The sequence below is a fragment of the Humitalea sp. 24SJ18S-53 genome (genome assembly GCF_050632385.1).
Lineage (GTDB): Bacteria > Pseudomonadota > Alphaproteobacteria > Acetobacterales > Acetobacteraceae > Humitalea.
This window is the reverse complement of the sequence record NZ_CP192599.1, coordinates 5,749,651-5,806,276: the sequence shown is the minus strand read 5'-3', so window position 1 is coordinate 5,806,276 and position 56,626 is coordinate 5,749,651. Positions and strand designations below refer to the sequence as shown.

The 56,626-nt window shown below is 67.7% G+C and carries 50 protein-coding genes (1 of these 50 cut by a window edge); 17 read left to right on the top strand and 33 right to left on the bottom strand.

Annotation, left to right across the window (positions count from 1 at the left end; translation table 11 throughout):
• Both ACQW02_RS27820 and ACQW02_RS27815 read left to right on the top strand, forming a co-directional pair.
• A protein-coding gene (locus tag ACQW02_RS27820) for a type I restriction endonuclease subunit R (protein ID WP_431283163.1) crosses the window boundary here: on the top strand, positions 1-1,184 show its 3' portion. The gene continues 1,927 nt to the left of window position 1, outside the view; the window shows 1,184 of its 3,111 coding nt (coding positions 1,928-3,111); its start codon lies beyond the left edge, outside the window; it ends in the stop codon at positions 1,182-1,184.
• On the top strand, positions 1,181-1,594 hold the full coding sequence (locus ACQW02_RS27815) for a hypothetical protein (RefSeq protein WP_431283162.1): 414 nt from the start codon (positions 1,181-1,183) through the stop codon (positions 1,592-1,594). Before ACQW02_RS27820 ends, ACQW02_RS27815 begins: the two co-directional genes overlap by 4 nt.
• Before the next feature lie 514 nt (positions 1,595-2,108).
• Here ACQW02_RS27815 and ACQW02_RS27810 read toward each other — a convergent pair.
• From ACQW02_RS27810 to ACQW02_RS27750, 13 genes are all read right to left on the bottom strand, one after another.
• Positions 2,109-3,539, bottom strand: a complete 1,431-nt coding sequence (locus ACQW02_RS27810; protein WP_431283161.1) for a phage/plasmid primase, P4 family — start codon at positions 3,537-3,539, stop codon at positions 2,109-2,111.
• A complete protein-coding gene (locus ACQW02_RS27805; protein WP_431283160.1) occupies positions 3,536-4,522 on the bottom strand; it encodes a DUF7146 domain-containing protein in 987 nt (328 codons plus the stop codon). The genes ACQW02_RS27810 and ACQW02_RS27805 overlap by 4 nt, the downstream gene beginning before the upstream one ends.
• Entirely contained in the window at positions 4,519-4,917 is a 399-nt protein-coding gene (locus ACQW02_RS27800; RefSeq protein WP_431283159.1) for a hypothetical protein, read from the bottom strand. Before ACQW02_RS27800 ends, ACQW02_RS27805 begins: the two co-directional genes overlap by 4 nt.
• On the bottom strand, positions 4,914-5,288 hold the full coding sequence (locus tag ACQW02_RS27795; RefSeq protein WP_431283158.1) for a hypothetical protein: 375 nt from the start codon (positions 5,286-5,288) through the stop codon (positions 4,914-4,916). Before ACQW02_RS27795 ends, ACQW02_RS27800 begins: the two co-directional genes overlap by 4 nt.
• A 186-nt stretch (positions 5,289-5,474) precedes the next feature.
• Positions 5,475-5,741 (bottom strand): hypothetical protein, encoded by a 267-nt coding sequence (locus tag ACQW02_RS27790; protein ID WP_431283157.1) that lies wholly within the window; start codon positions 5,739-5,741, stop codon positions 5,475-5,477.
• A 384-nt stretch (positions 5,742-6,125) separates the two neighbouring features.
• The gene (locus tag ACQW02_RS27785; protein ID WP_431283156.1) at positions 6,126-6,419 is read right to left on the bottom strand and encodes a hypothetical protein; all 294 of its coding nucleotides are present in this window, start codon (positions 6,417-6,419) and stop codon (positions 6,126-6,128) included.
• The gene (locus tag ACQW02_RS27780) at positions 6,419-7,741 is read right to left on the bottom strand and encodes a tyrosine-type recombinase/integrase (protein WP_431283155.1); all 1,323 of its coding nucleotides are present in this window, start codon (positions 7,739-7,741) and stop codon (positions 6,419-6,421) included. Before ACQW02_RS27780 ends, ACQW02_RS27785 begins: the two co-directional genes overlap by 1 nt.
• A 553-nt stretch (positions 7,742-8,294) precedes the next feature.
• The gene (locus ACQW02_RS27775) at positions 8,295-9,227 is read right to left on the bottom strand and encodes an ABC transporter ATP-binding protein (RefSeq protein ID WP_431283154.1); all 933 of its coding nucleotides are present in this window, start codon (positions 9,225-9,227) and stop codon (positions 8,295-8,297) included.
• Positions 9,208-10,212, bottom strand: a complete 1,005-nt coding sequence (locus ACQW02_RS27770; protein WP_431283153.1) for an ABC transporter ATP-binding protein — start codon at positions 10,210-10,212, stop codon at positions 9,208-9,210. The genes ACQW02_RS27775 and ACQW02_RS27770 overlap by 20 nt, the downstream gene beginning before the upstream one ends.
• The gene (locus ACQW02_RS27765) at positions 10,209-11,081 is read right to left on the bottom strand and encodes an ABC transporter permease (RefSeq protein WP_431283152.1); all 873 of its coding nucleotides are present in this window, start codon (positions 11,079-11,081) and stop codon (positions 10,209-10,211) included. The genes ACQW02_RS27770 and ACQW02_RS27765 overlap by 4 nt, the downstream gene beginning before the upstream one ends.
• A 1-nt stretch (position 11,082) precedes the next feature.
• Positions 11,083-12,066, bottom strand: a complete 984-nt coding sequence (locus ACQW02_RS27760; RefSeq protein WP_431283151.1) for an ABC transporter permease — start codon at positions 12,064-12,066, stop codon at positions 11,083-11,085.
• A complete protein-coding gene (locus tag ACQW02_RS27755; protein ID WP_431283150.1) occupies positions 12,067-13,662 on the bottom strand; it encodes an ABC transporter substrate-binding protein in 1,596 nt (531 codons plus the stop codon).
• Positions 13,659-14,984: an LLM class flavin-dependent oxidoreductase gene (locus tag ACQW02_RS27750; protein WP_431283149.1), complete on the bottom strand. Its 1,326-nt coding sequence runs from the start codon at positions 14,982-14,984 to the stop codon at positions 13,659-13,661. Before ACQW02_RS27750 ends, ACQW02_RS27755 begins: the two co-directional genes overlap by 4 nt.
• 261 nt (positions 14,985-15,245) lie before the next feature.
• Here ACQW02_RS27750 and ACQW02_RS27745 point away from each other — a divergent pair, with 261 nt between their 5' ends.
• Positions 15,246-15,437: a hypothetical protein gene (locus ACQW02_RS27745; protein ID WP_431283148.1), complete on the top strand. Its 192-nt coding sequence runs from the start codon at positions 15,246-15,248 to the stop codon at positions 15,435-15,437.
• Between the two features lie 11 nt (positions 15,438-15,448).
• On the opposite strand, the gene ACQW02_RS27740 is transcribed toward ACQW02_RS27745, so the two are convergent.
• From ACQW02_RS27740 to ACQW02_RS27715, 6 genes are all read right to left on the bottom strand, one after another.
• On the bottom strand, positions 15,449-15,817 hold the full coding sequence (locus tag ACQW02_RS27740; protein WP_431283147.1) for a hypothetical protein: 369 nt from the start codon (positions 15,815-15,817) through the stop codon (positions 15,449-15,451).
• Positions 15,818-15,845: 28 nt separating this feature from the next.
• The gene (locus tag ACQW02_RS27735) at positions 15,846-17,723 is read right to left on the bottom strand and encodes a potassium transporter Kup (RefSeq protein ID WP_431283146.1); all 1,878 of its coding nucleotides are present in this window, start codon (positions 17,721-17,723) and stop codon (positions 15,846-15,848) included.
• 131 nt (positions 17,724-17,854) lie between these two features.
• On the bottom strand, positions 17,855-18,649 hold the full coding sequence (locus ACQW02_RS27730) for an amino acid ABC transporter ATP-binding protein (RefSeq protein WP_431283145.1): 795 nt from the start codon (positions 18,647-18,649) through the stop codon (positions 17,855-17,857).
• A 24-nt stretch (positions 18,650-18,673) separates the two neighbouring features.
• Positions 18,674-19,804, bottom strand: a complete 1,131-nt coding sequence (locus ACQW02_RS27725) for an amino acid ABC transporter permease (protein WP_431283144.1) — start codon at positions 19,802-19,804, stop codon at positions 18,674-18,676.
• Between the two features lie 6 nt (positions 19,805-19,810).
• Positions 19,811-21,010 carry an amino acid ABC transporter permease gene (locus ACQW02_RS27720; RefSeq protein ID WP_431283143.1) on the bottom strand — a complete coding sequence of 400 codons (1,200 nt, stop codon included), beginning with the start codon at positions 21,008-21,010 and terminating at the stop codon, positions 19,811-19,813.
• Positions 21,011-21,086: 76 nt separating this feature from the next.
• Positions 21,087-22,121, bottom strand: a complete 1,035-nt coding sequence (locus ACQW02_RS27715; protein ID WP_431283142.1) for an amino acid ABC transporter substrate-binding protein — start codon at positions 22,119-22,121, stop codon at positions 21,087-21,089.
• Positions 22,122-22,389: 268 nt separating this feature from the next.
• Between ACQW02_RS27715 and ACQW02_RS27710 the strand changes: the two genes are divergently transcribed.
• The 6 genes from ACQW02_RS27710 to ACQW02_RS27685 all read left to right on the top strand — a co-directional run bounded on the left by ACQW02_RS27710 (position 22,390) and on the right by ACQW02_RS27685 (position 29,879).
• On the top strand, positions 22,390-23,346 hold the full coding sequence (locus tag ACQW02_RS27710) for an ornithine cyclodeaminase family protein (RefSeq protein ID WP_431283141.1): 957 nt from the start codon (positions 22,390-22,392) through the stop codon (positions 23,344-23,346).
• 270 nt (positions 23,347-23,616) lie between these two features.
• Complete coding sequence (locus ACQW02_RS27705) at positions 23,617-24,645, top strand: putative 2-aminoethylphosphonate ABC transporter substrate-binding protein (RefSeq protein ID WP_431283140.1); 1,029 nt, start codon at positions 23,617-23,619, stop codon at positions 24,643-24,645.
• On the top strand, positions 24,606-25,760 hold the full coding sequence (locus tag ACQW02_RS27700; RefSeq protein ID WP_431283139.1) for a putative 2-aminoethylphosphonate ABC transporter ATP-binding protein: 1,155 nt from the start codon (positions 24,606-24,608) through the stop codon (positions 25,758-25,760). Before ACQW02_RS27705 ends, ACQW02_RS27700 begins: the two co-directional genes overlap by 40 nt.
• Positions 25,753-27,474 carry a putative 2-aminoethylphosphonate ABC transporter permease subunit gene (locus tag ACQW02_RS27695; RefSeq protein ID WP_431283138.1) on the top strand — a complete coding sequence of 574 codons (1,722 nt, stop codon included), beginning with the start codon at positions 25,753-25,755 and terminating at the stop codon, positions 27,472-27,474. The genes ACQW02_RS27700 and ACQW02_RS27695 overlap by 8 nt, the downstream gene beginning before the upstream one ends.
• Positions 27,475-27,653: 179 nt before the next feature.
• Positions 27,654-28,895 carry a class I SAM-dependent methyltransferase gene (locus tag ACQW02_RS27690; RefSeq protein ID WP_431283137.1) on the top strand — a complete coding sequence of 414 codons (1,242 nt, stop codon included), beginning with the start codon at positions 27,654-27,656 and terminating at the stop codon, positions 28,893-28,895.
• 9 nt (positions 28,896-28,904) lie between these two features.
• Positions 28,905-29,879 (top strand): ketopantoate reductase family protein, encoded by a 975-nt coding sequence (locus tag ACQW02_RS27685; protein ID WP_431283136.1) that lies wholly within the window; start codon positions 28,905-28,907, stop codon positions 29,877-29,879.
• Positions 29,880-29,886: 7 nt separating this feature from the next.
• Here the strand turns inward: ACQW02_RS27685 and ACQW02_RS27680 are convergent, their stop codons facing one another.
• The 3 genes from ACQW02_RS27680 to metC form a co-directional block, all read right to left on the bottom strand.
• A complete protein-coding gene (locus ACQW02_RS27680; protein WP_431283135.1) occupies positions 29,887-31,905 on the bottom strand; it encodes a molybdopterin-containing oxidoreductase family protein in 2,019 nt (672 codons plus the stop codon).
• A gap of 66 nt (positions 31,906-31,971) precedes the next feature.
• Complete coding sequence (locus ACQW02_RS27675; protein ID WP_431283134.1) at positions 31,972-32,874, bottom strand: VOC family protein; 903 nt, start codon at positions 32,872-32,874, stop codon at positions 31,972-31,974.
• Positions 32,871-34,061: a cystathionine beta-lyase gene (gene metC / locus ACQW02_RS27670; protein ID WP_431283133.1), complete on the bottom strand. Its 1,191-nt coding sequence runs from the start codon at positions 34,059-34,061 to the stop codon at positions 32,871-32,873. The genes ACQW02_RS27675 and metC overlap by 4 nt, the downstream gene beginning before the upstream one ends.
• A gap of 243 nt (positions 34,062-34,304) precedes the next feature.
• On the opposite strand from metC, the gene ACQW02_RS27665 reads away from it, so the two are divergent.
• Entirely contained in the window at positions 34,305-35,219 is a 915-nt protein-coding gene (locus ACQW02_RS27665; RefSeq protein WP_431283132.1) for a LysR substrate-binding domain-containing protein, read from the top strand.
• Between the two features lie 24 nt (positions 35,220-35,243).
• On the top strand, positions 35,244-36,581 hold the full coding sequence (locus ACQW02_RS27660; RefSeq protein ID WP_431283131.1) for an NAD(P)/FAD-dependent oxidoreductase: 1,338 nt from the start codon (positions 35,244-35,246) through the stop codon (positions 36,579-36,581).
• Here ACQW02_RS27660 and ACQW02_RS27655 read toward each other — a convergent pair.
• Genes ACQW02_RS27655 through ACQW02_RS27640 form a run of 4 tightly spaced genes read right to left on the bottom strand, consistent with a single transcriptional unit; the run spans position 36,578 to position 41,688 of the window.
• The gene (locus ACQW02_RS27655) at positions 36,578-38,587 is read right to left on the bottom strand and encodes a dipeptide ABC transporter ATP-binding protein (RefSeq protein WP_431283130.1); all 2,010 of its coding nucleotides are present in this window, start codon (positions 38,585-38,587) and stop codon (positions 36,578-36,580) included. The genes ACQW02_RS27660 and ACQW02_RS27655 overlap by 4 nt on opposite strands.
• Positions 38,584-39,405 carry an ABC transporter permease gene (locus ACQW02_RS27650; RefSeq protein ID WP_431283129.1) on the bottom strand — a complete coding sequence of 274 codons (822 nt, stop codon included), beginning with the start codon at positions 39,403-39,405 and terminating at the stop codon, positions 38,584-38,586. Before ACQW02_RS27650 ends, ACQW02_RS27655 begins: the two co-directional genes overlap by 4 nt.
• A complete protein-coding gene (locus tag ACQW02_RS27645; protein WP_431283128.1) occupies positions 39,402-40,349 on the bottom strand; it encodes an ABC transporter permease in 948 nt (315 codons plus the stop codon). The genes ACQW02_RS27650 and ACQW02_RS27645 overlap by 4 nt, the downstream gene beginning before the upstream one ends.
• 7 nt (positions 40,350-40,356) lie before the next feature.
• Entirely contained in the window at positions 40,357-41,688 is a 1,332-nt protein-coding gene (locus ACQW02_RS27640) for an NAD(P)/FAD-dependent oxidoreductase (RefSeq protein ID WP_431283127.1), read from the bottom strand.
• Between the two features lie 181 nt (positions 41,689-41,869).
• On the opposite strand from ACQW02_RS27640, the gene ACQW02_RS27635 reads away from it, so the two are divergent.
• Positions 41,870-44,104, top strand: coding sequence for a molybdopterin-dependent oxidoreductase (locus ACQW02_RS27635; protein WP_431283126.1), 2,235 nt, complete (start codon positions 41,870-41,872; stop codon positions 44,102-44,104).
• Here ACQW02_RS27635 and ACQW02_RS27630 read toward each other — a convergent pair.
• Genes ACQW02_RS27630 through ACQW02_RS27620 form a run of 3 tightly spaced genes read right to left on the bottom strand, consistent with a single transcriptional unit; the run spans position 44,101 to position 46,705 of the window.
• Positions 44,101-44,940, bottom strand: coding sequence for a sulfurtransferase (locus ACQW02_RS27630; RefSeq protein WP_431283125.1), 840 nt, complete (start codon positions 44,938-44,940; stop codon positions 44,101-44,103). The genes ACQW02_RS27635 and ACQW02_RS27630 overlap by 4 nt on opposite strands.
• Positions 44,937-45,446 carry a hypothetical protein gene (locus tag ACQW02_RS27625; protein ID WP_431283124.1) on the bottom strand — a complete coding sequence of 170 codons (510 nt, stop codon included), beginning with the start codon at positions 45,444-45,446 and terminating at the stop codon, positions 44,937-44,939. The genes ACQW02_RS27630 and ACQW02_RS27625 overlap by 4 nt, the downstream gene beginning before the upstream one ends.
• Positions 45,443-46,705 (bottom strand): 3-isopropylmalate dehydratase large subunit, encoded by a 1,263-nt coding sequence (locus ACQW02_RS27620; RefSeq protein ID WP_431283123.1) that lies wholly within the window; start codon positions 46,703-46,705, stop codon positions 45,443-45,445. Before ACQW02_RS27620 ends, ACQW02_RS27625 begins: the two co-directional genes overlap by 4 nt.
• Before the next feature lie 127 nt (positions 46,706-46,832).
• On the opposite strand from ACQW02_RS27620, the gene ACQW02_RS27615 reads away from it, so the two are divergent.
• Together ACQW02_RS27615 and ACQW02_RS27610 are read left to right on the top strand one after the other, a co-directional pair.
• A complete protein-coding gene (locus ACQW02_RS27615; protein WP_431283122.1) occupies positions 46,833-48,368 on the top strand; it encodes an ABC transporter substrate-binding protein in 1,536 nt (511 codons plus the stop codon).
• Positions 48,369-48,427: 59 nt separating this feature from the next.
• On the top strand, positions 48,428-49,333 hold the full coding sequence (locus ACQW02_RS27610; RefSeq protein ID WP_431283121.1) for a dienelactone hydrolase family protein: 906 nt from the start codon (positions 48,428-48,430) through the stop codon (positions 49,331-49,333).
• On the opposite strand, the gene ACQW02_RS27605 is transcribed toward ACQW02_RS27610, so the two are convergent.
• Complete coding sequence (locus ACQW02_RS27605) at positions 49,330-50,160, bottom strand: hypothetical protein (protein ID WP_431283120.1); 831 nt, start codon at positions 50,158-50,160, stop codon at positions 49,330-49,332. The two genes, ACQW02_RS27610 and ACQW02_RS27605, sit on opposite strands and share 4 nt — an antisense overlap.
• Positions 50,157-51,599, bottom strand: coding sequence for a hypothetical protein (locus ACQW02_RS27600; protein ID WP_431283119.1), 1,443 nt, complete (start codon positions 51,597-51,599; stop codon positions 50,157-50,159). Before ACQW02_RS27600 ends, ACQW02_RS27605 begins: the two co-directional genes overlap by 4 nt.
• Positions 51,600-51,754: 155 nt before the next feature.
• On the opposite strand from ACQW02_RS27600, the gene ACQW02_RS27595 reads away from it, so the two are divergent.
• The 3 genes from ACQW02_RS27595 to ACQW02_RS27585 are packed head-to-tail and all read left to right on the top strand — an operon-like array spanning position 51,755 to position 54,727.
• Complete coding sequence (locus ACQW02_RS27595) at positions 51,755-52,726, top strand: tripartite tricarboxylate transporter substrate binding protein (RefSeq protein WP_431283118.1); 972 nt, start codon at positions 51,755-51,757, stop codon at positions 52,724-52,726.
• Positions 52,723-53,205: a tripartite tricarboxylate transporter TctB family protein gene (locus tag ACQW02_RS27590; RefSeq protein WP_431283117.1), complete on the top strand. Its 483-nt coding sequence runs from the start codon at positions 52,723-52,725 to the stop codon at positions 53,203-53,205. Before ACQW02_RS27595 ends, ACQW02_RS27590 begins: the two co-directional genes overlap by 4 nt.
• A gap of 4 nt (positions 53,206-53,209) precedes the next feature.
• Positions 53,210-54,727 (top strand): tripartite tricarboxylate transporter permease, encoded by a 1,518-nt coding sequence (locus ACQW02_RS27585; protein WP_431283116.1) that lies wholly within the window; start codon positions 53,210-53,212, stop codon positions 54,725-54,727.
• Here ACQW02_RS27585 and ACQW02_RS27580 read toward each other — a convergent pair.
• Positions 54,702-55,241 (bottom strand): HD domain-containing protein, encoded by a 540-nt coding sequence (locus ACQW02_RS27580; RefSeq protein WP_431283115.1) that lies wholly within the window; start codon positions 55,239-55,241, stop codon positions 54,702-54,704. The two genes, ACQW02_RS27585 and ACQW02_RS27580, sit on opposite strands and share 26 nt — an antisense overlap.
• An 87-nt stretch (positions 55,242-55,328) precedes the next feature.
• Positions 55,329-56,603 (bottom strand): transcription termination factor Rho, encoded by a 1,275-nt coding sequence (rho, locus tag ACQW02_RS27575; protein ID WP_431283114.1) that lies wholly within the window; start codon positions 56,601-56,603, stop codon positions 55,329-55,331.
• Positions 56,604-56,626: the final 23 nt, after the last annotated feature.

The window sequence follows — 56,626 nt, the reverse complement described above, 5'->3', positions numbered from 1 at the left end:
TCACCGAAACCAACATGAACCCCGGCCTGAAGGGCCGCGACATTCGCGAGGCGTTCAACACCCCGGAGTTTGTCATCCTGCTGGTGGCCAACAAGTTCCAGACGGGCTTCGACCAGCCGTTGCTCTGCGCCATGTACGTCGACCGAAAGCTTGGTGGCGTCCAGGCGGTGCAGACGCTGTCGCGGCTGAACCGGGCTGCGCCGGGCAAGGACACGACCTACGTCGTGGACTTCGTGAACGAGCCGGACAAGATGCTGGAGGCGTTCCAGGCGTATCACAAGACGGCGGCGCTGGCGGATATCAGCGACCCCAACGTGGTGCTGGACCTGCGGAACAAGCTGGACGCGTTCGGCGGCTACGACACCTTCGAGGTTGAGCGGGTGGCCAAGGTGGCCATCAACCCCAAGGCCACGCAAGGCGATCTGGACGCCGCGATCGTGCCGGTGAGCCACCGACTCCTGACCCGCTACAAGCAGGCCCACCAGGCCTTCCAGGGCGGTACCGATGGCACCAAGGCGCAGCAGGCCGCCAAGGACGAGATGGCGGCCCTGATCCTCTTCAAGAGAGACCTGGGCAGCTACATCCGCGTCTATGAGTTCCTCGGGCAGATGTTCGATTACGGGAACACGGACTTCGAAAAGCTCTACCTGTTCGGCAAGATGCTGCTGCCGCTGCTGGACTACGGGCGCGAACGCGAGGGCGTCGACCTGTCGGCGCTGAAACTGACGCACCATCGGATGCGCGACCTGGGGCAGCAGAAATTGAACCTGGGCGGCACGGGCGACACGCCCGGCCTGACGCCTGTGAAAGAGGTCGGTGGTGGCCAGGTGCAGGAGAAGCACAAGCAGCGGTTGGACGAGATCATCGCGGCGCTGAACGACCTGTTCGAGGGGGAACTGACGGACGGCGACCGGGTCGCATTTTTCGAGGGGGTGAGGGCCAAGCTGATGGAGAACGCTGAGTTGCAGGCGCAGGCCGCGGCCAACACCAAGGAGCAGTTCATGAACTCTCCCAGTCTGGATGTTGAGTTGATGAACGCCATCATTGAGTCGATGGGCGCGCATCAGATCATGAGCAAACAAGCGCTGAATTCGGAGGCCGTGCGTGCGCGCATCATGGCTGCGCTATTGGGACCGGGGGGACTTTGGGAGGCGCTGGGAAAGGCGAGACAGGCGTGGACATGAACGGGCTGGCGGGCTTCCGCGCGATCGGACGACACTCGGCACGGTCACCGTCTGGATCGGACGAAATCCTGAGCAGGGCAGCATACCTTCACCCGACCTCACTATATCAGCAGGCGGATGGCACCGTGTTGCGCAAGTTTCCATACGGTCACTATCCTGAAAAGTGGCGCGAAGCAGCATGCAGTCCGCGTTGCGAGAGTTCGCGCTGGCACCCGCCCTGGCAGGACTACCGTTTCACCTTCCAATCCGTTGGAAACGGCTGGACCGAGGCGGGTTTTCGCGCGCAGCAAAGTTTCGTGGATACGGGCCGCGGTTTGAGGAGCGGGACGCCCAGCATCGACATAAGAATGATGCGCCACATGGAGCGATCGGCGTATTTGGGAAATACTTTCAGCGCCGCCGCGATTTGATAGATCGCAGGCATTCTGAATGATCCGACGCGGCACGCTGCCCAGACCACTTTGTCAGCCGCGACTCGGCTTCTGTGTCTGCCGTCACGGCCTCTGCCGCCATCGCGGCAATCCGCCGCACCAACCCGGCCGGCATGGCAACCTCCAGCACAGCATCGGCTGCCGTGAGGGGGCGAATGTCCAAGGCCCCGCTCCGCAGGCGGGACACCGTCAGTGTTACGGTTGCGGTCCAACCCGGATCAGCACCAACGCGAATAGGCATCCACCGCAAGCCGGGGAGCACCCTGACAGCCGTCACCTCAAGATCGGGGGCGCCCGCCCGCGCGCGAGTGTTTTTCGCGGTCGTAGCGCAGCCCTCGAAGCAACGACCAGCGCGGACAAAAATGACAGACAACCGCCATTCACGGACGATCCGTGTAGGGTTGTGCAGGGTTTCCCGGAGTTCTCTTTATACGCGGGCGTGCGCACACATAAAAACCTTCGGGAAACCCTGCACAATCCTACACGCGGTCGGTCACGGACCATGACAGACCCCCGTGTCTGACGACCTCAGACGCAGCCCGATGAACACCATGCCGCCATTCGTCCGCCTCTTGGCGTGGTACCGTTCCAGCGCGGCAGAGAATGCCTTTTGCGTCCCGGCTTCCTCGCCCCGATCCTTCGCGTATACCTGCCAATCCCGAAATAACGCCGTTGATGGGACTTCGCCGCGCGATGGTTCGCAGCGTTCGGTCAGCCATTGCGCGACTAGGTCCTGCTCCGCGAAATACTCGCCTGTCGCGGCCCTCATCACCGCGCAGTCGCCCAGCCGATCGCGCTGCCAGGCCAGACAGCCCGCGATGGCCCAGGCCAGGATACCGGGCGCTTCATCGCGCAGCGCCTCGGCCAGATCGCGGTCGGGTGCCTCCGGCTTGTAGGTCAGTGGCAACAGATGCAGGCGCCGCCGCATGGCGTCGTCCGGGTTTCGGATCACCGGCCGGTGGTTGCCAGCCATCACCAGTTTGAACACCGGCAGAAACTCGAAAAAGTCCTGCCGCATGAACCGCGCCTTTTGCCGATCGCCGCCGGTCATCCCCTTGATCTTGGCCTCGGCCAGCGCGCGGCCCTGCTCGGTTTCCTGCGCCAGCACCAGCCGGGCGCCGCGCAAGTCGGCAAGGCCAGTCGGATGGCTGTTGCCGCTGTTAACCGTGAACAGATCCATGTCGGCGCTGGTGGCGTAGTCGCCCATGACATGCGCCAGCGTGTTCAGCAGCACGCTTTTGCCATTCCCTCCCGGCCCATAGAGGAACATGAAGGCATGTTCGCGCGTGCTGCCTGTCAGGGCATAGCCGGCCCAGCGTTGGACGTAGGCCAGCGCCTCAGCATCATCGCGCAGGATTTCAGCCAGGAACCGCAGCCAGCGGGGACAATCGCCGCCGGGTGCGACGGCCGTGACCTTGGTGAACAGGTCGCCGCCAGCATGCGGCCGCCGCTCGCCTGTCTTGAGGTCCACAACACCATCGGGCGTGTTCAACACCCAGGGGTCGGCGTCGAAGTCATCGGCCTTGCGGGCGTGGCGCCGGTCGGCGCTGGCCAGCATGACCACCGCCGCAACCTTCTGGCGGCTGGCGATACGGGCCAGGGCATGTTCCTGCCCACCGTGCGTCGTATGGGCCGCCTTCGCCGCGGCCTCGCGGCAGATGACGCGGGCGAGGTCGTCCACGTTGCGCGTCTTGTCGAAGGCCCACCGGCTGCCATCCCAGGCCAGCCAGGCGCCCCATTCCGCGCAGAACAGCCAGTGGCCCAGATAACGGTCCGAGAAGGCCAGGGCCAGCGCATCGTCGGAGTGTTCCGGCGGTTCCGGCTGGCCGCCGCTATCGCCGCGCGATAGGCTCGGCCCGAACCATTCAATACGCGCCCCCGCTTCGCGGAAGGCCCGTTCCGCGTCATCGATGTTGTCGGTCATGCTGCCTTCCCCGCGCGCCGCAGCGCGTCGTCCCAATCACCGTTTGGAGGTATGAAGAGCTCGGCCTTGCGCCCTGCCCCGGCCCATCGGCGGCAACAAGTTCGGGCGGCTTTCAGTCCCGCCTTGTCGGCGTCGGCAAACACGGCCAGGGCGTTGATGCCGCGCAGCACCGGGAAGCACGTAATCGCGCCGGCAGAAGTCGCAGCCCATACCGGTCGCCAGCCACCCCGCTGCATCACCGCCAGGGCATCTTCGATCCCCTCGGCCAACCCGAGGCGGTCGGTCAGGTCGCAGTTGGGAACAAGCCGGATGACGCCAGCATGACCCAGCATCATCTTGGCCTGACCCGGCGCCTTGCCGTTGCCATCCGGCGCGAGAAAAGTGCGATGGATGCCGCGCGGCTGGCCTGTCGTCGGGCAGGTCATCAACGCGACCATGGCCGGCAAACGTTCCAGATCAGCACCGCGCCCGCGTGGGCAGGCGGCCAGGAAGCGGATCGGCGCATCGGGTTCCAGCACCAGCCCGCGCGACGCGAGGTAGGTTTCGACCAAGGTCCCGGCGGCAGGCTTGGCGGCGTGCCACAGGTCCCGCGCAAACCTCACCTTGCCGGAGTTGTCGGCCTGTTGCCGTGTCGGTGCCGCATCCTGCCGCTCCGGCAGAGGTGCGGGGCGTAGCGGCTGGCGTGGGGTGCCGGTCGCCTGCCCGATACCCAGCCAAGCCATAGCCCACTCCCAGGCGTCGCGCGGGCGCATGCCGCGTTGCCTGCCGATCAGCGCCAGCGCGTCGCCGCCTTCGCCGGCCTCATGGTCGAACCAACCGCCCCGCTTCGGGCCGGTCACCACTACGGCGAGGCTACCCTTGCGGCCATAGCGCCAAGTATTACCGTCGCGGTCATCGGGTTTGCCGAAGAGGTCGTGCGCCAGCATCGGCATGCGGTCGGCCAGCATCGCGGCAACCGCTGGCATGTTCGGCCGCGCGATCATGCCCGCCCCTCCATGAACACGACCCGCGGAAATAGCCAATCATCGGACACGCGCTGCTCTGAAGTCAGGACGCACCAGCCGATCACGCCTTCGAGGCATCCCTCTTGCCAGGCGGTCAGGGCGGCGCGATGCCGTTCCAGCACCCGAGCGGCCATGACGCCTTGCGGCGCATCGGTCAGCGGCCTTGAGGACGGCTGCGGCTTTGGCGGCGCGGCGGGCTGTTGAACGACATCCGGCGGTGGGACGATCGCATTTTGCCAGGTCAGTCCGGCTTCCCGCACCCGCCTGTGGGAGTGCACCGCAGCGTTCACCCGTTGGCCATCATGTGCGTTGCCGAACATGCCGCAGATGCGGGCGAGCCCGTCACTTTGCGCAGGGATCAACGCAGCGGTCACGCGGCACCGCCGTACAGGCTGTCGCCAGCTTCCGGGGCGATGATGCCGCCGAAGCCTTCGGCACCGTCCTGCGGTTCCAGGCCCTGGACACGCGCCCCATTCCGCAACCGAGCCGGGCGCCAGCGGCGGAAGGCGGGGTCTTCGGTCGAACCGCCCCAAGCGCGGGAAACGAATGCCCGGAGGCTGCCACGCAATGCTGGCACGCCATCGCGCAGGAAGGTGATGGGCGTCGTCGGATTGGCGCCGGAGCTGATCAGCAGCCTTGCGGCATCGCCTTCGCAGTTCGGCCCGCTGCACAGGCGGCCATCGGGAAGGCGCACCGTCTCGCCTGCGCTATAAGTCACGAGGATCGGTTCGTGGTCGACTTGCATGTCGTGCCCTTTCGTGGGCTGTGACACGCTAGAAATTGGCACTCGGTCAGGCTATAATCGCGATGCTCAGTTTTTCGCGTTGTTACCTGCCCCGCATGCGTCACCAGCGCGTGCGGGGTTTTTACTGATGGCGAATGATGGCGAGACCTAGGAAGACTTCGGCCGGCCGGCAGGCCATGCACCCGATCACGACGACGACCCCGCGAGTTTGGCGCGCAGCGAGTCGCCCTTCACCCGCACGGATCCTACGACGCGCACGATATCGAGTTCCCCAGCCTCGATAAGCCGCCGCGTGGTCGAGTTGGACCAGCGCCCGTAATGGCTGACCTCTCGGATGGTGAAGACAGGGGCGGTGTCGAAGTTTGGCAGGCCGGCCACGCGAAGCGTTGATTGTTTGGTCCGCTGCTGAGCCGCATGATTCACGATGGTGCGCGCAGTTTTTTTCGAGGTCATCAATGCATCTCCATGACAGAAGATCTCCTGATTCTCCGCGAAAAATTCTGAAGTCCAGTTTTTTATGTGTGATGTATACTTTTAATATACAAAAAATTATCGGCCTGACGCATTGATACTCATTGATGGAAGAATCTATACTGACAGGACAGCATCCAGGACGAGTATATACCAATGCGGCACTCGCCCATCTTCGTCGTCGTCAGCCTGCGAATCGGGGGTGGGAGTTCTCTCGCCGTCGCAACCGCACGGCCCGCGGCATGTTCAGACTATGTTGGATTGCCTCGCACGTTTTCAGATCGGCAACCACGCTCCCAAGCAGCGCCTGCCACCGTGTGGGCTGCGGCTTCCGGTTGAGACGCCCGGGTTTCCCCCGTCATGGGATCAGACAGCAGCGACCCGCACGCCCCATTCCTTCACGAAACATCGGCGGGCCTCAAACGCGTCCAGCGCCTGAGGCCAGTCGCCGCGCGACATCAACGGTCGTAGGGCCGTCAGGCCCACGCGCCCCCGCCCCCAGTAGTTGCCAGTCATCTCGACCAACCACGCGGCCTCGACACCTGCGGCGTGAAGGGCTGAGACTATCGCCGCAGCCTCGGCATCCTCTGGCGGTCCGGCTCGTCCAAGCGTGATGTGCCGGCCGTCCGCGCCAAGGACAATGAAGCGACGCTCCGGCATCAGGCCCGCCCCCCGACCACCGCCTGCTTGGCGGTGCTGGTGTCCAGGGGGACCACCGCGGCCCCACCCGGCGCCCGCTCGCACCATTCGCCCCAGGCCTGCATCAACGGGCGTCGCTTCTCCAACAGGTCGCTTCGCGCATATGCGCCCTCCACCCCGCCGACGGCGTGAGCCAGGGCACGCTCTGCGACTTCTCGTCCTTCGTGGCGTGTCTCGCCCGCCCAATCCCGAAATGCCGATCGGAAGCCGTGCGGGACCACCACACGGCCCGTCAGGTCGCGCCAGCGCGGTGGGGCGTCCTGCTCCAGCCCATCGGTGGCCATGCCCCGCACCAGCATCGCCAGCGCCATGTCAGACAGCGGCTTGGTGGCAGCACGCGCGCCGGGGAAGATCAGATCGCCTGGGCGCGACTGTTCGGGCCTAAGCGCCGCCAGCACGGTCATGGCGGCATGGGACAGCGGCACCCGATGCATTTCGCCCGCCTTCATTCTTGCGGCCTGGATGGTCCAGACACGCGCCTCCGTGTCGATCTCGCCCCACGTGGCGCCGCGGACTTCTCCGGTGCGGGCGGCGGTCAGGATGGTGAATTGCAGCGCCACCGCCGCCATACCCTTTCGCGCCCGCAGCGCCGCCATGAAAGCGGGCATCAGCACCCACGGCAGGGCGGGCTGGCGTTGGACCGGGGCGATCTTGGACGGATCCGCCAGCATTTCGCGCAGGTGGCCGCGCCAGCGGGCAGGGTTTTCACCGCTGCGCCAGCCACGCACCTTGGCATGGTCGAGAACCGTCTCGATGCGGCCACGCAAGCGGGAGGCGGTTTCGGGCGTCCTGGTCCAGATCGGGCGCAGCACCGCCATCACGTCATCGGTCGTCACTTCCGAAACGGGCAGCTCGCCGATCTTCGGCAGGGCGTGGGTTTCGAGGGTAGCGCGCCATTGCCAACGGTGCTTCTCGTTCTTCCAGGCCCCGGCCTTGGCTTCGAGTGTGGACTCCAACGCCGCCCTGAAGGTGCGATCGGCGCTGGCGGCTTCGAGTGCGGCGCGGGCTTGCTGCTGCCTCTCGCGAATTGGGTCCTTGCCGGCCTTGATCGTGACCCGGGCAGCGTCGGCGGCGTCTCGCGCCACCTTTAGCGTCTTGTCGGCATAGGGCAGGAGGTTCAGGTCACGTTGCCTGCCGTGCTGGCGGTAGCGCAGCACCCAGGCGGCATTGCCATCGGCCCGGATATGAAGGTGCAAACCCTTCTCGTCGGTGTGCCGGCCGGGCGTGTGGCGCCCCTTGGCCATCAGCGCCTTCACGGTCAATTCGGTCAGTTTTCCCGCCATCGCCCCAACGCCCCGTCTTTGGTCCATCGAACCGCCGGGGTGAATTTTTCGCCCCAATATCTGCCCCAACATGGACGATGGGCTAGGGTGATGCAAGATGGATCGATATGCTGCCTATATCGACACAAGCTACTGACGCAACAGGATAGTTTTTTCAGTTTTGGAGGTGCTTATGATGCCTCGTGAACCGTGTTTTCGGTGGAGCCTGGCTCCACCAAGACGCTCCCCTTTATTACATTGAATTTCTTGCGCCTTGTCCCAACAGGTTCAAGATGTTGGATCGCGCCGCGATGCCGGCCGGTGGCGAGGATACGGCGACCGAGCCAGGCGCGATCCCCCCGGCCACATCCATGCGCCCTCAGACCATTTTCAAGTCAGGCAGAACAACAGACCAGTCCCTTTGACGTGAGCCTTCGCGAACGGAAAATGGTCCAAGATCTGTTGGGATTCAGGAGTCCATCGAGGCGCGGGACGCGCTGTAAATGGATCGCCATGCGCTGACCGATGCCCAACGCATCGGGCTCTCAACAGGTCCGTTGCGCCCAACTGCGCGTCACCCCAGGTGGCACGCCACCGCATGACCGGTGCCGTCCGGACGCAGGGCCGGGTCCTCGGTCACGCAGCGATCGAAGGCCAGGGGGCAGCGCGTGCGGAAGCGGCAGCCGCCGCTGCTTTCGGCGCTGAGTTCCCCGCGCAGCGCCACCGGACCACGCGGGCGCGTCGGGTCGGCCTGCGGCACCGCCGCCAGAAGGGCGCGCGTATAGGGATGCCGGGGACTTTTCCACAAGGCCGCGTGGCTGGCACTTTCGACGATGCGGCCCAGATACATGACCAGCACGCGATCGGCGAAGTAGCGCACCACCGACAGGTCGTGGGAGATGAACAGGTAGCTCAGCCCCAGGTCGCGCTTGAGATCGACCAGCAGGTTCAGGATCTGCGCCTGGATCGACAGGTCCAGCGCCGACACGGGTTCGTCGCAGACGATCAGCTCCGGTTGCAGCACCAGCGCGCGGGCGATGCCGATGCGCTGGCGCTGACCGCCGGAGAATTCATGCGGGTAGCGTTCCAGCGCCTCGGCCGGCAGGCCGACGCGGGCGATGATGTCCAGCACGCGACGCCGCCGCGCCGCGCGATCGCCAAGCCCATGCACCTTCAGCGGCGTGTCCAGCAGGGTGCCGATGGTCTGGCGCGGGTTCAGCGAACCAAAAGGATCCTGGAACACCATCTGCATGCGCCGCCGCACCGGCAGCAGGGCGGCCTGGGACAGGCCCGCGATCTCCTGCCCGGCCAGGCGGATGCTGCCCTCGGCGGGATCGACCAGGCGCAGGATGGTCTTGCCCAGGCTGGACTTGCCGCAGCCGCTTTCGCCGACCAGCCCGACGGTTTCCCCGGCCGCGACCGTGAGCGACACGCCGTCGACGGCGTTGGTCGCGCGGCCACGGGTGACGTAGCGGGTGCGCAGGCCTTCAACCGATAGCAGGGACATCGCATGCCTCCGCGACGATGACATTGCGCGCCTCCGCGACGATGCACGCGACCTGATGGCCGGGGGCGAGCGAGACCAACGGCGGCGCCGCCTGGCGGCAGGCGGGGATCACGTCGGGGCAGCGCGGCGCGAAGGGGCAGCCCGGCTCGCCGGCCGCCGAGGCGATGGAGCCCGGGATCTCATCCAGGCGGCGGGTGGTGTAATGCGCGCCCTCCGCTTCCCCGACCGAGGCGCCGAGCAACCCGCGGGCATAGGGGTGGCGCGGGGCGGCGAAGAAGGGCCGCACCGGTGCCTGTTCGGCGATGCGCCCGGCATACATCACCGTCACCCGGTCGGCCCATTGCGCGACGACGCCCAGGTCATGGGTGATCAGCAGCACGGCCATGCCGAACTGCCGCCGCAACCCGTCCAGCAGGTCGAGCACCTGGGCCTGGATGGTGACGTCCAGCGCCGTCGTCGGTTCGTCGGCGATGATCAGTTGCGGCTGGCAGGCGACGGCCATGGCGATCATCACGCGCTGGCGCATGCCGCCGGAAAAACTATGCGGGAAATCGCCGGCGCGGCGATGCGGTTCGGGAATGCCGACCAGGTCCAGCAATTCCAGCGTGCGCGCGCGGGCGCCGGCGCGGGAGATGTCCTCGTGCCGGCGCAGCACCTCGGCGATCTGCGCGCCGACGGTCAGCACGGGGTTCAGCGAGGTCATCGGCTCCTGCAAGATCAGGGAGATCCGCTTGCCGCGTATGTCGCGCAACTGGCGGGGCGAGGCGGTGAGCAGGTCGGTGCCGCCGAACATCACCCGCCCGCCCAGGATGCGCGCCGCGGGCGGCAGCAGCCGCATGATGCCGAAGGCGGTGATCGACTTGCCGCAGCCGCTTTCGCCGACCAGCGCCAGGGTTTCGCCGGGATCGACGTGGAAGCTGATGCCATGCACCGCCACCGCATGCGGAAATCCGATGGCGAGGTTTTGGACGTCGAGCAGGCTCATGCTTGGCCCGATCGCGGGTTCAGCACATCGTTCAGCCCGTCGCCGACCAGGTTCAGCGACAGCACGGTCAACGCGATGGCGGTGCCCGGCAGGGCGGTCAGGAACCAATGGGTGCGCAGCAGGGTGCGGCCCTCGCCGATCATGCTGCCCCAACTGACAAGGTTGGGGTCGCCCATGTTGAGGAAGGACAGCCCGGCCTCGGTCAGGATGGCATTGGCGACCATGACCGATGTGGTGACGATGATCGGCGCGATGGCATTCGGCAGGATCTCGCGCAGGATGATGCGGGGCGATCCATAGCCGAGCGAACGCGCCGCCATGACGAAATCGGATTCGCGCAGGGACCGGAACTGCGCCCGCACCAGCCGCGCCACGGTGGGCCAGGAGGCGAGGCCGATGGCCAGCGCGATCATGCGCACCGAGGGCTGGCCGATGGCGACGATCACGATGACCAGCAGGAAGGTCGGCACGGTCTGGAACAACTCGGTCAGCCGCACCAGCACATTGTCCACCCAGCCGCCGCAATAGCCGGCGACCGCGCCCACGGTGGTGCCGATGGCCAGGCCGATGCTGGCGGCGGAAAAGCCCACCAGCAGCGACACGCGCGCGCCATGCGCCAGGCCGGCGGCGACATCGCGGCCCAGGTTGTCGGTGCCGAGGGGGAAATCGCTGTCCTCGCCCGGCCAGAGGGTCGGCATGCCCGCCATGTCCTGCGGGTCGCCGGGGAAGAGCCAAGGGGAGATCACCGCCACGACCACGACGGTCAGCAGGATGGCCAGGCCCAGCATGAAGGAGGGATTGCGCAGGAAGGCGCGCAGCAGGCGGTGGCCGGGCTGGGCCGGGCCGCGCAGCAGGGTCGTGGCGCTCATCTCAATGGGACTCGATCCGTGGGTCGAGCCAGGCGTGCAGCAGGTCGATCAGCGCATTGGCGATGATGACGACGAAGGAGGAGAGCAGCAGCACGCCCAGAAGCACGTTGAAGTCGCGGCCCATAACGGCCTCCAGCGCCAGGCGGCCCATGCCGGGCCAGCCATAGACGGTTTCCACCACCACCGCGCCGCCGAGCAGGTTGCCCAGGTGCATGCCCGCCACCGTGGTCACCGGGATCAGCGCGTTGCGCAGCGCGTGGCGCAATTGCAGGGTCACGGGATGCAGCCCCTTGGCGGCGGCGGTGCGCATGAAATCCTGGCCCAGGACCTCCAGCATCGTCGCCCGCGTCAGCCGCGCATAGATGGCGATGAAGAAGGAGGACAGGGCGAGCGAGGGCAGCACCAGATACTGCGCGCGATCCACGACCCAGGCCCAGCCGGTCAGCGACACGCCCACCGTCATGCTGCCATTCGATGGCAGCCAGCCGAGTTTCACGGAAAACAGCACGATCGCCATCAGCCCGACCCAGAACCCTGGTGTCGAGTAGAACAGCAGCACCACGACCTGCAGGATCCGGTCCGGCCAGCGCCCGGCGGTGATCGCCATGACCCAGCCCGCCAGGATGCCGAAGACCAGGGCCGTGCCGAGTGCGGAGAGCATCAGCAGCAAGGTCACCGGCAACCGGTCCAGGATCAGTTGCGCCACGGGCGTGCCGAAGCGGGCGGAAAAGCCGAGGTCCAGATGCGCCAGGTTGACGAGGTAGTTGACCAGTTGCGTCAGCATCGGCTGGTCCAGGCCGAAGCGTTCGCGCAGGCTCGCCATGGTCTCGGCCGTCGCCGCCCCGGCCTGGCCGGCCAGCACGTCGGCGGCATCCCCCGGTAGCAGTTGCAGCAGCAGGAAACACAGAAGCACGATGCCGAACATCGTGGGCAGCATCTGGATCGCCGTGCGCCGCAGGGCGGCGCCGGTGCGGCCAAGGGGCATTCAGCTTCTCAGGAAGACATTGGCGAAATTGGCGCTGACGCCTTCCGCCGTGGTGGTGTGGTTGACCACGCGCTTGTTGGCCACCGTGATCTGCGCCTGCGCCACCAGGCCGATGGCCGGGACGTCGGTGTTTATCTGGCGCTGGAAGCGGCTGAAGTGTTCGCGCCGCTTGGCCGGGTCGATTTCTGTCGCGGCGGCTTCCAGGGCGTCGTCGGCGGCGGGGCTCATGTAGCGGGCGCCGTTGGAATAGGGCACGCCCGGCCGAAAATTCTTCGACCAGTAGAAGCGCTGGGTGCCGATGGTCGGGTCGAACATCTGCGTGCTGCCCTGGGCGTTGAAGTCGAAGTTGCGATCCGTGTAGACGCGGCGGACGTAGGAGCCGAGGTCCTCGGTCCGCACCGTCACCTCGATGCCGACGCGGCGCAGCGAACTGCGCATGTATTGCGCGATCTGCACCTGGGGGCCGGCCTGGGCATCCTGCGTCACGCGGAAGCGGATGCCATCGGCGCCGCGCGGGAACCCCGCCTCGTCCAGCAGGGCATCGGCGCGGCGCAGGTCGAAGGGGATGGAGGGCATGGACGCATCGAAGAAGGACTTGAGGTTCGGCGAGACTGGGCCATTGGCGATCACGCCGTAGTTCAGGAAGACGACGGCCAGGATGACGCGCTTGTCGATCGCGTGCGCGATGGCCTGGCGCACTTTTTCGTTGCTGAAGTAGCGGTTCTCCAGGTTGAACTCGATGCGGTAGAACAGGTTGTTCTGGTATTCATTGCCGCGCGTCTCGATGGCGATCTGCGGCAGTTGCGACAGGCGCTGCACGTCGCTCAACGGCACCGGCGACCAGCCGGCCAGGTCGATCTCTCCGGTTTCCAAGCCGATCGATCGGGCCGAGGCATCGCCCATGAAGCGCACGATCACGCGGTCGAGGTAGGGCTTGTCCGGCCCGCCCCAATAGTCGGGGTTCCGTTCGTAGATCAGGTAGCGGCCGCGCGCCCATTCCTTGAAGCGGAAGGGGCCGGTGCCGATGGGTGCGGCGCCATTGGGATTGGCCGCGACATTGGCGCCGGAGGGTTCGTAGATGTGCTTCGCCACGATGGGCGATTCACAGGCGACCAGCGCGCCGAGCAGGTAGGGCGCGGGGCGGCTCAGCACCAGGATCGCGGTATGCGGATCGGGCGTTTCGACACGTTCCAGGTTCTGGAAGGTGCTTTGCCCGCGCGGATGCACGCGCTTCAAGGTCATCAACGAATAGGCGACGTCGGCCGAGGTGAAATCCTGCCCGTCATGCCATTTCACGCCCTGGCGCAGCTTGAAGGTGGTGCGCAGCCCGTCCTCGGACTGCGACCATTCCGTGGCCAGTTGCGGCTGGGGGTTCAGGTCGAAATCATAGGCCAGCAGCCCTTCGGTGACTTTTGCGGAGACGATGACCGAGGATTGCGCGGTGGTGGCCAGGGTCACCAGGGTCGGCGGTTCATCGACCACGGCCATGGTCAGCGTGCCGCCGCGACGCGGTGTGTCGACCTGGGCGAAGGCGGGTGCGGGCAGCGCCAGGGCGGCGGTGGCCAGGGCGAGTTGGCGGCGGGACAGGTCGATCACGATGCGATCCCTTCAGGCTGTTGGCGGGCATGACACGGCAGGTCGAACCCCAGGCTGTCGCGCAGGGTGGTGCCTTCGTATTCGGTGCGGAACAGGCCACGGCGGCGCAGTTCCGGCAGGACCAGGTCGATGATGGTCTTCAACTCGCCCGGGAAGGGCGGCATGACGTTGAAGCCATCGGCGCCGCCCTTCAGGACGCGCTCCTCCATCTGGTCCACGATCTGTTCCGGCGTGCCGACCAATTCCCAATGGCCGCGGCCGCCGACGGTCGCGAGGTAGAGCTGGCGGATGGTCAGCCCCTCGCGGATCGCACGGTCCACCAGCGCGTTCTGGTGGCCCTGGCCGCCATTGGTCTGCGGCAGTTCCGGCAGCGGGCCATCCACGTCATAGGCCGACAGGTCGAAACCACCGATCAGGTTCGACAGCAACGACAGCCCGACCTTGGGATGCACGAGGGATTGCATCTCCTCATATTTTTCGCGCGCTTCGGATTCGGTGCGGCCGGCCATGATGAAGAGGCCCGGCATGACCAGGAGCTGGTCGGGGCGGCGGCCGTATTTCGGCATGCGCGACTTCAGGTCGGCGTAGAAGGCCTGCGCCGCCGACAGGGTCTGCTGGATGGTGAAGACCACCTCCGCCGTGCGGGCGGCGAGTTCGCGGCCGGGGCCGGAGGAGCCGGCCTGCACCACGACCGGATGCCCCTGGGCGGATTGCGGCACGTTCAGCGGCCCGCGCACGGCAAAATGCTTGCCCTGGTGGTGCAGCACATGCAGGCGGTCGGGGTCGAAGAACAGGCCGGTCGCGCGATCCTCGACGAAGGCATCGCGTTCGAAGCTGGACCACAGGCCGAGCACGACATCGACGAATTCCTCGGCGCGCTCGTAGCGATCCTCATGCGCCATCTGCTTGGGCATGGAGAAGTTCTTGGCCTCGCCGGGGAACATCGAGGTGACGAGGTTCCAGCCGGCGCGGCCGCCGCTCAATTGATCGAGCGAGGCGAAGGTCCGGGCCACGTGGTAGGGCTGGGTATAGGTGGTCGAGGTGGTGGAGATGAGGCCGATGCGTTCGGTCGAGACGGCCAAGGCCGCCAGAAGCTGCAACGGGTCCAGGATCGCGCCCATGTTGCTGCGCGAGTAGAAATCCATGTTCTCCCAGACGTTATTGGTGTCCGCGATGAACATGAAGTCGAACTTGGCTGCCTCCGCCATGCGCGCCATGTCCCGATAGTGGGCATAGCTGACGCCGGCCTGGCGGGTGGCGTTGGGGTGGCGCCAGGCGGCGACGTGACGGCCATAGGGTTCGACGAACAAGCCGAGTTTCATCGGATACGGCCTTTTGGATGCAGGTCATTTTCAATCGCGGAAAGATTTTTCACATCGGTGCTTTATCGTAAGCAATCGACGGCCGCGCCGAAGCTGACCTCGAACGAAGCAAATCATGTGCCATGACTTGTCCGAGACATCAGCCACTTGCACCGTGGCCGATGCGCCGCGGCGTCCCGGGACCACGCCCAATGTCGCACCACCGCGCGTAAGGTGCGCACATCCCAACCCGCTCCGCACGCCGCGACGGCCTTGCAGGTCGTGCCCAAGCCGATCGCCAGCGGCGGCTGGCGCCTCGGGCAGTGCATCATCCAGATGGTCGATGATGTCGCCGGCTTGCGCGCCAAGCTTTCACGGCAGTTTCACGTCGGATGGACGCGCCTGATGGCTCGGAAAAATACGAAAAACAACAGGCTGGGTCTTCTGCCGCGAGTCCTCGCGAACGGAAAATGAGCCAGCCGCCCCTACCCCACCGCGACAATCCGCCAGGCACTCTCCCGCCCGCCGCGGCCGCGCAGGGTCACGATCTCGCCCGGCCGCCAGGGGCCTTCGTGGAACAGGCTCGCGGCCAGCGGCGTATCGTCCGGGCCGTCCTGCTCCGCGCCAAAGAAGCGCAGGGTCCAGCCGTCATCCTCGTCGTATTGGATGTCGCCCTGCTGCATCGGGTCGCCGGGGCGGAAACGGCGGGCGCGCCAGGGGGCCTCGTCAGCCGCCCAGGCGGCGGCATCGGGCCGGGCATCCCGGTCCAGGATCAGGTCAAGTTCATAACGGTGCTCCGGGCTACCCTCGGGGTAGTGGGCCCCGGAGACGAGCACGAGCGTTACAGTTGGCAAGAGCGGCTTCCTTCTCGCGGCGCCCCGGTCATATGGCGACGCGGACGCCAAGCTCCACCACGCGATCGGATGGAATATGGAAGAACTCCGTGGCGGGCACGGCGTTGCGGCTCAGCAGCGAGAAAATCCACTGGCGCCACCGCGCCATCTTCGGGACCACGGCGGAGACCAACTGCTCGCGGCCGAGGAAGTAGGAGGCCTGCATCGCCTCGAACTCCACCCCGACATCGCGCAGGGTTTCCAGTTCACGCGGGATGTTCGGGCTTTCGAGGAAGCCGTAGTTCAGGATCACGCGATGGATGCCGGGGGCGAGTTCCGTCACCTCCCGCCGGTCGGGCGCCTGGGGCACGTCGAGGTTGGTCACGGTGACGAACAGCACCCGCTCGTGCAGCACCTTGTTGTGCTTGAGGTTGTGCAGCAGCGCATTGGGCACGTAATCGGCCTGGCCGGTCATGAAGATCGCGATGCCGGGCACCCGGATGATGGATTTGGACTGCGGCAGCCGGGCCAGGAAGGATTTCAGCGGCAGGCTGTCCTGGCGGAAGCGCGAGAACAGCAGGTCGCGGCCGCGCTTCCAGGTCGTCATCAGGGCGAAGAGGAAGGCCCCCAGCACCAGCGGCACCCAGCCGCCATCCGGCACCTTCAGCACATTGGAGATGAAGAAGACCGCATCCAAGGTCGCCAGCGGCACGAAGACGGCCAGCACCAGGGGCCAGGACCAGCCGAACATGCGGCGGAACACCAGCACCGCCAGGATCGACGTGCACAGGAAGGTGCCGGTCACCGCGATGCCATAGGCCGCGGCCAGGTCGTCCGAGGTGCGGAAGGTCAGCACCAGCACCAGCACGCCGATCAGCAGGGCGAAATTCACCTGCGGCATGTAGATCTGGCCTTCCTCCACGCTGCTGGTGTGGCGCACCTCAAGCCGCGGCAGCCAGCCGAGTTGCACGCATTGCCGCGCGATCGAATAGGCGCCGGTGATCATCGCCTGGCTGGCGATGATGGTCGCGGCGGTGGCGAGCAGGACCAGCGGCGGGCGGAACCATTCGGGCGCCAGCAGGTAGAAGGGGTTTTCGATCGAGGCGGGATCGGCGATCAACAGCGCGCCCTGGCCGAAATAATTCAGCGCGAGGCAGGGCAGCACGAAGACGCTCCACACCAGTCGGATCGGCCGCGCGCCGAAATGGCCCATGTCGGCATACAGCGCCTCGGCCCCCGTCACCGCCAGCACGACCGAGCCGAAGGCGATGAAGGCCAGCATCTTGTAGGCGATGCAGAACTGGATCGCGTAATGCGGCGACAGGGCGACCAGGATTTCCGGCACCTTGACGATCTCGATCAGCCCGAGCCCGCCGATGACCAGGAACCAGACCGCGCAGATCGGCCCGAAGACCACGCCCATGCTGTGGGTGCCGCGATACTGCACGAAGAACAGCACGACCAGGACAATGAGGGAGATCGGAATGACAATCGCCTCGAAGTCGGTCGAGATGATCTTCAGCCCCTCCACCGCCGAGAGCACCGAGATCGCGGGGGTGATGACGCCGTCGCCGAAGAACAGGCAGGCGCCGGCGACGCCGATGGCACCGACGGCGAAGCGGCTGCGGTCGGTCTTCATCACGCGCTGGGCCAGGGCGGTCAGCGCCAGGATCCCACCCTCACCCCGGTTGTCGGCGCGCATGACGAAGGCCACGTACTTCACCGTGACCACCAGGATCAGCGCCCAGGTGATCAGGCTGAGCAGGCCGAGGATCTTCCACTTTTCCAGCCCATCGGCGCTGAAATGCTGGGCCGCGGCGCGCATGGCATAGAGCGGGCTGGTGCCGATATCCCCATACACGACGCCGATCACGCCGAGCAGCAGGGCGGGCGTGAGCGCGCGGGGGGCGAGACTCGACGTGGTCATACAGGCAACCTGGGGGCAGTGGGGCGCGGAGGGGACCCCCCGCGGCGGCTAGGCATAGGCGCTGCCCGGCCCGGCGCGCAAGCGCGCCGCCTTGAAGCCCCGCCAGGGGCGCAAGCGCGCCGCCGTGTCGGTCAGTGCCCCCGCAGGATTTGGCTGAGGAAGAGCTTCAACCGGTCGGTCTTGGGCGTTTCGAACATGTCGGTCGGCGTGCCGGATTCGACGATCTCGCCCCGGTCCATGAAGACCACGCGATCCGCGACCTGGCGGGCAAAGCCCATTTCATGCGTCACGCAGACCATGGTCATGCCGGTGGCGGCCAGGCCCACCATGGTGTCCAGCACTTCCTTGATCATCTCGGGGTCGAGCGCGCTGGTCGGTTCGTCGAACAGCATGATCTTCGGCTTCATGCAGAGCGCGCGGGCGATGGCGACGCGCTGCTGCTGGCCGCCGGAGAGCTGGCCCGGATACTTCTTCGCCTGTTCGGGGATCTTGACCCGTTCCAGGTATTCCATCGCCAGGGCCTCGGCCTCGGCCTTCGGCATCTTGCGGACCCAGATCGGCGCCAGGGTGCAGTTTTCCAGCACGGTCAAATGCGGGAACAGGTTGAAGGACTGGAACACCATCCCGACCTCGCGCCGGATCGCGTCCAGGCTGCGGAGGTCGTCGGTCAGTTCCATGCCTTCGACGATGATGCGGCCTTCCTGGTGCTGTTCCAGGCGGTTGATGCAGCGGATCATGGTGGACTTGCCCGAACCGGACGGGCCGCAGACCACGACCCTTTCGCCCAGGGCGACGTTCAGCGAGATGTCGCGCAGCACATGCAGCGCGCCGAACCATTTGTTGACCTTGTCCAACACGATGGCCGGCGGCGCATCGGCACGCACGACGGATGAGATCTGGATCTCGGCTTCGGCGGTGGCACTCATGAAATCTGTCTCCCGAATCCTGGATCAGCGACGGCGGTTGTTCAGCTCGGCCTCAAGGCCCTGGCTGTATTTGGACATGGCGTAGCAGAAGATGAAGTAGATGATGCCGACGAAGACATAGACCTCGACCCCGAATCCCTGCCAGGCGGGTTCGACGATCGCGGTCTTGCCGGCGGTCAACAGGTCGAAGATGCCGATGATCAGCACCAGCGAGGTATCCTTGAAGAAGCCGATGAAGGTATTGACCAGCGGCGGGATGACCATCTTCAGCGCCTGCGGCAGGATGATGAACAGGGTCTTCTGCCAATAGGACAGGCCCATGGCATCGGCCGCTTCGTACTGGCCCTTGGGCAGCGCCTGCAACCCGGCACGGACGACTTCCGCGAGGTAGGCGCCGGCGAAGAGGATGATGGCGACCTGCGCGCGCAGCAGTTTGTCGATGTTCATGCCATCCGGCAGGAACAGCGGGAACATCACGCTGGCCATGAACAACAGGCTGATCAGCGGCACGCCGCGGATCAGTTCGACATAGAGCACGCAAAGCATCTTGATCGCCGGCATCTTCGACCGCCGGCCGAGCGCGACCAGGATCGACAGCGGAAAGGCGAAGGCCAGCCCGAAGGTCGACAGGATCAAGGTGATCGGCAGCCCGCCCCAGCGTTCCTGCGGCACGAAGGACAGGCCGAAGATCCCGCCCCACATCAGCACGCCGATGGTGGTCAGCGTGCCGATCCAGATCAGCGCCAATTCCTTGCGCCAGAACCGGCGCATGGCGGAAACGACATACAGCCCGATGAACAGCAGGCAGGTCAGTGCCGGGCGCCAGTGTTCGTCGAAGGGATAGGTGCCGAACAGGATGAAGCGGTGCTTTTCGGTGATCACCGCCCAGCAGGCGCCGATCCCCTTCATGTCGCGGCAGGCCTGGGTCTGGTTGCCGCCGGGCACCGACCAGACCGCGTTCAGGAAGGCCCAGTCCACGAAGCTCAGCGCCCGGGTGATGATCAGGTAGCCCAGCGCCAGGGTGACGGCGGTGGACAGCCAGCCGGAGAACAGGTTGTTGCGGGCCCAGGCGATCGGCCCCGCCACCAGCACCGGCGGGGTGCGCGGGGGGGTGGGGAGGGGGACGGCCGCGGTTCCAAGCGTGATATCGCTCATCGGGGCTTACCTTTCCACCAGGGCGATTTTTGTATTGTACCAGTTCATGAACAGGCTGATCGACAGGCTGATCGTCAGGTAGACGGCCATGATGATGGCAATGCCCTCGATCGCCTGGCCGGTCTGGTTCAGCGTGGTATTGGCGATGCTGACGATGTCCTGGAAGCCGATGGCGACGGCCAGGGACGAATTCTTCGTCAGGTTCAGGAATTGGCTGGTCATCGGCGGAATGATGACCCGCAGCGCCTGCGGCAGGACGATCAGTTTCAGCACCAGCGGGCGGCGAAGCCCGAGCGCCTGGGCCGCTTCCCACTGGCCGGTATGCACGGCCAGGATGCCGGCGCGCACGATTTCCGCGATGAAGCCCGCGGTGTAGGTCACCAGCCCGATCAGCAAGGCAAAGTATTCCGGCGAGACATTCAGCCCGCCGACGAAGTTGAAGCCGCGCAGCGCGGGCCAGTCCACCACCCAGGGCGCGCCCATCAGCGACCAGACGGCGGCCGGGGCCACGACCAGGAAGCCCAGCGCCCAGGGCCACAGCGACCGCGGCTGGCCATCGGCGAATTGCCGCTGGCGCAGCACCCGCCGCACGGCCCAGAGCGCGATGCAGCCCGCGACAAAGATCCAGGCGGCGGCCGAATGCGCCGGCTGCCAGTCGATCCAGGGCAGTTTCAGCCCGCGATTGGACAGGAACACGCCCTGCACCGGGTTCATCGCCTGGCGCGGACCGGGCAGCGATTGCAGGATGGTGTACCAGAACAGCAGTTGCAGCAGCAGCGGCAGGTCGCGGATCACCTCGACATAGACACCGGCCAGCTTGGCCACCAGCCAGTTCTTCGACAGCCTGGCGATGCCCATGATGGTGCCGAGGATGGTGGCCAGCACGATGCCGACGACCGCCACCTTCAGCGTGTTCAGGATGCCGACGATCAGCGCGGTGCGGTAGGTGTCCTGCGGCGTGTATTCGATCAGGCTTTCGGCGATCGGCAGCCCGGCCTCACGCGTCAGGAAGCCGAAGCCGGTGGCGATGCGCCGGACTTCCAGGTTGTGCTGGGTATTGCGGACCAGCCACCAGACCACGCTGACGACGAAGCCGACGATGATCACCTGCCAGATGATCGCGCGGAAGCGCTCATCGGCCCAGGAGAACCGGATGCCTTTCTTGGGCGGCGTCCGCAGAAGCCGCGGATCGATGGTGCTGCTCATCCGATAGCCTTCGTGCCCAGGTGAAGAAGGGGCCGGCGGCGCACCGCCAGCCCCCGTGCTTGTCAGATGCCGACGCTCACCGGAACGGCGGCGAGTATTGCAGCCCGCCCGGCGTGGTCCACAGCGCATTCGGGCCGCGCTGGACGCCGATCGGGGTCAGGTTGCGGGTGAAGATTTCCGCATAGTTGCCGGTGGTCTTCAGCACGGTGACCACCCAGTTGTTCGGCAGGCCGAGCATCTGGCCCAGGTCGCCGTTGCGGCCGAGCATGCGCTGCGCTTCCGGTCGCGCATCGCTGGCCACGGCCTGGTCGACGGTCGCCGCCGTGATGCCCATCTCCTCCGACCCGATCAGGGCGAAATGCACCCAGCGCACGATATCGGCGAAGCGCTGGTCGCCATGGCGCACCAACGGGCCCAGCGGTTCCTTGCTGATCACGTCTGGCAGGATGGTGAAATCGGCCGGGCGCGGCTGTACCGCGCGGGTCGAGGCCAGGCCCGAGATGTCGGTCGTATAGGCATCGCAACGGCCGGAGACGAAGGCGCCCACAACCTCCTCCAACCGTTCGATGACCACAGGGCGGAAGGTGATGCGGTTGGCACGCGCCCAGTCGGTCAGGTTCTGTTCCGTCGTGGTGCCGGGCTGCACGCAAACAGTGGCGCCATCCAACTGCCGCGCCGAGGCGAGGTTCAGGTTGGTCCGGACCATGAAGCCCTGGCCGTCGAAGAAGGTGATGCCGGCGAAATCGAAGCCGAGCGAGGTATCGCGCGACAAGGTCCAGGTGGTGTTGCGCGACAGCACATCGACTTCGCCCGACTGCAAGGCGGTGAAGCGGTTCGATGCGGTGGTCGGCACGTAGCGGACCTTGCTGCCGTCGCCCAGGATGGCGGCGGCGATGGCGCGGCAATAATCGACGTCGAAGCCGCGCCAGACGCCCTGGCTGTCGGGCTGGGCGAAACCGGCCAGGCCGGTGTTCACGCCGCAGATCAGGCTGCCGCGGCTGCGGATGGTGTCCACGACGCTGGCGGCGGGTGCCTGCGCCATGGCGGGCAGCGCCATCGCGCTGGCTAAAACGGCAGCGCTGGCTGCTTTCATCAGGTGCCGCAAGGGCATGTCATTGGTCTCCCGATCGTTGTGACGGTGTTGTCGTTGTGACGTTCAAGCAATGCGCCACCCCCGTCCGTGGGGGGCGGCAGCGTCTCCCGCCCCGATGCTGCGCCATGGATGACGCCGGGGCAACGCTGTATCCGGGATGGCTGCCGGCGGCCGCCGCGGATACCTTTCGTTAACACTCTCATGAAAGTGTAAGCAAACCCGGGGCCACGGGCTGGCCTCACCCGCGATGGCTTCACCGGGGGCGCGGGCAATGCGACACCGGGGCATGATCATGCTCGATGCCGCGGCCGTGGCCGCACGCCTGCCCTGGGGGCCGCTGGAAGCGGCGCTCCGCTCCATGTTCCGCACCGGTTGCACGGCGCCGCTGCGGCATCGCCACGCGGTGCCGCAGCCGGATGGGCGGGTGACCACGCTGCTGCTGATGCCTGCCTGGTCGTCGGCTGGCTTCACCGGGGTGAAGATCGTCCATGTCGCGCCGGGGAATGGGCAACGCGGCCTGCCGGCCGTCCATGCCGCCTATTTGTTGAGCGACGGGGCGACGGGCGCGCCGGTCGCGCTGCTCGACGGCGCGGCGCTGACCGACCGGCGGACGGCCGCGGCCAGCGTGCTGGCGGCCGGCTACCTGGCCCGCCCCGACAGCCGGCGGCTGTTGCTGCTGGGCGCCGGGCGCGTCGCGCATGCGCTGGCCGAGGCCTATGCCCATCGCTTCCCGCTGGCGGATATCGCCATCTGGACCCCCGGCGGCGTCAACGGCCCGCACCTGGCCGAGACCTTGCGCGCATCCGGCCTGCCCGCGCGCGCGACGATCAGCCCCAATCCCGCCGATTTCGACATCGTCGCGGCCGCCACCCTGGCGACCGCGCCGCTGATCCTGGGTGCCACGGTCAGCCCAGGCACGCATATCGACCTGGTCGGCGCCTACCGCCCCGACATGCGCGAAAGCGATGCGGCGCTGCTGGCGCGCGCGACCCTGGTGGTGGACACGCGCGACGGCGCGCTGGCGGAGGCCGGCGACATCCTGCAGGCGATCGCCGAAGGCGCGATCACCGCCACCCATGTCGTCGCCGACCTGGCGGACCTGTGCCGCGGCCTGCACCCAGGTCGGCAGACGCCGCAGGAGGTGACCGTGTTCAAGTCGGTCGGCTGGGCGGGGGAGGATCTGGCGGCCGCGATCCTGGCCATGGCGCCTGTGGAGAACTCTGTGGGTGAGCTTGCTCCGTAGTTCGGGGAACTGCTCAGGAATGGATTTTATCCATCTGTTTTAATTTGTTTTCTTGGTCATCCCCGCCTGTGGAAGACCTATGCGGCCGCCTGTGGGTTAACCGCGCGGGCCGCCGCCGCCCGGCTTTGCGCCGACCTGCCTGAAAAGCAGGCGGAACCGGCCGGAACGGACGCGTCACGGAACCGAATCCATCTTGTCACAAAACTGCCGCGACCGGCACGCTAGGGCATCGTCGCCCGCCTGTGGCCCGTGCAATTAAGGAAATTCCGGATGCGTCGTCGCCTCGCCTGCCTCGCCACGCTTGCGTCGGCCCTGCTGTTCGCGGCGCCCGCCGCCGAGGCGCAGCCGCGCACCCGGGTCACCGTCTATACCGCGCTGGAAAACGAACAGCTCGGCCCGCTGAAGGCCGCCGCGGAAGCCGCGGTGCCGGGTGTCGAGGTCGCCTGGGTGCGCGACAGCACCGGCGTCATCACCGCGCGTCTCCTGGCCGAACGCGCCAATCCGCGGGCCGACATGATCTGGGGCCTGTCGGTCTTCTCCATCCTGCAGATGCAGGGGCTGGACATGCTGGAACCCTATACGCCCGCCGGCGCCGATGCGCTGCGGCCGAACATGCGCAGCGACCGCAGCCCGATGACCTGGACGGGCATGGATGCCTTTGTCTCCGCCATCTGTTTCAACACGGTGGTGGCGCAGCAGCGCAACCTGCCGCGCCCGACCGCCTGGGCGGATATGCTGAACCCGGCCTTTCGCGGCCAGGTGGTGATGCCGAACCCGGCCAGCAGCGGCACCGGCTTCCTGACCATCGCGGGCTGGATCGTCACCATGGGCGAGGCGCGGGCCTGGGAGTTCATGACCGCCCTGCACAACAACATCCAGGTCTATACCCATAGCGGCAGCGCGCCCTGCAACAACGCGGCGCGCGGCGAATATGGCGTCGGCCTGTCCTTCGACATGCGCGCCGTGACCCTGCGCAACCAGGGCGCGCCGATCGAGGTGATCATCCCGACCGATGGCGTCGGCTTCGACCTGGAGGCGACCGCGCTGGTGCGCGGCAGCCGCAACCTGGATGCCGCGCGGCGCCTGGCCGATTTCGCCGTCTCTCGCGCCGCGATGGAACAATACGGCCGCTTCTTCGCGCTGCTGGCGCTGCCCGGCGTGGTGCCGACGGTGCAGAATTATCCGCCGGAATTCGCGGCCCGCATGGTGTCGGCCGATTTCTCGGCGGTGGCGGCGGATCGGGAGCGCATCCTGCGCGAATGGACGACACGCTTCGACGGCAAGTCGGCGCCGCGCTGACGCCGGGCATGAGCCTCATCGCCCGAAGCCGGTTGATGCAGGGGGCGGCGCCGCCGATCGTCGGCGCGCCCTATCTGGTGGTGGACCATCTGTCCAAGCGGTTCGGTGCCTTTGCCGCGCTGCGCGACGTGTCGTTGTCGGTGATGGCCGCGGAGCTTGTGTGCTTCCTGGGGCCGTCCGGCTGCGGCAAGACCACGCTGCTGCGCGCGATCGCGGGGCTGGATCCGGCCAGCGAGGGGCGGATCACCCAGGGCGGGCGGGACATCACGGGGCTGCCGCCCTCGGCGCGCGACTTTGGCATCGTGTTCCAAAGCTATGCGCTGTTCCCCAATCTTTCGATCGCGGCCAACGTCGGCTACGGGCTGCGCGGCGCGCTATGGCCCAAGGCACGGCGGCAGGACCGGGTGATCGAATTGCTGGCGCTGGTGGGGCTGGCCGAGCAGGCTCAGAAGTTTCCGGCGCAATTGTCGGGCGGGCAGCAGCAGCGCGTGGCGCTGGCCCGCGCCCTGGCGCCCGAACCTGGGCTGCTGCTGCTGGACGAACCGCTGTCGGCGCTGGATGCGCAGGTGCGCCAGCATCTGCGGCAGGAGATTCGCGCGCTGCAACGCCGGCTGGGTGTCACCACCATCATGGTGACGCATGACCAGGAAGAGGCGATGGCCATCGCCGACCGCATCGTGGTGATGAACGCCGGCCGCATCGAACAGGTCGGCACGCCGGAGGCGGTGTATCGCCGCCCGGCCTCGGCCTTCGTCGCCGGCTTCGTCGGCCGCAGCAGCCATTTTGATGCGGTGGTGGAGATGGGTGGCCTGCGCACCGCGGACGGCCATCTGATCCCTGCCCCGCCGCCCGCGCCGGTCGGCACGGCGGTCAAGGTGTTTGTGCGGCCGGAGGATGTGCGCCTGTCGGCCGCGACCGGCGGGCCGCTGTCGGCCGAGGTGACGGGGCTGGAATACCTCGGCCCGGTCTGCCGCCTGGGCCTGTCCGATGGGCGGCTGCTGCTGGAGGCCGAGGCCAGCCCGGATGAGTTGCGCGAGATCGGGGCATTGCCCGGCGCGCGGGTCGGGGTGTCGATCCCGCCGGCACGGATGCTGGTCTTTCCGACCGATGCCTGAAGGCGGCAGCGCCATCGTCCTGTCGCCCAGCGCACGCGGCGCGCCGGTGGTCCGCAGCCTGGCGCCCGACCAGCGGTTGATGCGCTGGACCCTGGCGCTGGCCGGGGTCGCGATGGTGGTGGTGCTGGCGGCGCCGATGGCGATGCTGCTGGTGCGGGCGTTCCAGGATGCCGATGGCGCCTGGGTCGGGCTGGCCAATTTCACCGTCTATGTCACCACGCCGACCCTGGCGGTATCGGCCTGGAACAGCCTGTGGACGGCGGCCGTCGCGACGGTGGTCGTGGTGCCGCTGGCCTTCGTCTATGCCTATGGGCTGACGCGCAGCCGGATGCCGGGGCGGGGCGCGTTTCGCGCGGTGATGATGGTGCCGGTGCTGGCGCCGTCGCTACTGCCGGCGCTGGCGCTGATCACCTTGTTCGGCAACCAGGGGCTGCTGAAGGCCTGGCTGTTTGGCGGCACGATCTATGGCCCCGTCGGCATCGTCGTGGCGCAGGTCTTTGCGTGTTTTCCGCATGCGGCGATCATCCTGGCGGTGGCGCTCGCGACAGCGGATGGGCGGCTGTATGAGGCCGCGGAGGTGCTGCGGGCCGGGCGGGTCCGGACGTTCCTGACCGTGACCTTGCCGGGGGCGGGATATGGGTTGGTCTCGGCCTCGGTCGTGGTCTTCACCATGGTGGTGACCGATTTCGGCATCCCCAAGGTGATCGGCGGGTCGTTCAACGTGCTGGCGACCGATGTCTACAAGCAGGTCGTCGGCCAGCAGAATTTCAACATGGGCGCGGTGGTCGGGATCGTACTTCTGGTGCCGGCGCTGGTCGCCTTCGCGCTGGAACGCTGGGCCACGAGGCGCCGGGCGGCCACCATGACCGGCCGCGCGGTGGCCTATGTGCCAAAAGCCCGGCTGTGGCGCGACCTGCCGCTGTTGCTGGCCTGCCTGGGTATCGCGGGGTTGTTGCTGGCGGTGGTCGGCACCGCCTTCTGGTCCAGCCTGATCCGGTTCTGGCCGTGGAACCTCGCGCTGACCTGGGACAACTACGATTTCGGGCGTTTCGACACGGCGGGCTGGGGGTCGGTCTGGACCTCGGTCAAGATGGCGGCCTGGGCGGCGGCGGTGGGCACGCCGGTGATCTTTGTCATCGCCTGGCTGGTGGCGCGCACGCCGCAGGCGGGGTTCTTGCGCGGCGCGGTGGGCCTGCTGGTGACGGCGCCGCTGGCGATCCCGGGGCTGGTGCTGGGGCTGGCCTATATCCTGTTCTTCAACCATCCGGCCAATCCGCTGAACGTCCTGTATGGCACCCTGGCGATCCTGGCGTTGAACAGCGTGGTGCATTTCTGGACGGTCGGGCACCTGACCGCGACCACCGCGCTCCGCCAGCTGGACCCGGAGTTCGAGGCGGCTTCCGCCAGCCTCAAGGTCCCGGTCTGGACCACCTTTGGCCGCGTCACCGTGCCGATGTGCCTGCCGGCGGTGCTGGAGATCTCGGCGTATATTTTCGTCAATGCGATGACGACGGTCAGTGCGGTGATCTTCCTCTATGGCCCGGACTTCAAGCCGGCGGCCGTCGCGGCGGTGCAGATGGATGAGGCGGGGCAGTCCAGTGCCGCCGCCGCCATGGCCTGCGTCATCCTGGCCGTGGCGCTGTCGGTGAAAATCGCGCAGGTCGGCGTATCGGCCGTGATCGACCGGACGACGCAGGGTTGGCGGCGCAGATAGGCATGCAACCCTTGCCGGGATGCCGCGTTGACGGGGTTCAGGTCAAAGGAACCCCGCCATGAACAGCATCATCTACATCGTCGGTCTTGTGGTCATCGTCGTGGCGATCCTGGGCTTCCTCGGCATCCGCTGAGGGCACCCCCCTCGACGCGCGGCGCCGGTTGCGGCACCACGCGGGCATGACCGATGCCGCCGATACCGCCCTCGCCAACCAATACGAGGCCTATCCCTACCCGTTGCGGGACCCGAAGGACGAGGCCAAGCGCCTGGTCATCGGCAGCCCCTCGCACCTCGCCGAGGTAGACCATTGGATTTTTGGCGCGCGGCGCCCGGCGTCCCAGCCGCTGCGCGCGCTGGTCGCGGGCGGTGGGTCGGGCGATGGCACGATGATGCTGGCGCAGCAGATGGCCTGGCGCGGGCGGCCGGGGGATGTGACCTGGCTGGACCGGTCGGGGGCCGCGCGGAAAATCGCGATGGCGCGGGCCGAGGTGCGGCGGCTGGACAATATCCGCTTTGTCGAGGGCTCGCTGCTCGACCTGCCGACGCTGGGATTGGGTGCCTTCGACTACATCGATTGCTGCGGCGTGCTGCATCATTTGCCGGATCCGGCCGCCGGGTTGGCGGCGCTGGCGGGGTCGCTGGCGCCGGGGGGTGGCATCGGGCTGATGGTCTATGCGCCGCATGGGCGCACGGGCGTCTACATGCTGCAGGACGCGCTGCGGATGCTGGCGCCAGCCACCGAATCCCCCCCCGCGCGCGTGGATATCGCCCGCCGCGTCTGGAAGCATTTGCCGGACACCGCCTGGCTGAAGCGCAACCCCTGGATCACCGACCACATCAAGGGCGGCGATGCGGGGCTGTATGACCTTCTGCTGAATCCGCGCGACCGAGCCTATACCGTGCCGGAACTGGCGGCGCTGATCGAGGGCGCGGGCCTGCGGCTGCGCTGCCTGGTGGAACCGGTGCGCTACGACCCCGATACCTGGCTGCCGGATGTACGACTGCGGGCGCGCACCGCCGGGATGGACCCGATCGCGCGTGCGGCGCTGGCCGAGGCACTGACCGGCAACATGGGCATCCACGTCGCCTACTGCACCCGCGCCGAGGACGAGGTGGCCGAGCCGGACTGGTCCGACCCGGCGGGTGTGCCGCGCCTGCGCGAAAACGAGGGGCCGACGATCGCGCGCGGCCTGCCGGCCGACAATGTACTGACGGTCACCTTCGACGGCTTGCGCGTGCCGCTGCCGCTGCCGCGCCTGGCGCGCGCGATCTTTGGCCGCATCGACGGGGTTCGCACGATTGGCGAGATCGCCGACGACATGGCGGCCACGGGCACGTCGCGCGAAGTGTTCTTCCGCGAGTTCGAGGAATTGCGCCGGCAGATGGAACGGATGAACCGCCTGTTCCTGACGCCGCGATAAGGAGCACCCATGCGTATCTGCATTTTTGGCGCCGGTGCCATCGGCGGCTTCATCGCGGGCTACATGGCCCGGGCCGGGATCGAGGTGTCGGTCGTCGCGCGCGGCGCGCATCTGGCGGCGATCCGCGCCAAGGGCCTGACCGTCGAAACCCGTGACGAAACCTTCAACGTCCGCGTCCATGCCAGCGACGATCCGCGCGAGTTGGGCGTGCAGGATGGCGTCTTCGTCACGGTCAAGGCGCCGGCGCTGCCCAGCGTCGCGCAGGGCATCGCACCACTGCTGGCGGCGGAGACGCCCGTCGCCTTCCTGACCAACGGCGTGCCCTGGTGGTATTTCCACGGCCACGGCGGCCCATGGGATGGCCGCCGCATCCCCAGCCTGGATCCGGATGACATCATCTGGAAGGCCATCGGCCCCGCCCGCACCGTCGGCGGCATCGCCTGGCCGGCGAGCACCGTGCCGGAACCCGGCACCATCCGCCTGACCGATCCACGCAGCCGCCCCACCATCCTGGGCGCGCCGGATGGGTCGGACATGCCGGGCATCAGGGTGTTGGAGCAGGCGCTGAAAACCGCTGGCCTGCCGGTGGTCGTGGACAGCAAGATCCGGGACCGCATCTGGGAAAAACTCGCCTTCAACCTCAGCGCCGGGCCGATGTGCGTGCTGACCGAAACGCCGGTTCGCGCGACGCATGAGGAGGAGGTGCTGATCGAGACGTCGCGCCGCGTGCTGGCCGAGGCGGGGGCGCTGATCGCCGCCCTGGGCCGCACCGCCGATTTGCAGGTGGAGCGGACCGTCGGCATCAACATGAACCTGGCCCATCGCCCCAGCGTCTTGCAGGACCTGCTGGCGCGGCGGCCGATGGAGACGGATTCGCTGTACAACGTGCCGCTGGAACTGGCCGCGTTGACGGGGGTGCGGATGCCGACCCTGGAACTGCTGGCGGCGCTGATCCGGGTGAAGGTCCGGGCGCTGGGGCTGTAGGTCGGTTCTACGCGGCCTTCACGTCCAGGAAGGTGCTCTGGTAGGTCGCGCCTTCGCCCATGTCGGTCAGGCGTTCGCTGCAGAGCATGTTGACGGTGCCCTCCACCGCCTCCGATGACGGGCGCTGGCCGGGAACGAGGGCCACGCCGGGCAAGGTTTCGTCGGCGATCTTCAGGACCAGGGTGATGGTCGCGCGGTCGTTGAACAGGCGGACCTTCTGGCCATCGACCAGGCCGCGGCGCGCGGCGTCATCGGGGTGCAGGACGCAGAAGGGTTCCCCTTCCCGCTTGCGTAGGAAGGCGACGCCCGAATAGGCCGTGTGCGGCTGGAAATAGGCGGGCGCGGTGAGCAGGCGCAGCGGCCAGCGGGCGGCGTCGGCGACCTCCTGCGCGTCGGGCTGCCAGTCGGGCAGTGGCGGCAGGCCCTGGGCCGCCAAGGTCGCGGAGTAGATTTCCAGCTTGCCGGATGGGGTCGCGAAGGTTTGGCCGGGCGGGGGCGCGGCCTTGACCGGGCGGTGGTCGAACAGGCTGGCCGGGTCGATGGTGCCGATCGCGCCGGTCGCGTTGCGGAAGAAGGCCGGCACGATCTCGCGTTCGGTCTTGGAGAAGAGCGGATCGGTCAGCCCCATGCGTTGGGCCAGGGTCTGGGTCAGCCGAAAATTGGACCAGGCCTCGCCCTGCGGCGGCACCGCCGCCGGGGCGTATTGCACCCAGTAGCTGCCGTAGCCGCGATAGAAATCCTCCGTCTCCAGATAGGTCGTGGCGGGCAGGACGATGTCGGCGTAACGGGCGGTGTCGGTCATGAAGGGGTCGTGGACGACGGTGAACAGATCCTCGCGCGACAGGCCGGCGCGGACGGCCACGGCGTCGGGGCAGGTCACGGCGGGGTTGTTGGCGGCGACGAAGAGCGCGCGCAGGGGCGGGTCCTGCGTGTCGAGCAGGGCGCGGCCGAGGAGGCTTTGATTCACCAGCCGCGTGGTGACGGGGCCGGAGGGTTTCCGCACCGACGAAAAATCGAAATCCATCGAGGGGGCGGTGAGCAGCAAGGCGCCGCCGCCGGGGCGGCCATAGGCGCCGGTCAGCGCCGGCAGGGTGACGACAGCCCGCAGAGCCTGGCCGCCGGCGGCGAGGCGGGTCATGCCCTCACCCACACGGATGAAGGCGCGTTTGGCGGCGCCATACATGGCCGCCAGCTTTTCGATATCGGCGACGGACAGGCCGGTGATCTCGGCGACGCGCGCGGGGGGAAAGTTGGGGATGACATCACGCGCCCAGGCGTCGAAGCCCAGGGTATGGGCGGCGATGTAATCCTGGTCGCACAGCCCGTCGCGCAGCAGGATATGCGCGATGCCGATGGCCAGTGCGGCGTCGGTGCCGATGCGGATCTGCAGGTGCCAGTCGGCCTGCTGCGCGGTGCGGCTGCGGCGCGGGTCGATGACGATGACCTGCACGCCGCGCTTGCGCGGCCCGTCCAGCATCGCCCAGAAATGCACGTTGACCGCCATCAGGTCGCAGCCCCAGGCGATGACGAGGTCGGAATCCACCACCGATTCCGGATCGGCCCCGCCGACCGGACCCAGACTCATGTCCCAGGCGGTTTCGCAGCAGGAATCGCAGACGGTCCCCGCCTGTAGCCGGCTGCTGCCCAGGGCGTGGAAGAAGCCGTTGACGATGTGGCGGTTCACCTGGCCCTGGTGGGCGCTATAGGCGTAGCCGAGCAGGGCGAGCGGGCCGGACTCCGCGATAATGGATTTCCAGCGGGACTCGATCTCGTCCAGCGCCTCGTCCCAGGTAATGGGGGCGAAGGCGCCGCTGCCCTTGGGGCCAGTGCGGCGGAGCGGCGTGGTCAGGCGTTCGGGCGAATGCACCAGTTCGGCATCGCGATTGACCTTGGCGCAGGCGAAACCGGCCGTGTAGGGCTGGTCGGGGTCGCCCTTCACACGTGTGACGCGCTGGTTCTCGACCTCCACCAGCAGGGAGCACATGTCGGGGCAATCATGCGCGCAGACGACGCGAACCGTTTCCATGCTGGGCGATCCTCACAATGGCTGGAGCCTTGCACGAAGACCCTCGCCAGAGAAGATCGCGCCGGATCATCGCCAGGCGGGCACGCCGTCCGGGCCGCGGAAGACGATGACGCCGCCCAGCGTCGGGCCACCGTCCACGGCGACGCAGCCGACGCCGGCCGGGCGCGTCACGACGCCGTTTTGTGCCAACAGGCGTTCCAAGGTGTCGAGGTCGGCGACCTTCACCACATGCGCGACCAGGCAGGGCAAGGGCGGTAGCGGCGCGAAGACCCCGGCGGCGGCCAGAGGCAGCAAGGTGAAGCGGCCGCGCGCGAAATCCAGCGCCAGGCCCTGGCCGGCCGGGGCGGCGGCGACGCCGGTGAAGCGGGTGAAGCGCTGCGCGGATTCGGCCGGGTCGGGGACCACGGCCACGACCTCATCCACGCCGATCGCGCCATTGGCGTGGTCGAGCCAGCGTGGCTGGAAGACCAGCGGCGGGGTTTCCTGCAGCACCAGCGGCATGCGGGCTTCCGGGAAATGATCGCGCGGGGTGACGACGACGGTGAAGCGGGCCAGGCCCTCGCCATCTTCGGTGCCGATCATGCGCTGGGTGCGATGGAGCACGGCGGGGCCGAGGCCCGCGGCTTCGAGGCGCGCAGCCTCACGCGCCGGGTCCAGCGTGCCCAGCGCCATCAGGTGCAGCCCGACATGCCGCGCCAGCCCGGCGCGGAAGGCGACCACGGCGGGGCGGGGTTCGTCGGTGATGGCGCCGGTGATCTCCAGATAGCCTTCGCGCAGCATGACGCAGCGATTGGCCATGCCGGTTTCGGCCAGCGGCGTGCCGCCCAACTGGTTCGATTGCGGCGTGAGCTGGAACCCCAACTGTTCCAACCGCGCCTTGGCGGCGTCGAGATTGGGCACGCTATGTGCCACATGGTCGTGCCACACATCGCCCGGCACGACGCCGTCGGGAATGCCGATCACGGTCATGCCGCGGTCCCCGCATCGGCCATCACGGTGCGCAGCAGCGAAAAACCGTCTTCCAGGTCGGCGATCAGGTCGCGCGGGTCTTCCAGCCCGGCGTGCAGGCGGATCGATGGCCCGTCATAGGGCCAGGGCGTCAGCGGATGCACCTTGCGCGGGTTGGTCGGCAGCATGAGGCTTTCGAAGCCGCCCCAGGAAAAGCCGATCCCGAAGTAGCGGCGATGATCGACCAGGGCGGCGATGGCGGCCTCGGAGATGCCGGGGTGGAAGACCGCGCCGAAGAGGCCGCTGGTGCCGCGGAAATCGCGCTTCCACAGCGTATGGCCGGGGGAGCCTGGCAGGGCGGGGTGCAGCACCGCCGCGACCTCCGGCTGCTGTTGCAGCCAGCGGGCCAGTTGCAGCCCGGTTTCCTGGTGGCGCGGCATGCGGGCCGAGAGCGTGCGCAGCCCGCGCAAGGTCAGGTAGGCATCATCCGGCCCGACGCAGGTGCCGAGGCGCATGGCCTGGGACTTGATCGCGGGGAAGACCGCGTCGGTGCAGATGATGGCGCCCATCTCGCAGTCGGAATGCCCGACGATGTATTTCGTCGCGGCTTGCAGCGAGACATCGACGCCGTGGTCGAAGGGGCGGAAATACAGCGGCGTCGCCCAGGTATTGTCGAGCATCACGATGACGCCCTTGGCATGGGCCGCCGCGGCGATGGCGGGAATGTCCTGCACCTCGAAACTGTGGGAGCCGGGGGATTCGCAGAGGATGGCCTTGGTTTCCGGCCGGATGAGTGTGGCGATATCCGCGCCCATCGACGGCGGGTAGTAGGTCACCGCGACACCGAACCGCTGGAGCGTATGGGTCAGGAAGATGCGCGCCGGATCATAGACCGTGTCCACCACCAGCAGATGATCGCCCGCCTGCACCACGGCCATCAGCGCGATCGCGATCGCCGACATGCCGGAGGGACAGGCGATGGCGCGGTCACCGCCCTCGATGGCGGCCAGGGCTTCTTCCAGCGCGAAGGTGGAGGGCGTGCCGTTGCGGCCATAGACGAAGTTTTTCGCCGTGTCCTGCTGGGCGATGCGCATGTCGGCCAGCGAGGGAAAGAGCACGGTGGAGGCGTGATAGACGGGCGGGTTCACCACCCCGGCCTTCTTGGCCAGGCCTCGGCCGGTGGTTGCGAGCAGCGTGTCGGTCCGCATGTCGGTCCTCTCCTGCCCGCGCGGGAGGAGCGGGTCCGGGCGGGAGGTTATGAAATACGATTTTCGTGGTCAACGGCCATTATAAATATCTTGATGTTATGTGTGAGGGGATTAGGTTGCTCCCCATGTGCAGGTTCAACCCCCCGCCCCGCGCGGCCGCATGGTGACGGATCGCCACCAATGAGGCATGGCGCGGCCTACCGTAACGGGGGCGAGACAGATGAGCAGACGGAACAGGCAGCCATGACCCGGCTGAACGCACGCCAGATCGAGGCGTTCCGCGCCGTCATGCAGCTTGGCAACATGACCAAGGCCGCGGAGATCCTGCAGATCTCGCAGCCCGCCGTCAGCCGCCTGATCGCCGATTTGCAGGAGACGGTGGGCTACACGCTCTTCACCCGCCGGCGCCACGGCACCGTGCCGACCGAGGATGCGCGCCGCCTGTTGTCGGATGTCGAGAGTGTGTTCATCGGGCTGGATGAACTCAGCCGCCGCGCGCATGCCATTCGCGACCTGGAGGCGGGCGAGATCCGCATCGCGGCGGTCAGCCTCTATGGCAATGGCTTGCTGCCGCAGATCATCGCGGCCTTCTTCAAGAAGCATCCCGGGCTGACCATCCGGCTGGAGATCTCGCCGCATGACCAGGTGGTGGATTGGCTGGTGTCGCGGCGCTGCGACCTCGGGCTGACGAGCCTGCCGGCGCATAGTGGCGAGTTGGATGTGGACCGGCTGTCCGCGCGCCCGTTGCTCTGCGTGCTGCCTGCGGATCATCCGCTGACGGCCAAGCCCTTGATCCAGGCGAGTGACCTGGATGGGATCGATTTCGTCAGCTTCCCGCGCGATTCCGCCAGCCGCTACCAGATCGACGCGATCTTCGAGCGCGCCGGCGTGCGGCGGGTGATGCGGATCGAATCGGGCACGCATGAATCGGTCTGCAACCTGGTGGCGGCGGGGGTCGGGGTGTCGGTGATCAGCCCGTTTTCGCCGCACCTGCATGGCAATCCGCGCCTGGCCTTTCGCCCGTTCCAGCCCTTGATGACGATCGAGATCGCGTTGTTGAGCGATGCCGAGCGCCTGTCGGTCGCCGCCCGCGCCTTCCACAGTTTCGTCGTGGATTGGTTCCGCCAATACCCGTCCGGCGATCCACATTCGACCTGACCCAGCCAGGAAAGTTCTTTCCGCATGTCTTCTCCGCCCGTCACGCCGGTCCAGTCGGACACGATCCTGCCCGAGCGCGTGGAGGTCGTGATCGTCGGCGGTGGCATCGTCGGTGCCTGCACAGCGTTGTTCCTGGCGCGGAAGGGCGTGCGGGTCGCGGTCTGCGAGAAGGGCTATATCGGCGGCGAGCAATCCAGCCGGAACTGGGGCTGGTGCCGCAAGATGGGCCGCGACTATCGCGAGATGCCCTTGATCATCGAAAGCATGCGCCTGTGGGAAGGCATGGACGCGATGAGCGAGGGCCAGACCGGCTTTCGCCATGGCGGCGGCACCACCTACTTCACCGATGATGCGGCGCAGATGGAGCGCTACATCGGCTGGCTGGACAATGTGAGCCAGTACCAGATCGACACCAAGGTGTTGAGCGGTTCCGAGCTGGCGCGCATGTTCCCGGGCAGCGCCCGTCCCTGGGTCGGCGGGCTGCATACGGCCAGCGATGGCATGGCCGAGCCCGGGCTGGCCACATCCGCCATCGTCGAAGGCGCGCGCAAACTGGGCGCCGCGATCTTCACCAATACCGCCGTGCGCGGGGTCGAGACCAAGGCCGGCCGCGTCTGCACCGTGGTGACCGAGAAGGGGCGCATCGATTGCGATAGCGTCGTCGTCGCCGGCGGCGGCTGGTCCAGCCTGTTCCTGCGCAACCTCGGCATCCGGCTGCCGCAGTTGAAGGTGCTGGCGAACGTGATGCGCACGGCGCCGATCGAGGATGGCCCGCAGGGCTGCGGGTCGGGACCGGGCTTCGGCTTCCGCAAAAGGCTTGATGGTGGCTACAATGTCTCGATGCGTTCGGCGCATCCGGTGGATATCGTGCCGGATAGTTTCCGCTTCCTCGGGGATTTCCGGCAGGCGTTGAGCAGTGAGCGCAAGGCCATGCGCTTCCGCATCGGCAAGCGGTCGTTCCAGGAGGCTTTGATGCCGTCGCGCTGGTCGCTCGACAGCAAGACCAGTTTCGAGAAGTACCGGACCCTGGACCCGACCCCGGCCGACGACATCCTGGACCAGGCTGGCCGCAACATCGGCGCGATCTTCCCGGCCATGGCGAAGATGAAGGTGCTGGAGAAGACGGCCGGCTTCGTCGATGTGACGCCCGATGCGATCCCGGTGATTTCACCGGTCGAGACGATGCCGGGGCTCTATGTTTCCACTGGCTATTCGGGTCATGGCTTTGGCATCGCGCCTGGTGCGGGCCGGTTGATGGCGCAGATGATCACGGGCGACCAGCCGCTGGTCGATCCCGCGCCCTATCGGTTCAGCCGGTTCTCCGACGGGTCGAAGATCGTCCACTGGCCGATGGGGTTCTAGGCCTCGACCACCATCGCGGATTGCTTGGCCTGCAGCACGTCGATCGGGATGTGGCAGGCCAGGCCGTGGCCTGCCCCCGCCGGGCGCCACGGCGGGGCTTCCTGTTCGCAGATGCTGCCGAGTTTGCGCGGGCAGCGGGTGTGGAAGACGCAGCCCTGTTTCGCTGCGACCGGACGGCCCTGAAGTCGTAGCCGGGCATGGTCGGGGGCTGCGTCGTGGCGCGGAATCGCGGCGACCAGGGCTTCGGTATAGGGGTGGTGCGGGGCGGCAAACACCTGTTCGGGCTTGCCGTGTTCCACCGCTATCCCACCATAGAGGATCGTGACGGTATCAGCGATGTTGCGAACGACGCCGAGGTCGTGGGTGATGAACAGATAGCTGGTGCCGGTGCGCGCCTGCAACGCCGCGAGTTCGTTCAGCACCGAGGCCTGCACGGAAATATCCAGCGCCGAGGTCGGTTCGTCGCAGATCACCAGCCGCGGATTGGCGGCGAAGGCGCGGGCGATGCCGACGCGCTGTTTCTCGCCACCCGAGAGTTCGCGGGGATAGCGCTGGAGGAAACGCTCGCCCAGTTTCACGGCGTCGAGCAATTCCAGGATGCGGGCGCGCAGCGCTGCGCCGCTGAGCCCTTGGTACAGGCGCAGCGGCCGCCCGATGGTGTCGCCCACGGTCCAGCGCGGGTTCAGCGCCGATTCCGGGTTCTGGAAGACGAATTGCACGGCCTGCTGATCGGCCCGGCTGCGGCGTTCGACTTTTGGGGCCAGGTGCCTGCCGTCAAGCTGCATGCCGCCGCCATCGGCCGGCAGCAGCCCAGCGACGCATTGCGCCAGGGTCGATTTGCCGGAACCGCTTTCGCCGACCAGCGCGTGGGTCTCGCCGGCGCCGATGGACAGCGACACGCCATCCAGCGCGCGCACGGGGTCGGGTCGCGGCAGGAAGGGCAGCGCCGCGCTGCGGCCATACCATTTGCGCAGGTCCTGCAAATCCAGGCGCGGCACGGCGGTGGCCCTGGCGGCGCGATCGACCGTGGGGATCGGCGGCAGCGGTGGTGCGGTGACGGTGTCGCGAAAATGGCAGCGGCTGGCATGGCCCGTCGCGACATCGTCCAGCGCGGGGCGTGTGGTGCAGATGTCGGTGGCGAAGCCGCAGCGGGGCGCGAAAATGCAGCCGGACGGGACCTGGCGCAGGTCGGGCAGGCGGCCGGGGATGGTGGCCAGGCTGGTGCGGGCGGCTTCGGGACGCGGCAGGGCCTGCATCAAGCCGATGGTATAGGGGTGACGCGGGCGGCGCAGGACCTCCTGCGCCGTGCCCTGTTCGACGAATTCGCCGCCATAGAGCACGCCGACGCGGTCGCAGACCTGGCCGACCACGGCCAGGTTGTGGCTGATGAACAGCACGGCGGCCCCGATCTCCCGCCGCAGAACGCGGATCAGGTCGAGGATCACCGCCTCGGTCGTCACGTCCAGGCCGGTGGTCGGTTCGTCCATGATCAGCAGCGCGGGGCGGCAGGCGATGGCCATGGCGATGACGACGCGTTGCTGTTGCCCGCCCGAAAGTTGATGCGGGTAGCGGCGGGCCATTTCGGCCGGGCGCGGCAATTCGACCTGGTCGAGCAATGCGACCGCGCGCTGCCAGGCGGCGTCACGGGCCAGGCCGGTGTGGCGGCGCAGCGCCTCGGCGATCTGTTCGCCGACGCGGATGAGCGGATTCAGCGCGCTCATCGGGTCCTGGTAGACCATGGCCATGCTGGCGCCGCGGATCACCGCCAGACGCTTTTGCGGCATCGCGAGCAGGTCTTCGCCTTGCAGCGCCATGCGGTCGGCACGCACGGCACCGCCCCGCAGGTGGCGCATCAGCGCGAAGGCGACGGTGGATTTGCCCGATCCGGATTCGCCGATCAGCCCCAGCGCCTCACCCGGCGCGATGCTGAAGGAAATGTCGCGCACGGCCTTCAGCGGGCCGTAGTCGACCGAGAGGTTCTGGACCTCCAGCACCGGCGTGGTCATCGGCCGCGATCTCCACCCGGCAGGGCCAGGCGTTTACGAAGGCGTTCGCCCAGAAGCACCGTACCGATGGCGGTCAGCGACACGGCCAGGCAGGGGAAGATCACCAGCCAGGGCGCGATCTGCAGGAAGGGCTGGCCATCGCGCACCATCAGGCCCCAGGCCGGGGTCGGCGGCGTCGCGCCGATGCCGAGGAATGCGAGGGCGGCGGCCATCAGGATCCCCGATGTGACGCGCAGGCTGAGGTCGATGGTCACGATGCTCCAGACATTCGGCAGCAGTTCACGCAGCAGGATGAACAGGCGGGATTCGCCCCGCGACCGCGCCGCCTGCACGAAGGCGCGGCGCGCGACTTCGGTGACCACGCTGCGGATCAGGCGCGCGGAACGCGGCCAGAAGACCAGCGCCAGTGCCGTGATGACGTTGATCGGATGCGGCCCCAGCATCACCACCACCAGCATCGACAGGATCAGCCCCGGGAACGACATCAGCGCGTCCATCACGCGCATCACGGCCTCGTCCACGACGCCACCAAAATAGCCGGCGACCAATCCGGTCACGGCGCCCAGGAGCACGCCTACGATGGCGGCGCCGACCGCGACCAGCAGGGTTGGCCGGGTGCCGCTGATGACGCGGCTGAAGATGTCGCGGCCGAATTCATCGGTGCCGAACAGGAAGGCGCGGCTCGGGCCCTCCAGCGAATGCAGCGGGTGGAATTCGGTCGGCGGATAGGGCGCCAGCGCCTCGCCGAACAGGATCAACCCCACGATCGTCAGCAGGAACAGCAGCGCCGCGAGATCGCCGGCGGGGACACGCTTCACGACTGGTTCCTCAGGCGCGGGTCGAGCAGGATGCAGGCGACATCGGCCAGGAGGTTGCCGACGCCATAGGCGAGCGCCACGACCAGCACGGTGATCTGCACCACGGGGATGTCGCGATGGCTGACGGCATTGACCAGCATTTCACCGACGCCGGCATAGGCGAACAGCGTTTCCACCACGACGATGCCGCCGAGCAGGTAGCCGATATGCATGCCGATCTCGGTCAGCGTTGGCAGCATGACGTTGGGCAGTGCGTGCTTCAGCACGACGACCCAGCCCGGCAGGCCCTTGAGAACGGCGGTGCGGACATAGGCGCTGTCGAGCGCCACGATCATGCCGCCGCGGGTGATCTGGCTGAGATGCGCCAGCATGCCCAGAACCAGCACGGCGACCGGCAGGACCAGCGCCTCGGGGTGCGACAGGGGGTTGGCGTCGGGTTCCATCAGGCTGGACCCCGGCAGCACCGGCCAGAGGATGCTGAACACCAGGATCGCGGTCAGCCCCGTGACGTATTCGGGCAGCGAGAAGCACAGCACCGCCAGGCCGGAGATGACGCGATCGACCCAGCCGCCAGGCTTCAACGCCGCGACGACGCCGATGCCGATGGCCAAGGGGGCCGCGATGGCCAGGGTGATTCCCGCCAGGATCGCGGAATTGCCGAGGCGGCCGAAGAGCATTCCGGCAATCGGCTGCTGATAGGTCAGCGAGGTGCCGAGGTCCCCCTGCAACAACCCGCCGATCCAGTGTTGGTAACGCTGTACCAAGGGCAGGTTCAGCCCCATGCGTTCACGCAGCGCCACGACCTGCTCCGGCGTGCCGAGATCGCCCAGGATCGCCTGTGCGACGTCGCCCGGCAGCACGTTCACGATGCAGAACGTCAGCACGGAGACGATGAACAGGACCAGCACGAGCAGCCCGACACGTCGCAGCAGGAGAGCCGTCAACTGCATCCTACAGACCGATCGGCCAATGTTCGATCTTCGAGCCATCGGAGAAACGGCTGAAGCGGAAGGGCGTGGGATCGACGCAGGGCGTTTCGCCCGTCACCAGTTCCGCCATCAACTGCCCCGCACCCGGGCCGATGCCGAAGCCATGGCCGGAATAACCGCAGGAGAGGAAGAAGCCGGGCTTTTCCGGCACTGCCGAGATCACCGGAATGGCGTCGGGCGTCACGTCGATCAGCCCGCCGATGCGTTCCACGACCTGCGCCTTGGCGAGCGCCGGGAAGATCCCGTCGATGCTGCGGCGCGCCGCGTCCAGCACCTTCTTGCCGGGGGTCGGCGAATAGGTGCGGTAGCGTTCGAAGGGCGTCTTCTGGTCGGGCTTCCAGCTCGTGCGCATGAACAGCTCCTCGATGCTGCGGCGGCCGATGCGCAGGTGCAGCGACTTGCGTTCGTTGCCGAGGGCCTGCTGGAAATCCTTCATGTAGCGGAAGCTGTCGGGGACGATGTCCACGGGATGCGCCGCCCGCATGGACATGTTGTAGCCGCCGTCCAGCCGCTTGCGGAAGCCGAATCCACGGCCCGAGCCGCAGCCCTGCAAACCGGCCTCGATCGGCGCGGTGCGCATGACCTGCGACAGCAGTTTGAGTTGCGGCAGGCGCAGGCCGAGGTTCCGCATGAACAGGCCGGACCAGCCGCCGCCGGCGAGCACAACACTGGTGCAGGCGATGCGGCCGCGTTCGGTGAAGACCCCGCTGACGCGGCCATTGGTCATGTCCAGGCTGCGCACGGCGGTGTTGGTGTAGATCTTCGCACCTCGCTTGCGCGCGGCCTTGGCGATGGCGACGGTGGCCAGCGTGGGCTCGGCCATGCCGTCGCTCGCGGTATGCATGCCGCCGACGAACTGCTTGGTGCTGCCGGGGGCGAGGGCCATCGCCTCGGCGGCCGAGATGGCGCGGGAGTCAATCTGGAACTTCGCGACCGCCTCCATCCAGGCGGTGTAGCGTGCGATATCAGCGTCGGTATCGGCGAAGTAGGTGATGCCGGTGACGCGAAAACCCGTCTCGGCTTCGGTGGCTTCGTTCAACCCGGCCCAGATCCGCATGGCGCGGATCATCAGCGGCATTTCGCGCGGGTCGCGGCCCATCTTGCGGACCCAGCCCCAGTTCCGGCCGGATTGTTCGCCGGCGATCACGCCCTTTTCGCACAAGGCCACGGTCAAGCCGCGCTGGACCAGTTCGAAGGCGGTGCTGGCGCCCATGATGCCGCCGCCGATGACGACGACATCCACCTTGGCGGGCAATTCCTTGTCCGACGAGACCAGTTCGATGCCATCAACCATTCGGCCAAAACCCCTTTTCGCGGCACTATGACGGGGAGGCTACGGGTCGCCTGACATAATAGCTAGACATTTTATGTTGGTATTTTACGCATGATTCTACATGATACGAGCCGTTGCCGCGCCGGAGTGCACAAGCTTGCCCAGGATCCTGCGATCTGCCTCCCATTGGGGCGCCTTCCGCATGCAGACGCGGGACGGGCGGCTGACCGGCGTCACGCCCTTCGAACATGATCCGCACCCGACCCCGCTGATCGAGGCCTGGCCCGAGATGCTGACGCATGAATTGCGCGTGGCGACCCCGGTCGTGCGCCGTGGCTGGCTGGCCGGCGACGGCGGTGCCGCGCGGGGCGACGACAGCTTCGTCCAGGTCGGCTGGGACAGGGCATTGGACCTGGTGGCCGGCGAATTGACGCGGGTGCGGGCGGAGCACGGCCACCAGGCCGTTTTCGGCGGCTCCTACGGCTGGTCCAGCGCGGGCAGGCTTCACCACGCCCGCAGCCTGGTGCACCGGTTCCTGGGGCTCGGAGGCGGGTTTACGGGGCAGGTCACGAATTACAGCTACGGGGCGGCCATGGCCTTCCTGCCGCGCATCCTGGGCACGCCGGATGGGATCGGCGCGGCGCTGACCTCCTGGCACGGGATTGCGACGGAGGGCGAGGTGCTGCTGGCCTTTGGTGGCATCGCGGCGAAGAACTGGGAGGTGCAGTCCGGCGGCTTTGGCATGCACCAGCATCCGACGCGCATGGCGGAACTCGCGGCGGGCCGGCTGCGGATGGTGAATATCTCGCCGCTGGCCAGCGATTTTCCCAGCGCCGAATGGTTGCCGATCCGGCCATGCACGGATTCCGCACTGGTGATGGCGCTGACGCAGTCGGTGATCGCCGCGGGGCGTTTTGATCGCGCGCTTGTGGAGCGCCTGGCGACGGGGTTCGACCGCTACGCCGCCTATCTGGCTGGCGAGGTCGATGGCATCGCGAAGACGCCTGAATGGGCGGCCGGGATCACGGGTATTCCTGCCGTGGAAATCGAGGCCCTGGCGCAATGCCTGCCCGGCAAGCGCGTCATGCTGACCGCGGCCTGGAGCCTGCAACGCGCACGGCATGGCGAGCAGGTCTATTGGGCGATCATCGCGCTGGCGGCGGTGCTGGGGCAGATCGGGCTGCCTGGGGGCGGCTTCGCCTTCGGCTATGGGTCGTCCAACGGCATGGGCAATCCGCGCTACGACACGCCGCTGTCGGGCATGCCGGCGGTGAAGAATCCGGTCGGGATCAACATCCCCGTCGCACGCATCGCCGACCTGCTGCTGCATCCGGGCGAGACGATTCGTTTCAACGGGCGCGACGTCACCTACCCTGACACGCGGCTGGTCTATTGGGCCGGCGGCAATCCCTTCCACCATCACCAGGACCTGAACCGCCTGCGCCGCGCGTTTCGGCGGCCGGAAACGGTGATCGTGCATGAGCCCTGGTGGACCGCGACGGCGCGCCACGCGGATATCGTGCTGCCCGCGACGACGCCGCTGGAGCGCAACGACATCGGCGGATCGTCGCGCGATCCCTTCCTGCTGGCGATGCACCAGGGCGTTCAGCCGGTGGGCGAGGCGCGCAACGACATGTCGATTTTTGTCAGCCTGGCGGAACGACTCGGCTTTGCCGATGCCTTCACCGAGGGCCGCGACGAGGATGCCTGGCTGCGCCACATCTGGGCGCGGTCGCGCGCGTCGCTGGCCGCGCGGGGAATCGAGGCGCCCGCGTTCGATGCCTTCTGGGAACAAGGCTTTTTCCGCGTGCCGGAGCCGCAGCGCGACTTTACGATGTTCGAGGATTTCCGCACCGACCCGGTCGCCCATCCGATGGCGACACCATCGGGCCGGATGGAGATTTTCTCGCCCTCGGTCGCCGCCATGGATGATCCGGAACAGCCCGGGCATCCCGTCTGGCTGGACCCGGAGGAATGGCTTGGCGCCTCCAGCGCCAAGAACCATCCGCTGCATTTGCTGACACCGCAGCCCGCGCGGCGCCTACATGGCCAGATGGAAGCCAGCAGCCATAGCCGCGCCGGCAAGCGGAACGACCGCGAGGTGATGCAGATCCATCCACATGACGCGAACGCGCGCGGCATCGCGACGGGCGACATCGTGCGCCTGTTCAATGATCGCGGTGCCTGCCTGGCCAGTGCCGAGGTCACGCCGAGCATCCTGCGCGGCGTGATCACCTTGCCGACGGGGGCCGCCTTCGATCCGATGGATGCGACCAGCGACCGCAGCAGCAATCCGAATGTGCTGACCCTGGACAAGGGGACGTCCAGCCTCGGCCAGGGCTGCTCGGCGCAGTCTTGCCTGGTCGAGGTGGAACGCTTCGACGCGGCGCTGCCCCGCGTGCGGGCCTTCGAGCCGCCGGAGATCGCCGGGACTTAATCCACGGTGGCGGGCAGGTCGCGGCGCATGCCCCATTCTTCCCAGGACCCGTCGTAGATCGGGCAAGGCTCCCGCCCCGTCACGGCCAGCGCCAGCGACAGGATGCAGGCGGTGACGCCGGAGCCGCAGGTGGCGATGATCGGCGCGTCGATGGCGACGCCGTGGGCTGCGATGATGGCCTCGATCTCGGCGGCGGGCTTGAAGGTGGCGTCGGCGTTCAGCAGGTCCCGCTGCGACAGGTTCACCGCGCCGGGGATATGGCCGTCGCGCACGCCGGGGTATTGCGCGGCGGTGCTGCCGTGGAAACTGGCGGCGGGGCGCACGTCGATCAATTGCTCGACGTGGCTGTCGATGTTGGCCAGCACCTGCTGCCAGTTGCGCACCGCATCGGCGGGTGGGCGTTGCGGCCAAGTGGTCGGCGGCAGGGGTTTGGGTGGGCCGCTTTCGATGCGGCCGCCGGCGCGGATCCAGGCAGGCAACCCGCCCTCCATGACCGACACGCGGGCGTGGCCAAAGCTGCGGAACAGCCACCAGACGCGGGCCGCGCTGTACATGCCGACCGAATCATAGACGACCAGATGCGCGTCGGGCCGCAGGCCGAGTTTGCCGACCTCTTCGGCAAAGATGTCCGGCGGCGGCATCATGCGCCCCGGCGGGCCGGGGATGCGCGCCGCCACGGTGTCGATGTCCAGATGCACGGCACCGGGGATGCGCTGGGCGATGTAGTCGGCGACGGCGTCGCGGCCCTGCACCGGCAGGTGCCAAGAGCCGTCGATGATCTGGACGTCCGGGGCAGCCGCAAGCCATGCGGCGCTGACGACGGGGGGCACGGTCATGCGGGTTTCTCCGTGGGTTTTTGGGGCGGTGAGACCAGCCCTTCGCGTTCCAGCAGCGGTAGGATGCCACCGCCTTGCATGAGGTCCAGCAATTCCGCCGGCACCGGCAGGATGGGCAGCTTTCGGCCGGGCGTGTGGACCTGCAGGGCGGCGATGTCGATGGTCACGACGCTGCCCTCCGCGAGGGCGGTGATGCCAGGGCATTCCAGGGCCAGAAGCCCGTAGCTGACGCAGTTGCGGAAGAACAAGCCGTTCAGGCTTTCAGCCAGCACGCAGGCGATGCCGAGATGCCGCAGCGGCTGCGGCGCGGGGCGCGACGAACCCAGGCCAAAGTTGCGGCCGCCGATCAGCACGTCGCCGGGCTGGACCAGATTTGGCCAGCCGGGGCGCAGGCCTTCGAACACCGCTGCCGCCTGGGCCGTGATGTCGCGGAACAGCACGCGCGTCGGCATCATCTGGTCGGTATCGACATCATCGCCAAAGACCCAGGCGCGGCCGGTGATCATGCGAAAATCCGGCGCGGGTCGGCGATGACCCCGGCGATGGCGGAGGCCGCGACCGTTGCCGGCGAGCCCATGAAAATGCGGGCCGAGGCGTCGCCCATGCGGCCCTTGAAATTGCGGGTGCTGGCGGTGATGCAGACCTCGTCGGGGCCGAGCACGCCCAAATGCATCCCGGCGCAGGCGCCGCAGGTGGCATTGGTGACGATGGCGCCGGCTTCCGACAGGGTCGCGACATATCCCGCGGCCAGGGCGGCGCGGAACACCGCCTGTGTCGCGGGGGTGACGATCAGCCGCACGCCAGGCGCCACGCGATGGCCATCGAGCAGGCGCGCGGCCTCGGCCAAATCGTCCAACCCGCCATTGGCGCAGGAACCGATGAAGGCTTGGTCGATGCGCTGGCCGGCGACGTCGCTGACCGGCACGGTATTCTGGAGCACCCGGTCCGGCCGGGCGACCAGCGGGGTCAGTTGGTCGAGGCGGATCGTGCGGCGTGCCGAATAGGTCGCGTCGGGATCAGGGTTCACCGCGACAAACCTGTCGTCCGTGCGGGCGCGGCAGAACGTTTCCAGCCGCGCATCCGCTTCGCAGATGACGAAGTCCGCGCCGAGTTCGGCGCCCATCGCGCAGAGGGTGCGGCGTGCCTCGATGCCGAAACCCGCCAGCGCTTCGCCGCCATATTCCACGTTCTGCCCGACATGCCCGCCATAGGTGCCGGCGATGTGCAGGAACAGATCCTTGGCGGAAACGCCGGGCGCCAGTGCGCCCACAAGATCGTAGCGGATCGTTTCGCCCATGCGGAACCAACTGCGCCCGGTGGTGATGGCATGCAGCAGGTCGAGGAAGGGGACCGCCCGCGCCGCGCAGTTCATCGCCCCCGACGCGCAACTGTGGGAATCGCTGCACACCAGCAGCGACCCCGGCAACGCATGGGCGAAATCCACCAGCAGCGCATGGCTGATGCCGCCATCGCGGCCGACATCGTGGAAGCGCTTGATCCCGAATGCGGCGACGAAGGCGCGGCCCATCGCATGCGCGCGTGCGGCGGCGATGTTGGGGGTTGGGACCTCGTGATCGAAGGCGACGACGACACGGTCGGGGTCGGCGACGCGCAGGATGCGGCGACCGTCCATGCCGCCCAGGAGTGAAAACCCGGTGTCGAGGATGACGCTGCGGTCCACCGTCACCGCGACAGTGTCGCCAGGTGCCACGCTGGCACGCCCGGCGGCGCGCGCGACGATCTTCTCGGCGATGGTTTGCCCCAAGGCGCGCGCCCCTCATATATAAGATCGATGGGATAATGCTGCGCCATGGAATACTCAATTGCAATATCATAAGCCCTTCCGCTAGGCTGGCCGCAGCGGCCGGGACCGGCCTGACAGGAGAGCTTCGATGCAGGATTTCTCAGCCGCCTTCGGTCGTCGCCAGGCCTTGCTGGGCGGTGCGGCCGTCGGGTTGATCGGCGGTGGCGCGGCCCAGGCCCAGGCCCAGGCAACCCCGCGTCGCGGCGGGATCCTGCGCATCGCATCGCCGGATGCGCCGGATACGCTGGACCCGCAGGCCTCGGCCTCCGGCCCCGGGTTCCAGGCGGGCTATCTGGTCTTCGACAATCTGACGGCGCTGGATGCCAATGACCTGGCGATTCCGCAGTTGGCCACAAGCTGGGAAGCCGTTGGCGGCGACACGCGCAACTGGGTGTTCGAACTGCGCCAGGGCGTGAAATTCCATCACGGGACGGAATTCACCTCCGCCGACGTAGTCGCGACGATCGAGCGTGCGCAGGACCCCGCCGGCGGGCGCCCGTCGACCGGCACCTTCGGCCCGATCGCCTCGATCACCGCCGAAGGCCGTTATCGCGTGCGCTTCACCATGAGCCAGCCCTTCGCGGAACTGCCGGTGCTGCTGGCCAATGAATTCGGCCGCATGCTGCCTGCCGACAAGTTGGACACGCTGCGCAACGCGCCCTCCGGCACCGGCCCCTTCAAGTTCGAGAACTACCAGCCGGGTGCCAGCCTGAGCTTCGTGCGCAACCCGGATTACTGGATGCCGGGCATCCCGTACCTCGACGGTGTGCGCATGGTCATTATCCGTGAGGCGATGGCCCAGCAGGCGTCGCTGCGCGCCGGTGCCGTGGACATCATCACGCGGCTGTCGCCGGAAGCGATGCTGGTGCTGCGGGCAGTGCCGACGATCAAGCCCTTCGCCATCGCCACCGGCAACTACCATTGCGTGACGATGCAGGCGAACCAGCCGCCCTTCGACAATCCCAAGGTGCGTGAGGCGTTCAAGTTCCTGCTCGACCGGCAGCCGTTGTTCACCGCGGCGCTGTTCGGCCAGGGCAGCCTGGGCAATGACATCCAGATCCCGCCGTCCAGCCCCTATCTGCCGACGCTGCCGGACCACCGCCAGGATTTGCCACGGGCCAGGCGGCTGCTGGATGAATCCGGCGTGGGGCGCATCGACCTCGACATCTTCACCACCAGCGACCGTCCGCCGGCGCCGAAGATCGCGCTGGCCTTGTCGGAAGCGGCATCGAAGATCGGCGTCACGCTGCGGGTGCGCGACATTCCCTATACGGAATACGTGGCGAATGTGATGCGCAAGCGACCGCTCTACACCAGTTCGCTGGGGGCGGCGCCGACCTTGTTCCAGATGGTCTATCGCTACCAGCACACCGACAGCCCCTACAACTACGGCCGCGAGGGCACGCCGGAGCGCAATGCCCTACTGGACCGCATGGTGGCCGAGGGCGACTTCGACCGCCGCAAGGCGCTGGTCGCGGAGATCATGACCGATGTGCAGCGCACGGGCGAACGCATCGTGCCGTATTTCATGCCCTATCTCTGCGCGACGTCGCTGAAGGTGAACGCCTTCGTGCCGCCACGCTATGCGGTGATCGACGTGCGCGGCATCTGGTTGTCGGCATAACGGTTGCCAATCGGCTTGGCGCATCGTTACCCTCGGCGCATCGCGGAGGGAACGCATCGATGTCCGACCACCTGCAAGCCGCGCCCGACGCATTGACGCCGGGCGACATCGACCAGCGTATCTACGATCTTTATGACGAATACTGCCATGGGGGGATCGACCGGCGCGCCTTCCTGGCGCGGGCGGCGGTGTTGACCGTGGGGGGCCTGGCCATGGCGCAGGCCCTGCTGCCGCGCTACGCCCAGGCGCAGACGATCTCCTTCACCGATCCGCGGATCAAGGCGCGCTACGTGTCCTACCCCTCGCCGGGCGGGTCATCCGGCACGATGCGCGGATACCTGGTGCAGCCGGCCGGGACCGGCCCGTTTCCCGCCGTGCTGGTGATCCACGAAAACCGTGGCCTGAACCCCTATATCGAGGACGTGGCCCGGCGCGCGGCGGTCGAGGGGTTTGTCGCCCTGGCCCCCGACGGCTTGGCGCCGGTCGGCGGCTATCCCGGCAATGACGATGACGGGCGGGCGCTGCAACAGGGGCTGGACCAGGCCAAGCTGCGCACCGACATGATCAACAGCGCGCGCTACCTGAAGGCGCATGAACTCTCCTCCGGCAAGCTTGGCGCCACGGGTTTCTGCTGGGGCGGCGGCATGACCAATATCCTGGCCGCGACCCTGGGCGCCGAGATGCAGGCGGGCGTACCCTTCTACGGCGCTGCCCCGCAGGCGGCGTCGATCCCCGCCATCAAGGCCGCCTTGCAGATGCAATATGCGGCGAATGATGCGGGCATCAACGCCATGTGGCCGGGGTTCGAGGCGGGGCTGAAGACCAGCGGCGCGCCGTATGAGATGCACCTCTATCCCGGCACGCAGCACGGTTTCCACAACAACTCCACGCCACGGTATGACGAGGCGGCGGCGAAGCTTGCCTGGGACCGCACCATCGCCTTCTTCAAGCAGAAACTCGCTTAGCGCGAGCCCATCATTCCCTCGATCAGGCTGCGCAGGAAGCCGGCGCCGTCGGTCACCGTTTCGGTGCGGAACGGGCGCCCGGCGGCATCGCCCACGACCATTGGCAGGGCGCCGCGATCCTGGCGCAGTTCCGCGACCGACAGTTTCCCGTCGCCATCGTAGTCCAGGCTGCCGACCAGGGCATGCGCCGCGAGCAAGCCGCTGATGGCGCCGGCGGCATTGGCGGCCGCCAGGGTTTCACCATCGCCGCCTTCCTGGGCCGCCATCACCCAGGCGGCGCCGCGCAGCAGGCGGGCGATTTCGGCGGTTCCCAGCGCGCCGTCGCCCGATACATCGCCGACCGCGACCAGCGCCGCGATACAGGCGTCGGCCGGGCCGGTGCAGGCGGCCTCCAGCCGTTCCAGCGCGCCGAGGAAGGCCAGCCCCTCCCCATGCATCGCCGCGAACGCGGCCGGTTGGCCGGGGCAGCGGCGCCAGGTTTCCGTGGCCGCTTCACCCGGCAGGCGGTCGTCGCGGGTCTTGGCCGAGGGCGCGGCCGTCACCAGCCCCTCCCCTTCCGCGCGCAGCGCCAGGCGTGGCGCCTCGGCGCCACGGCCGGTGCCGATGGTCCAGGGGGCGCGGTCGCGGATTTCGACGAAGCGCAGCATCCGCGCGGCGCCCTCCATCGGCAGGGTGACGGCGGCGCGCGGGGTGACGAAGAGCATCGATTCCGGCGCCGTGCAGTCGGGGCCGAACCAGGCGCCGCGCAGCGGTTCCGGCACACCGGCCGGGGTTTGCGCGACGGCGGGTGCCGCCAGCAACAGGGCGCTCAGGACGTATCGGATCATGGCAGGCTCACCTCCAGGCCGGCGCAGAGGTCGAGCGCGGGTCGCGCCACCTCCTGCCCATCGCGGAACACGGCCACCAGGTCGGCAGTGCAGCCGGACCCCGGTGGTGGACGGATATCGAAGGAGTCTCCGGCGCCCAGAATCGCGGCGCCAAGCCGGTCGGGGCCGCGCGCCGAACCCGGCGCGCCGGTGAAGACTTCGACAATGGGCAGCGAACCCGCATTGCGCAGGCGGATGCTGCCGGCGCTGGGCGGGTCCGTGGGCGCGGGGTCGCCACCGGCGCCGTCGGCCAGGTCCTCGGCGATGGTCCAGCCGGGACGGACCACGACAATCGGGATGGCGCAGGCATCGACCGCGCGGCGCTCCTCGGCGCCGCCATTCGGGAAGACCACGCGCAGGTCCAGTTCGCAGCCGGCGACCAGGGTGATCAGGCGGCGCTGGCCGATGTCGAGCGCGGCCGAGTCCAGCCGGTTGGGGCCCCAGTCGTCGCTGTCGGCGGCGGCGGCATAGGCTTCCTGGAACGGGGCGCCGTGGCGGTTCACCAGGGTCACCGATTGTTCGGCCCGGCGCGGCAGGCTGCTGCCGTCGAAGGCGATCTGGCGGGTGGTGCAGACATCGACGGCCGGCAGGGTTTCGGCGCCGCCGCCCTCGTATTCAGCGCGCAATTCGATCACGCATTCCCGCGCGCGGATGGTCATGCGGAAGGATTCGCCGGGGCCCAGGGTGGCGGCACCCAGGCGGTCGGGGCCGGGGCGCGCGGCACCCGGCGGGGCGGCGAAGACGCGCTGGATGGAGGTGGGGCTGTCGTTGGCGACCTCGACCTCCCGCCGCGGGATGGTGGGGTCGCCGAAGCCGATGCGGGGCGTGCGGCAGAGGTCGGCGCGGTCGCGGCGTTCCTCGCTGTCGTCCTCGAAGACTGCTATGACGTCGAAGACGCAATCGCGGGTGCGGCCCAGGCGCAGGCGCCAGGTGGCGCCGGCCAGGACGACCTCCGCCCCCAGTCGGTCCGGCCCGCGATCGCGTGCGCCGGGCGGGGTGACAAAGAGGCCACGCAGCAGCAGTTCGGTGTCGTTGGTCAGCGTCGCCTCGCGCAGCGGCGCGTTGGGGTCGCCGAAGGTGACGCGGGTCACGTTGCACAGGTCGATGTTGCGCCGTTCCAGCACGCTATTGTCCATGAACACGCCACGCAGGTCGAAGCGGCAGCCCAGGTCGCGCGCGATGCGCAGCCGCCAGGTTCCGCCGGGCGGGATGGTATCGGCGCCCAGTCGGTCGGTGCTGTCAGGACCGGTTCCGGCGGGCGAGGCGAAAAATTCGCGCATGGTCAGCCCGGTCTCGTTCTGGATCACCGCCAGCCGGTCAGCCCCGCGCGTTTGCGCGAAACCCGGGCCGGGCAAGGCGGCCAGGACCACTGAGAAAAAGCACGCAAGCCTGTGGCGCATGGGCAGTCTCCGCTACCGCAGATTGCGGTGGGTCGGGGGAAGCGCGCAAGCGCGGTGGGGCGGTGTTTGCCGCCAATGCCATGACGGGCTTATCATTTCGTCAACGAGGAACGCGCGCGGCCACGGGGCCACGCCCAGGATAAGGTCCGACCAGCATGACCCGTCGCCGCACGCTGCTTGCCGCGAGCATCGCAGCCCCCGCCGCCTTTGCCTTTTCCCCCCAGGCGTGGGCGCAGCAGCGCTTTGCCAGCATGTTCGTCTTCGTGCCCGCGGGGCCTGGCGGCGGCTGGGACGGGCTGGGCCGCGCGATCGAACAGGTGTCGCGCCAGACCGGCATGGTCGGCAGTTTCCAGTTCGAGAATGTCGGCGGCGCCGGCGGCACCGTCGGCCTGCCGCGCTTCGTCGGCCAGCGTCGCGGCCGGGCGGATGCGATCTTTGTCGCGGGCGCGGTGATGGTCGGCGCGGTGCTGGCCAACCGTTCGCCGATCGGGCTGAAGGATGTGGTGCCGCTGGCGCGCATGACGACGGAGCCCGGCGTGATCGTGGTCCCGGCCAATTCCGACCTGCAGAACATCGGCCAGTTGCTGGCGGCCTATCGCAGCGCCCCCGGCGCGGTCGCGACCGGCGGCGGCAGCGCGGGCGGTATCGACCACATCACCCTGGGGTTGATCCTGAAGTCGCTGGGCCGTTCGGCGCGTGAGGCATCCTACGTCGCCTTCGCCGGCGGTGGCCCGGCCCAGGCGGCGCTGCTGGGGGCGCAGGTGCGGGCCGGGATTTCCGGCGTGTCGGAGTTTTCCGAACAGATCCGGTCCGGCCGGTTGCGCGCGCTGGCGACGACGGGCGACACCCGCAGCCTGCCGGATGTCCCGACGTTGAAGGAAAGCGGCGTCAATGTCGTGATCGGCAACTGGCGTGGCGTGTTCGGCGCGCCGGGGATCAATCCGGCGCAGCGCGAGGCGCTGGTCGCCTACCTGACCGCGCTGAACGCGACGCCGCAATGGACCGAGTTGCTGTCGACGCGCGGCTGGGACAATGCCTTCCTGGCGGGCGCGGATTTCGACGCCTTCCTGCGCAGCGATGAAGCCGACACGCTGGCCGTGCTGCGCGAAATCGGCCTCGCGTCGTGACCACGCGGCCCGTCGGCGCCGACCTGGGCGCGGGCGCCTTTGTCGTCGCGCTCGGCGGGCTGACCTTGTGGCAGACGCTGGTGGTGCCGGCGTCGCCGCTCTACGGCCAGGTCGGGCCGACCTTGGTGCCCTATCTGGTGGCGTCGCTGCTGATCGTGCTGGGCCTGGGGCTCTGCGTCGCCGCGCTGCGGGGTGGCTGGAGCCATGAGCTGGACGACATGCAGCACCCGCCGCCGACCAATTGGCGGGCGCTGGGGCTGTTGCTGGCGGGGCTTGTCGCCAACCTCGCCCTGATCGAATGGCTGGGGTTCATCATCGCCGCCTCGGTGCAATTCACCCTGGTCGCGGCGGCCTTTGGCAGCACGCGGCTGCTGCGTGACCTGGGTATCGGCATCGCCGTGTGCCTGACCGCCTATCTGATGTTTTCGCGGCTGCTGGGGGTCAATATCGGCGCCGGCATCCTGGACGGGATCCTGTAGCGCCATGGAAAGCCTCGGCAACCTGATGGGGGGTTTTGCGAATGCGCTGACCCTGGCGAATTTGGGCTGGGCGATGCTGGGGTGCTTTCTTGGCACGGCGATCGGCGTGTTGCCGGGGATCGGGCCGGCGCTGACCATCGCGCTGTTGTTGCCGATCACCTACCAGGTCAGTGCGACGGGGGCCTTCATCCTGTTCTGCGGCGTGTTCTATGGCGCGATGTATGGCGGCAGCACGACGTCGATCCTGTTGAACACGCCGGGGGAATCGGGGTCGATCATCACATCGCTCGAAGGGGCGAAGATGGCCAAGAACGGCCGGGCGGGGCCGGCGCTGGCGACGGCGGCGGTGGGGTCGTTCGTCGCGGGGACCATCGGCACCCTGGGGATCACCTTCCTGGGGCCGGTGGTGGTCGAATACGCGCTGCTGCTGGGGCCGGCCGAGTATTTCTGCCTGATGGTGCTGTGCTTCGTGACCGTGTCGGCGGTGCTGGGCGGGTCGGCGCTGCGGGGGCTGACGTCGCTGGCGGCGGGGCTGATGCTGGGGCTGGTCGGGATCGACCTGCAGACCGGCCAGCCGCGGCTGACCTTTGGCATCCCGGAATTGCTGGACGGGGTGAATGTCGTGCTGGTGGCGGTGGCGTTGTTCGCCGTGGGCGAGACGCTTTACCTCGCGTGGCGGCATGTCGAGGGCAAGCAGGTCGTGCTGCCCGTCGGCAAGCTGATGCTGTCGAAGGAAGATTGGAAACGCAGCATCGGCCCCTGGCTGCGCGGGGCAGGAATCGGCTTTCCCTTTGGCGTGATGCCGGCGGGCGGCACCGAGATGCCGACCATGCTGTCGTATTACATGGAGCGGAACCTCGTCTCCCCCGAACACCGCGCCGAATTCGGCACGACCGGCGCCATCGAGGGCGTGGCGGGGCCGGAGGCCGCGAACAACGCCGCGGCCGCCGGTATTCTCGTGCCGATGCTGACCTTGGGGCTGCCGACCTCGGCGACGGCCGCGATCATGCTCTCGGCCTTCCAATCCTATGGCATCCAGCCGGGGCCGATGCTGTTCACGCAGCAGGCGGACCTGGTCTGGACGCTGATCGCCAGCCTGTTCATCGCCAATGTGATGCTGGTGGTGCTGAACCTGCCGCTGGTCGGGCTGTGGGTGCGGATCCTGAAGGTGCCGACGCCGCAATTGTATGCCGGCATCCTGGTCTTCGCGACCATCGGCACCTACGGCATCAGCAACAGCGTGATGGATCTGATCCTGCTCTATGGCATCGGGATCGTGGCGATGTTCATGCGGCGGTTCGACTTCCCGACCGCGCCGGTGGTGATCGGCATGATCCTGGGGCCGATGGCCGAACAGGCGCTGCGCCAGGCGCTGGTGATCAGCCAGGGCGATTGGACGACCTTCCTGACGCGGCCGATCTCGGCGGTGCTGCTGGCCGTGGCGGTGATCGCGCTGGTCGGGCCGCGGATCTGGAGTCTTGCCGCGCGGCGCCGCGTCAGTCCCGCGCCGCCAGCGCCCTGAGCGCGTCGCGGTAGGTCGCGTCGAACAAGGCATCGAGCGCGGGGTTCACGCCGCGCAGCCCGACCGCGACGCGACCCGCCCAGCCGACGTATTCCACCATGCGCGCATGCGGCCAGCCCTTGGGCGGGGCCGCGGCGATGGCGCGCAGGTTGGAGATCTTGTCGGCCAGCTTCAGCATTTTTGCCGCGTCGGTCTTCTTCGGCGCGTTGCGGACCTGCAGGGCCTTGCGGGTTTCCTTCGGCAGGGATTTGTCGTCCGTCGCCTCGGCCACCACATCGGCCACGTCGGTGCCGAATTCGGCGACCAGGCGTTCGTGGGTGATGGGGTCGGGGTCTTCGTCGCTGTCCTCGACCGTGTCGTGCAGCAAACCAGCCAGGATCGCGATGCGGGGGGCGCCGGCTTCGGCCAGGATCGCCGCGACCTCGATCACGTGGTTGACGTAGGGCTCGCCGGCTTCGCCCTTGCGGGTGTGCGTCGCGTGGACGCGGGCGGCGAAGAGCGTCGCGCGAAGCAATTCGGCGGGCGAGACGGTTGGGCTTTGGGTGGTAATCTTGGGGTCTCCCGATTGTCGGGCGGCGCGGGCGCGCCGCCCGTGTTGAGGTCAGGTGTTCATCGCGTCGAAGAAGTCCTGGTTGGTCTTGGAATACTTCAGCTTGTCGAGCAGGAATTCCATCGAATCCTGCGTGCCCATCGGGTTCAGGATGCGGCGCAGCACCCACATCTTCGACAGGCTGCCGCGATCGACCAGCAGTTCTTCCTTGCGCGTGCCGGACTTGGTGATGTCGATGGCGGGGAAGACGCGCTTGTCGGACAGCTTGCGGTCCAGGATGATTTCGCTGTTACCGGTGCCCTTGAACTCTTCGAAAATCACCTCGTCCATGCGCGAACCCGTGTCGATCAGCGCGGTGGCGATGATGGTCAGCGAGCCACCTTCCTCGATGTTCCGCGCGGCACCAAAAAAGCGCTTGGGGCGTTGCAGGGCGTTGGCGTCCACGCCGCCGGTCAGCACCTTGCCCGAGGAGGGCACGACCGAGTTATAGGCTCGGCCAAGCCGGGTGATGCTGTCCAGCAGGATGACCACGTCGCGCTTGTGCTCGACCAGGCGCTTGGCCTTTTCCAGCACCATTTCCGTGACCTGCACGTGGCGGGTCGCCGGTTCGTCGAAGGTGCTGGCCACGACTTCGCCGCGCACGGTGCGGGCCATGTCGGTGACTTCTTCCGGCCGTTCGTCGATCAGCAGCACCATGAGGAAGACCTCGGGGTGGTTGGCGCTGATGGATTTGGCGATGTTCTGCAGCATCACGGTCTTGCCGGTGCGCGGCGGGGCGACGATCAGGGCGCGCTGGCCCATGCCGATGGGGGCGACCAGGTCGATCACGCGATGCGTGTTGTCCTTGCCGGGGCCCTTGGCGACGCTCTCGATCTCGGCGTTTTCCATGCGCAGGCGGCGCGTGGGGTAGAGCGGGGTCAGGTTGTCGAAGTTGATGCGGTGCTTCAGCGCGTCGGGCTGTTCGAAATTGACCGTGTTGACCTTCAGCAGCGCGAAGTAGCGTTCGCCGTCCTTGGGGGCGCGGATCTGGCCCTCCACCGTGTCGCCGGTGCGGAGGGAGAAGCGGCGGACCTGGGCGGGGCTGACGTAGATGTCGTCGGGGCCGGGCAGGAAGTTCGCCTGGGGGCTACGGAGATAGCCAAAGCCGTCAGGGAGAATTTCGAGGGTGCCATCGCCGTGGATGGCCTGGTCGTTCTCCGCCAACGTCTTGAGGATGGCGAACATCATGTCCTGCTTGCGCAGCGCTGACGCCCCCTCGATCTGGAGATGTTCGGCGAAGGCCAGGAGATCGGCCGGGGATTTCGCCTTGAGTTCGGAAAGATGCATGGACGCGTCCGGTATCGGAGGGG

What these genes read in the sequence shown, in the direction of transcription:
- ACQW02_RS27815 (WP_431283162.1), top strand. Translation starts at nt 1,181, where the DNA reads ATGAACGGGCTGGCGGGCTTCCGCGCGATCGGACGACACTCGGCACGG.
- ACQW02_RS27810 (WP_431283161.1), bottom strand. Translation starts at nt 3,539, where the DNA reads ATGACCGACAACATCGATGACGCGGAACGGGCCTTCCGCGAAGCGGGG.
- ACQW02_RS27805 (WP_431283160.1), bottom strand. Translation starts at nt 4,522, where the DNA reads ATGATCGCGCGGCCGAACATGCCAGCGGTTGCCGCGATGCTGGCCGAC.
- ACQW02_RS27795 (WP_431283158.1), bottom strand. Translation starts at nt 5,288, where the DNA reads ATGCAAGTCGACCACGAACCGATCCTCGTGACTTATAGCGCAGGCGAG.
- ACQW02_RS27790 (WP_431283157.1), bottom strand. Translation starts at nt 5,741, where the DNA reads ATGACCTCGAAAAAAACTGCGCGCACCATCGTGAATCATGCGGCTCAG.
- ACQW02_RS27785 (WP_431283156.1), bottom strand. Translation starts at nt 6,419, where the DNA reads ATGCCGGAGCGTCGCTTCATTGTCCTTGGCGCGGACGGCCGGCACATC.
- ACQW02_RS27780 (WP_431283155.1), bottom strand. Translation starts at nt 7,741, where the DNA reads ATGGCGGGAAAACTGACCGAATTGACCGTGAAGGCGCTGATGGCCAAG.
- ACQW02_RS27775 (WP_431283154.1), bottom strand. Translation starts at nt 9,227, where the DNA reads ATGTCCCTGCTATCGGTTGAAGGCCTGCGCACCCGCTACGTCACCCGT.
- ACQW02_RS27770 (WP_431283153.1), bottom strand. Translation starts at nt 10,212, where the DNA reads ATGAGCCTGCTCGACGTCCAAAACCTCGCCATCGGATTTCCGCATGCG.
- ACQW02_RS27765 (WP_431283152.1), bottom strand. Translation starts at nt 11,081, where the DNA reads ATGAGCGCCACGACCCTGCTGCGCGGCCCGGCCCAGCCCGGCCACCGC.
- ACQW02_RS27760 (WP_431283151.1), bottom strand. Translation starts at nt 12,066, where the DNA reads ATGCCCCTTGGCCGCACCGGCGCCGCCCTGCGGCGCACGGCGATCCAG.
- ACQW02_RS27750 (WP_431283149.1), bottom strand. Translation starts at nt 14,984, where the DNA reads ATGAAACTCGGCTTGTTCGTCGAACCCTATGGCCGTCACGTCGCCGCC.
- ACQW02_RS27735 (WP_431283146.1), bottom strand. Translation starts at nt 17,723, where the DNA reads ATGACCACGTCGAGTCTCGCCCCCCGCGCGCTCACGCCCGCCCTGCTG.
- ACQW02_RS27730 (WP_431283145.1), bottom strand. Translation starts at nt 18,649, where the DNA reads ATGAGTGCCACCGCCGAAGCCGAGATCCAGATCTCATCCGTCGTGCGT.
- ACQW02_RS27725 (WP_431283144.1), bottom strand. Translation starts at nt 19,804, where the DNA reads ATGAGCGATATCACGCTTGGAACCGCGGCCGTCCCCCTCCCCACCCCC.
- ACQW02_RS27720 (WP_431283143.1), bottom strand. Translation starts at nt 21,010, where the DNA reads ATGAGCAGCACCATCGATCCGCGGCTTCTGCGGACGCCGCCCAAGAAA.
- ACQW02_RS27715 (WP_431283142.1), bottom strand. Translation starts at nt 22,121, where the DNA reads ATGCCCTTGCGGCACCTGATGAAAGCAGCCAGCGCTGCCGTTTTAGCC.
- ACQW02_RS27710 (WP_431283141.1), top strand. Translation starts at nt 22,390, where the DNA reads ATGATCATGCTCGATGCCGCGGCCGTGGCCGCACGCCTGCCCTGGGGG.
- ACQW02_RS27705 (WP_431283140.1), top strand. Translation starts at nt 23,617, where the DNA reads ATGCGTCGTCGCCTCGCCTGCCTCGCCACGCTTGCGTCGGCCCTGCTG.
- ACQW02_RS27700 (WP_431283139.1), top strand. Translation starts at nt 24,606, where the DNA reads ATGGACGACACGCTTCGACGGCAAGTCGGCGCCGCGCTGACGCCGGGC.
- ACQW02_RS27695 (WP_431283138.1), top strand. Translation starts at nt 25,753, where the DNA reads ATGCCTGAAGGCGGCAGCGCCATCGTCCTGTCGCCCAGCGCACGCGGC.
- ACQW02_RS27690 (WP_431283137.1), top strand. Translation starts at nt 27,654, where the DNA reads ATGACCGATGCCGCCGATACCGCCCTCGCCAACCAATACGAGGCCTAT.
- ACQW02_RS27685 (WP_431283136.1), top strand. Translation starts at nt 28,905, where the DNA reads ATGCGTATCTGCATTTTTGGCGCCGGTGCCATCGGCGGCTTCATCGCG.
- ACQW02_RS27680 (WP_431283135.1), bottom strand. Translation starts at nt 31,905, where the DNA reads ATGGAAACGGTTCGCGTCGTCTGCGCGCATGATTGCCCCGACATGTGC.
- ACQW02_RS27675 (WP_431283134.1), bottom strand. Translation starts at nt 32,874, where the DNA reads ATGACCGTGATCGGCATTCCCGACGGCGTCGTGCCGGGCGATGTGTGG.
- metC (WP_431283133.1), bottom strand. Translation starts at nt 34,061, where the DNA reads ATGCGGACCGACACGCTGCTCGCAACCACCGGCCGAGGCCTGGCCAAG.
- ACQW02_RS27665 (WP_431283132.1), top strand. Translation starts at nt 34,305, where the DNA reads ATGACCCGGCTGAACGCACGCCAGATCGAGGCGTTCCGCGCCGTCATG.
- ACQW02_RS27660 (WP_431283131.1), top strand. Translation starts at nt 35,244, where the DNA reads ATGTCTTCTCCGCCCGTCACGCCGGTCCAGTCGGACACGATCCTGCCC.
- ACQW02_RS27655 (WP_431283130.1), bottom strand. Translation starts at nt 38,587, where the DNA reads ATGACCACGCCGGTGCTGGAGGTCCAGAACCTCTCGGTCGACTACGGC.
- ACQW02_RS27640 (WP_431283127.1), bottom strand. Translation starts at nt 41,688, where the DNA reads ATGGTTGATGGCATCGAACTGGTCTCGTCGGACAAGGAATTGCCCGCC.
- ACQW02_RS27635 (WP_431283126.1), top strand. Translation starts at nt 41,870, where the DNA reads ATGCAGACGCGGGACGGGCGGCTGACCGGCGTCACGCCCTTCGAACAT.
- ACQW02_RS27630 (WP_431283125.1), bottom strand. Translation starts at nt 44,940, where the DNA reads ATGACCGTGCCCCCCGTCGTCAGCGCCGCATGGCTTGCGGCTGCCCCG.
- ACQW02_RS27625 (WP_431283124.1), bottom strand. Translation starts at nt 45,446, where the DNA reads ATGATCACCGGCCGCGCCTGGGTCTTTGGCGATGATGTCGATACCGAC.
- ACQW02_RS27615 (WP_431283122.1), top strand. Translation starts at nt 46,833, where the DNA reads ATGCAGGATTTCTCAGCCGCCTTCGGTCGTCGCCAGGCCTTGCTGGGC.
- ACQW02_RS27610 (WP_431283121.1), top strand. Translation starts at nt 48,428, where the DNA reads ATGTCCGACCACCTGCAAGCCGCGCCCGACGCATTGACGCCGGGCGAC.
- ACQW02_RS27605 (WP_431283120.1), bottom strand. Translation starts at nt 50,160, where the DNA reads ATGATCCGATACGTCCTGAGCGCCCTGTTGCTGGCGGCACCCGCCGTC.
- ACQW02_RS27600 (WP_431283119.1), bottom strand. Translation starts at nt 51,599, where the DNA reads ATGCGCCACAGGCTTGCGTGCTTTTTCTCAGTGGTCCTGGCCGCCTTG.
- ACQW02_RS27595 (WP_431283118.1), top strand. Translation starts at nt 51,755, where the DNA reads ATGACCCGTCGCCGCACGCTGCTTGCCGCGAGCATCGCAGCCCCCGCC.
- ACQW02_RS27585 (WP_431283116.1), top strand. Translation starts at nt 53,210, where the DNA reads ATGGAAAGCCTCGGCAACCTGATGGGGGGTTTTGCGAATGCGCTGACC.
- rho (WP_431283114.1), bottom strand. Translation starts at nt 56,603, where the DNA reads ATGCATCTTTCCGAACTCAAGGCGAAATCCCCGGCCGATCTCCTGGCC.